Here is a 53,970-nt window from a genome sequence, read left to right on the forward strand (position 1 = left end):
GAAATGCCGATGCCTTCATCGCTTTTCTGGGGCTAGACCTGCGTATATCGGACTCAGGGAAAAAGAAGGGACGCCGCTGCCTGTCTAAGCGAGGTGACCCAGAGGCCCGTCGATTGATGCATAACGCCGCGATGTCGGCGAGGCGCACAGCGGCATGGAAGGGTTTTTATGAGGCACTAAGGGCCCGGGGACTCAGCACAACCGAAGCATTAGTAGCACTGGCCCGCAAGCTTGCCCGAGTGGTATTCGCCCTGCTGAAGAATCAGAGCGAATATTTACCGAAAGGCATTTAGGGGGTAGCCCTGCACCATAGAATCTCCCACAGGGGCTTGACTCTGGCATCAGCCTTTGTGTCGCCCATAAAAAAGCCCCCGCCGCCGCAAGGCAACGAGGGCTTTTGTTTTCCTGATGCTACATCTCGACCTGCGTCCCCAGTTCAATCACCCGGTTCAACGGCAGATTGAAGAAGCGAAGGTTGCCGTTGGCATTTTTCAGCATGAAGGCGAACAGTATCTCGCGCCAGCGGGCCATGCCCTCAAGCTTGGAGGCGATGACGGTCTCGCGACTGAGGAAGTAGGTGGTACGCATCGGGCTGAAGTCCAGGTCATCGAGATGACAGAGCTTGAGCGCCTGCGGAACGTCCGGCTCGTCGATGAAACCGAAGTGCAGGATCACCCGGAAGAACCCTTCGCCATAGGCGTCGACCTCGAAGCGCCGCTGCGGTGGCACCCGGGGAATGTCTTCGTAGACCACGGTCAGCAGCACCACCTGCTCATGCAGCACCTGGTTGTGCAATAGATTGTGCAATAGCGCGTGAGGCACAGCGTCCGAACGCGCGGTCAGGAACACGGCGGTGCCCTGGACCCGGTGCGGCGGCTGCACGCGGATGCTGCTGATGAAGATCGGCAGCGGCAATGCCCCTTCATCCAGGCGCTCCACCAGCAATTGCTTGCCGCGCTTCCAGGTGGTCATCAGCACGAACAAGGCAATACCGGCGATGACCGGGAACGCACCGCCCTGGATGATTTTCGGCACGTTGGCGGCGAAATACAAACCGTCCACCAAAAGGAAGCCGAGGAGCAACGGAACAGCCAACAGCGGCGGCCACTTCCACAACAGCAGTATCACGGCGGACACCAGAATCGTGGTCATCAGCATCGTACCGGTCACGGCCACGCCGTAGGCCGAAGCCAGCGCGCCGGAAGACTCGAAACCCAGCACCAGCAGCACCACGCCGACCATCAGCGACCAGTTCACCGCACCGATGTAGATCTGGCCCTGCTCGGCGCTGGAGGTGTGCTGGATGTACATGCGCGGGATGTAACCGAGCTGGATCGCCTGGCGCGTCAGGGAGAACGCGCCGGAAATCACCGCTTGCGAGGCAATCACCGTAGCCAGGGTCGACAGGCCCACCAACGGGAGCAACGCCCAGCTCGGCGCCAGCAGATAGAACGGGTTGCGCGCCGCTTCCGGGTCGCCCAGCAACAACGCGCCCTGGCCGAAGTAATTAAGCACCAGCGCCGGCAACACCAGAATGAACCAGGCACGGGCAATCGGTTTGCGGCCGAAGTGCCCCATGTCGGCGTACAGCGCTTCGGCGCCGGTCAGCGCCAACACCACGGCACCGAGGATCGCCACGCCCATGCCCGGGTGGACGATAAAAAAACGCACGGCCCAGGCCGGGTTCACCGCCTGCAACACTTCTGAATGTTGAGCGATGCCGTACACACCCAGGGCGCCAAGCACCAGGAACCAGGTCACCATGATCGGGCCAAACAAGGTGCCGATCCGTGCAGTGCCGTGGCGCTGGATCAGGAACAGCCCCACCAGCACCACCAGCGACAAGGGCACCACCCAGTGATCGATGCCTTCGAACGCCAGGCCAAGGCCTTCAATGGCCGAGAGCACGGAGATCGCTGGCGTGATCATGCTGTCGCCGTAGAACAGCGCCGCGCCGATCAAGCCGCAGATCACCAGGAATGTCCGCAGTCGCGCCCTTCCCGCCGCGGCTCGCCGCGCCAGAGCAGTGAGCGCCATGATCCCGCCCTCGCCCTGGTTGTCGGCGCGCAGCACGAACATCATGTACTTGATCGACACGACCCAGATCAGCGACCAGAAAATCAGCGACAGAATCCCCAGCACCCCATCGTGATTGACAGGCACGCCATAGGCACCGGAAAACACTTCCTTGAGGGTGTACAACGGGCTGGTACCAATGTCGCCATAAACCACCCCGACCGCCGCGACCAGCATGCTCAGCGGCTTCGCTGCCGAATGCTCGGCACCTGCCACCTGACTACTTGCATGACCCATCCAACACTCCCGTTTCCCAGACCTGTCTTCTTGAACGAAGCACTATGCTTTGTTGAGGCAGCATGCGCTGTTTTACGCATTGTTACAGACGTTTTGTTGACTGTAGCAATCGCCAGAACGCAAAGGCGCGAAGCATAGCGCAGCACTCGTCGCATTTCCCGGTATAAAGCTGGTCAAGTGCGTCGACCCTGGATAGAATTGCGCACTTTTTGATCAGAGGCGCGCCAGGCGCCCTGTCTCGGCAAGAGACGATCCCCCCTACACCGAGGTTAGACATGTCCACCACTACCGCGCCAGCCAATCCGAAGGTTGGCTTCGTATCCCTGGGTTGCCCGAAGGCTCTGGTCGACTCCGAGCGCATCCTGACCCAGCTGCGCATGGAAGGCTATGACGTCGTGTCCACGTATCAGGACGCCGACGTGGTCGTGGTCAACACCTGCGGCTTCATCGATTCGGCCAAGGCCGAGTCCCTGGAAGTGATCGGCGAAGCCATCAAGGAAAACGGCAAGGTCATCGTCACCGGCTGCATGGGTGTGGAAGAAGGCAACATCCGCAACGTGCACCCAAGCGTGCTGTCCGTGACCGGGCCGCAGCAGTACGAGCAGGTGGTCAACGCCGTGCATGACGTGGTGCCGCCACGCCAGGACCACAACCCGCTGATCGACCTGGTGCCGCCACAAGGCATCAAGCTGACTCCGCGCCACTACGCCTACCTGAAGATTTCCGAAGGCTGCAACCACAGCTGCAGTTTCTGCATCATCCCGTCGATGCGCGGCAAGCTGGTGAGCCGTCCGGTGGGCGATGTGCTCGACGAAGCCCAGCGCCTGGTCAAGGCCGGCGTCAAGGAGCTGCTGGTGATCTCCCAGGACACCAGCGCCTACGGCGTCGACGTGAAATACCGCACCGGCTTCTGGAACGGCGCGCCGGTGAAAACCCGCATGACCGAACTGTGCGAAGCCCTCAGCACCCTAGGCGTCTGGGTCCGCCTGCATTACGTTTACCCGTATCCGCATGTCGACGAACTGATCCCGCTGATGGCGGCCGGCAAGATCCTGCCGTACCTGGACATCCCGTTCCAGCACGCCAGCCCGAAAGTCCTCAAGGCCATGAAGCGCCCGGCTTTCGAAGACAAGACCCTGGCCCGCATCAAGAACTGGCGCGAAATCTGCCCGGACCTGATCATCCGCTCGACCTTCATCGTCGGCTTCCCCGGCGAAACCGAAGAAGACTTCCAGTACCTCTTGGACTGGCTGACCGAAGCCCAGCTCGACCGCGTTGGCTGCTTCCAGTATTCCCCTGTGGAAGGCGCACCGGCCAACGACCTGGACCTGGACGTGGTGCCGGACGACGTCAAGCAGGACCGTTGGGAACGCTTCATGGCGCACCAGCAGGCCATCAGCTCGGCGCGCCTGCAAATGCGCATCGGCCGTGAAATCGAAGTGCTGGTGGATGAAGTGGACGAGCAAGGCGCCGTGGGCCGCTGCTTCTTCGACGCGCCGGAAATCGACGGCAACGTCTTCATCGACAACGGCAGCAACCTCAAGCCAGGGGACAAGGTCTGGTGCAAGGTGACCGATGCCGACGAGTATGACTTGTGGGCTGAACAGATCGGTTGATCTGCCGCGCTCTACAGGTTGCTGCAATACCTGTGGGAGCCGAAAAACTGAAAAGCCTCGCCATCCTCACAGGATGCGGGGCTTTTTTACGGCTATCGTATGGAGAAACACCGGACTTGCAGCACAAGGAACAGGCGGACATGCGCCAGCATTCGGTCATCCATACACCGAAACCGAGCGATTACCAGGAACTGACCCAGGTTTGGGAGGCGTCGGTGCGGGCCACCCATGAGTTTCTGCCAGACAGCTACATCGAACTGCTGAAAAACCTGGTGCTCACCCGTTACCTGGATGCGGTGATGCTCATTTGCACCCGGGACGCGCGCCAGCGGATCACCGGCTTCGCCGGTGTCGCGGCTGGCAAGGTCGAGATGCTCTTCATCGCCCCGCAACACCGTGGCCAGGGCCTGGGCAAGCTGTTGCTGCGCTACGCCATGGAACACCTGAACGCCAACCAACTGGACGTCAACGAACAGAACCCGCAAGCCTTGGGCTTTTACCTCAAGCAAGGCTTCGAAGTGGTCGGGCGCTCGGCAAAAGATGGCATGAACCAGCCCTACCCACTGCTGCACATGCGCTACAAGCAGCCCGACCTGAAGGCCGGACGCGGCTAAAAGTTGCATGAGGCAAATGGACCCGCGATTAACCGGCCCCAGGCAGGTACAATGCCCACCCTCTTTTTGTTACGGCCCCCGTCATGACTGACCCGATTCGTCTCTCCAAACGCCTCATCGAACTCGTCGGCTGTTCCCGTCGCGAGGCTGAGCTGTTCATCGAGGGCGGCTGGGTCACCGTGGATGGCGAAGTGATCGACGAACCGCAGTTCAAGGTAACGACCCAGAAGGTCGAACTCGACCCCGAGGCCAAGGCCACCGCGCCGGAGCCGGTGACACTCCTGTTGAACGCCCCGGCGGGCATGGACGTAGACGCCGCGATGGCCTCTCTTGGACCGCAGACCCTGAGCGAAGAGCATCGCTTCGGTAAGCGACCGCTCAAGGGGCATTTCCTGCGCCTGACCGCCAGTGCCGACCTGCAGGCCAACGCCAGCGGGCTGCTGGTGTTCACCCAGGATTGGAAGATCTTGCGCAAGCTCACCGCCGACGCCGCCAAGATCGAGCAGGAATACGTGGTGGAAGTCGAAGGCGACATGGTCGCCCATGGCCTCAATCGCCTGAACCATGGCTTGACCTACAAGGGCAAGGAGCTGCCGGCGGTCAAGGCCAGCTGGCAGAACGAGAACCGCCTGCGCTTTGCCATGAAAAACCCACAGCCCGGCGTGATCGCTCTGTTTTGCCAGGCGGTCGGGCTCAAGGTCGTCGCCATTCGCCGTATCCGCATCGGCGGCGTGTCCATCGGCAAGGTGCCGCTGGGCCAGTGGCGCTACCTGTCCGCCAAAGAGAAATTCTAATTTTTTCCGGCGCCGCACCGAACGCAGGCGCCCACTGCCGATTGATCAGGACTGCACACATGATTCACAACGACGTACTGCGCAGCGTGCGCTACATGCTCGACATCAGCGACAAGAAAGTCATCGAGATCATCAAGCTGGGTGGCCTGGACGTCTCCCTGGCGGACCTGGCGGGCTACCTCAAGAAAGACGAGGAAGAAGGCTTCGTGTTCTGCCCTGACGAGGTCATGGCGCATTTTCTCGATGGGCTGGTGATCTTCAAGCGTGGCAAGGACGAAAGCCGTCCGCCGCAGCCGATCGAAGTGCCAGTGACCAACAACATCATCCTCAAGAAACTGCGGGTGGCCTTCGAGCTGAAGGAAGACGACATGCACGCCATCCTCAAGGCCGCCGAGTTCCCGGTGTCCAAGCCGGAGCTGAGCGCGCTGTTCCGCAAGTTCGGCCACACCAACTACCGCCCATGTGGCGACCAATTGCTGCGCAACTTCCTCAAGGGCCTGACGCTGCGCGTTCGCGGCTGACTTTGAAGGACAGCTGAATCCTGAGGGCTTTTGTGGCGAGGGAGCTTGCTCCCGCTGGACGCGCAGCGTCCCCTCGCGGTGTGTCAGATAACACCAGGGGGGCCGCTTCGCGGCCCAACGGGAGCAAGCTCCCTCGCCACAGAGGACCGTGTCGATTTCAGCTCTCGCGTTATCATGTCCTCTCCATCTCGCCTCGATTTCAACCCATGACCTACAGCGTCTCTCCCATCGGCTTCGTCCGCTCCTGCTTCAAGGAGAAGTTCGCCATCCCCCGCCAACCGCAACTGGCTCCGGCCGCACGCGGTGTGCTGGAGCTGGTGGCGCCGTTCGACCAGGGCGAGGCGGTGCAAGGCCTGGAGCAGGTCAGCCATGTCTGGCTGCTGTTCCTGTTCCACCAGGCCCTGGAGGACAAGCCACGCTTGAAAGTGCGCCCGCCACGCCTGGGCGGCAACAAGTCCATGGGTGTGTTCGCCACCCGCGCCACCCATCGCCCCAACGGCATTGGCCAGTCGGTCGTGAAGCTGGAACGGGTCGAAGCCGGGCGCCTGTGGCTCTCGGGTATCGATTTGCTGGACGGCACGCCGGTGCTCGACATCAAGCCCTACGTGCCCTACGCCGACATCATCGGCTCGGCCTCCAACAGCATCGCCAGCGCCGCGCCTGAGTTGATTGCGGTGCAATGGGCGGACACCGCTCTGGTTCAAGCACACGAGCATGCCACGCGCCTGGAAGAGCCGTTGGTGGCGTTGATTGAACAATGCCTGGCCCAAGACCCACGCCCGGCGTACCAGATTCCCACGGCCGAACGGGAATATGGCGCGCAGTTCTGGGATGTGGACGTTCGCTGGCATTACCCGCAACCGGGGGTGATCCGGGTATTGGAAGTCGTTCCTGCCGTTAAATAAAGCCCGGAAACGAAAAAGCCCGCGCGGCCTTTATCAGGCGGCGCGGGCTTTTTTTATGCTCAGTCAGTTGGACCGAGTCGCGGCCATCGCGAGCAAGCTCGCTCCCACACTGGGTCTGTTGTGAACAGAGAACCTGTGTTCAATGAACATCCCTTGTGGGAGCGAGCTTGCTCGCGATGGCGATCTATCAGTCACCCCAACAGCTTACTTCTCTACAAACGCCCGCTCGATCAGGTAGTCACCCGGCTCGCGCATACGCGGCGAAACGGTCAGGCCGAAGCTGTTGAGCACTTCACTGGTCTCGTCGAGCATGCTCGGGCTGCCGCACAGCATGGCGCGGTCGTCCTGCGGGTTGATCGGTGGCAGGCCGATGTCGCGGAACAGCTTGCCACTGCGCATCAGGTCGGTCAGGCGGCCTTCGTTCTCGAACGGCTCGCGCGTCACGGTCGGGTAGTAGATCAGCTTGTCACGCAGGGCTTCGCCGAAGAACTCGTTCTGCGGCAAGTGCTCGGTGATGAATTCGCGGTAAGCGACTTCATTGACGTAACGCACGCCGTGGCACAGGATCACTTTTTCGAAACGCTCATAAGTTTCCGGATCCTGGATGACGCTCATGAACGGCGCCAGGCCGGTGCCGGTGCTGAGCAGGTACAAATGCTTGCCCGGCTTGAGATCGTCCAGCACCAGGGTGCCGGTGGGTTTCTTGCTGATGATGATCTCGTCGCCTTCCTTCAGGTGCTGCAACTGGGAAGTCAACGGACCGTCGGGCACCTTGATGCTGAAGAATTCGAGATGCTCTTCCCAGTTCGGGCTGGCAATCGAGTAAGCGCGCATAAGCGGGCGGCCGTTGGGCTGTTGCAGGCCGATCATCACGAACTGACCGTTCTCGAAGCGCAGGCCCGGATCGCGGGTGCACTTGAAGCTGAACAGAGTGTCGTTCCAGTGATGAACACTGAGGACACGCTCGTGGTTCATGTTGCTCATGTACGGGGACTCCTGGGAATGATGCCTGCGCGGATAACCTGCGCAATATTGCATCGCATTCTAATGGCGGCGACAATATCTGTTAAATGGATTATTAAGATAAGGGTTATCGGTTATATCGATATGCGATTTACTCTACGTCAACTTCAAGTCTTCGTCGCCGTCGCCCAACAAGAAAGCGTGTCTCGCGCTGCAGGCCAGCTCAACTTGTCGCAGTCGGCGGCCAGCACCTCCATCACCGAACTGGAGCGGCAATCGAGCTGCCAGCTGTTCGACCGTGCCGGCAAACGCCTGAGCCTCAATGCCTTGGGCAAACAGCTGCTGCCCCAGGCAGTGGCGCTGCTGGACCAGGCCAAGGAGATCGAAGACCTGCTCAATGGCAAGTCCGGTTTCGGCTCACTGGCGGTCGGCGCGACGCTGACCATCGGCAATTACCTGGCGACCTTGTTGATCGGCGGGTTCATGCAGCGCCATCCGGAAAGCCAGGTGAAGCTGCACGTGCAGAACACTGCCAATATCGTGCACCAGGTTGCCCATTATGAAATTGATCTGGGTCTAATCGAAGGCGACTGCAGCCATCCGGATATCGAAGTGCAAAGCTGGGTCGAGGACGAACTGGTGGTGTTCTGCGCCCCTCAACACCCGTTGGCCAAGCGCGGCCAGGCGACCATGGAGGAATTGACCCATGAAGCCTGGATTCTGCGGGAACAGGGTTCGGGCACGCGACTGACTTTCGACCAGGCCATGCGCCACCACCGCAGCGCATTGAACATCCGCCTGGAGCTGGAACACACCGAAGCGATCAAGCGCGCCGTTGAATCCGGCCTGGGCATTGGCTGCATCTCACGCCTGGCCCTGCGCGACGCCTTCCGCCGCGGCAGCCTCGTCGCGGTGGAAACACCGGACATGGACCTGGCGCGGCAGTTCTATTTCATCTGGCACAAACAGAAGTACCAGACCTCCGCCATGCGCGAATTTCTCGAATTGTGCCGGGCGTTCACCGCCGGGGCCCAGCGCAGCGACGAAATCGTGCTGCCGGCCATTGCCTGAGCCGTTACAGCAGGATCAGGCCCCACACCAACGCGATCATCGTCAGGGCGACGAACTGGGCAGCGCTGCCCATGTCCTTGGCGTTTTTCGACAACGGGTGCAGCTCCAGGGAGATGCGGTCGATGGCCGCCTCCACCGCAGAGTTGAGCAATTCCACGATCAATGCCAGCAGGCACACGGCAATCAGCAGCGCCTGTTCGACACGGCTGACGTTCAGGAAGAAGGACAACGGAATCAGTACGACGTTGAGCAACACCAACTGACGAAAAGCCGCTTCGCCGACAAAAGCCGCGCGCAGCCCGTCCAAGGAATAGCCGGAGGCGTTGAGAATGCGTTTCAGGCCGGTCTGGCCTTTAAAAGGTGACATAGAGTGAGCAACTGATCGAAAAGGAGTGGAGAAACTAATTCAAACCCGGTCAAAAAAGCGTGAAGCAGCGCATCAAGCCTGCGGCGAAATTGACTCAAGTTGTTGCAACAGCAAGGCCGCCTGGGTCCGGGTGCGTACGTTCAGTTTACGGAATATCGCCGTGACGTGGGCCTTGATAGTGGCCTCCGACACGTTCAGCTCATAAGCAATCTGCTTGTTCAGCAGGCCTTCACAGACCATGGTCAACACTCGAAACTGCTGCGGCGTGAGGCTGGCCAGGCCCGCGCTGGCGGCCTTGGCCTCTTCGGACACGCTCACGGCTTCAAACGCCTGGGGCGGCCAGCAGGCATCGCCGTCCAGGACCGCCTTCACGGCCTTTTGAATCATTTCAAGGGAGCTGGACTTGGGGATGAAGCCACTGGCGCCGAACTCCCGGGCCTTGACCATCACTGACGCTTCTTCCTGGGCCGAGACCATGACCACGGGGATCTGCGGGTATTGGCCGCGCAACAGCACCAGCCCTGAAAAACCATAGGCACCGGGCATGTTCAGATCCAGCAGCACCAGGTCCCAATCGGACTTCGCCGTCAACTGGACCTCCAGTTCCGCGATACTGGCCACCTCCGTCAATCGGACATCCGGGCCAAGGCCCAGGGTCACTGCCTGATGCAACGCGCTGCGAAAGAGCGGGTGATCATCGGCAATCAGGATTTCGTATGTGGCCATTTTTCAAATGATCCTGTTTTTTAATGGCAGGCCCGAAGCATTCGCACCTCGCCAAGACAACTCAAGACACCGCCCTGCGGCGGCATCCACAGGGGCATGTGCAACGCCAGACATGACGTTTCAAACACGGGCGGCGCCCTGGTCGGCGCCAAGCATGCCCAGCGAAGCCGGGGTGGTCAAGCAGCACGGCCGCCCCTGTATCCAGTATGGGCCACTATTGAGCCAATACCGTGTGCGGCGTACGAATGAAGGGTTGCAACTCGGCATGGGCCGGGGTCGACACGTTGACCTGCTGCTGGCCCTTGGCGCCCAGGTAATGCTGGCTGAACACATCGAAATAGGCATCCAGGGCCGACGCGGCGTCGCTGTCCCCCGCCAACTCCAGACACAACGCCGCCACTTCCGCAGTGCACAGGTGCTCGCTGCGGGTCGAACGACGCAAACGGTAGCGCGACAGTTTGTCGGGCAGCAGGCTCAGGATCGGCAGCCGGTCGAAATACGGGCTCTTACGGAAAATCTTCCGCGCCTCCGTCCAGGTCGCGTCCAGCAGAATGAACAACGGGCGCCTGGACTGATCGAGGTCCACCGTGTGGGTGACCCGCGATGGCTCGACGTATTCACCCGGAAACACCAGGTACGGCTGCCATTGCGGATCGTTCAGCAACGCCAGCAGTTGCTCATCGATCTCCGTGCGCGACCAGATGAACGCATGGTTGTCGCGCACCACATCGGCGATCAGCCAACCGGTGTTGCTCGGCTTGAACACTTCCTTGTTGGTCATGATCAGGCAGACCCCGGAACGGGTTTCGACGCTCGGACGCCAGGCGCACAGGCAATGGCTCTCGATCACCCGGCAGGCACTGCAACGGGGGGCGCGCCAGCCTCGGGCCTGGATCGGCTTGATCCCTTCATCGATGCGCTGGTCGCGCAGGCGGGCTACGGCGTTAGGGGCGTGATTCATCGTGGGCGACGCCGGCAGACAGGAAAACTCGACACGAACAACACTCGGCAGGGCAATAAAGGCCGGCAGTCTACCAGAGCGCACGAGCCTGTACCGTCCACCCAGGCTCCCCTATAATCCCCGGCCACTGAACGCACAGTCATGTGATCGGTCGAACCACCAGTCACTGAACCAGGAGAGTTTCATGCTGCGCCTTATCGTCCCTACCGTTGCCGTCCTGCTGGCGACGTCCTTCAGCGCTCAGGCTGCGTCGCTGAAAGAACTCGAACTGAACAAGATGCTGCAGAACGTTGCCAAGGAAAGCAGCGTCGGTACGCCACGGGCGATCAACGAAGACATTCTCGACCAGGGGTATACCGTCGAAGGCACCGAGCTGATCAACCACCTCAGCGTGCAAAGCAGCCATGCCCAGAAAATGCGCGCAGACCCCAAGGCCGTGTATTTCCAGTTGGGCTCCACGGTGTGCACCAATCCGGGCTTCCGCAAGCTGATGGCCAAGGGCGCGACAATGCGCTACGAATTCACCGAGGTTAAGACCAACCGCCCGGTCGCGACCGAGCGCTTCCAGGAATCGGATTGCCCGAAACCCGCCAAGACGAAGAAGTAATCAACCCGAGCTTGCGCGCCGCTGCTCATCGTCGGCGCGCAGTTCCGCCACCAGCGCCTGCAGGTAGCGCGAGCGCCATGCCCGCCCTGCCAGTCGACGACAGCATTCCTCCTCAAGACTCACTCGATTGGCCTGCGCCGATTCCAACAGCATCAAGTACAACTGCCTGTCGAGCTCCAGAGTCACCCTGGTCATCTCTCCCGCCTCCATGCCCGATCCGCTTCAATCCATCACGTAGCACCAGCCCTGAGCGCCAAATTGCATTGCCACGCTTGTTATCAGTAAATCAGAGCGGCACGCACCCGGCCGGCAATCTGACGAGCGGCGCTATAGGGCGGTGCACTTATCCAGCGGTTGCCAACGGTCACTTTTGAGCGCCATGATCAGGACAGCAAAGATCAGCTAGATTCAGAAGTATTCAGAGTATTTGCATCGGGCAGAAAGAGGCTGCCCGGCCAACACCTTGGCGTGCTTGTTTTCATCAAAAGGGAAAAACAGAATCCGCTGGATGGCTTGGTCGCCCTGCTGCAGACCGCGTCAAGCCAGGTCAACCTCCAGGCCGCTGCCTGGGCTGACGACGACACACGAAGTGTCGTGGCCCTGATGAATCTCTCATCCGGGCCAGGGTCCTGTTAAGAAGGAGAAGTTGAATGCCTTATAAACCGAATGACCTGCTCAGTCGTCATTTTGAGAACCACGGCCACGACCTTACCCGCAAGGTCGAAGAACAACTCAACCTGGTGTCTCCCAACAGCCCCAACCTCCCCATTTACCGTGACATGATCCTGACTGTGCTGCGCATGGCCCAGGAAGATCACAACCGCTGGAATGCCAAGATCACGCTGCAGACCCTGAGGGAATTGGAACACGCCTTCCGTACGCTCGAACAATTCAAGGGCCGGCGCAAGGTCACGGTTTTCGGCTCGGCCCGAACGCCTATCGAACATCCGCTGTACAGCCTGGCCCGAGAATTGGGCGCTTCGCTGGCCCGCTCGGACATGATGGTCATCACCGGTGCCGGCGGAGGCATCATGGCCGCGGCCCATGAAGGCGCGGGGCTTGACCATAGCCTGGGCTTCAATATCACCCTGCCTTTCGAACAACACGCGAACCCGACCGTTGAAGGCACGTCGAACCTGCTGCCGTTCCACTTCTTCTTCACCCGCAAGCTGTTTTTCGTCAAGGAGGCCGATGCATTGGTGCTCTGCCCTGGCGGTTTCGGCACGCTTGACGAGGCGCTGGAAGTCCTGACGCTGGTCCAGACCGGCAAAAGCCCACTGGTACCGGTGGTCCTGCTGGATGTTCCCGGGGGCAGGTTCTGGCAAAGCGCCCTGGACTTTATTCACGAGCAGTTGGAAGAAAATCGCTACATCCTGCCCACCGACATGAAGCTCATGCGCCTGGTATACAACGCCGAAGAGGCCGTGGAAGAGATCAATCAGTTCTACCGCAACTTCCACTCCAGTCGCTGGCTCAAGCATCAGTTCGTGATTCGCATGAATCACAAGCTAAGCGAACAGGCACTGCAGCAGATGCAGGTAGATTTCGCCGACCTGTGCCTGAACGATTGTTTTCATCAACATGACTACAGCGGTGAAGAGCACGACGAGGCCCGGTTCAGTCACCTGACACGTCTGACGTTCACCTTCAACGCGCGTAATCATGGTCGTTTGAGGGAATTGGTGGACTACATCAACCTGCCGGAAAACTGGGCCCAACCCGCCCAAAAGCCCCATCCCCTTACCTGGGAGCCAATCAAGGTGACCTGAGCCCATAAAAAAACGGCCCGCTATCGAAATAGCGGGCCGTTTTTCAATTAATCATCCATGCCGCGACCGCTGAACAAGCGGTTGATCATTTCCATGGAGTAGCCTCGGTACGCCAGAAAACGCCCTTGCTTGGCTCGCTCTCGTGCATCGATAGGCAAATGCCCTGAGAACTTGCGACGCCAGGTGTCCGTCAGTTGCTCCTGCCAATCGATACCACTTTCGCGCAAGGCAAGTTCGATATCCGGGCGTTGCAAACCGCGCTGGCCAAGCTCCTCACGAATGCGCAAAGGACCGTAGCCGGAGCGGGCGCGATAAGCGACGAAGCTTTCCAGGTAACGGGACTCCGACAGCAAGCCCTCTTCAGTCAAACGGTCGAGGGCCGTGTCGATCAATTCATCGGGCGCGCCGCGCTGACGCAGTTTACGCGTCAACTCGACCCGACCGTGCTCGCGCCTGGCGAGCAGGTCCATCGCGGTTCGCCGCACCGCGACGAGGGTATCGAGTACGACGGTCATCGGATAGATCAGATGTCAGCGTCAGCCAGATCGTCAGCGGTCTCGCGATTAGCCACGGACTTGACGTCTGCAACCGGGCTCAACAGTTTGTCACGCAGTTGCTTCTCGAGGGCAGCGGCAACTTCCGGGTTATCTGCCAGGAACTTGGCCGAGTTGGCCTTGCCCTGACCGATCTTGGTGCCGTTGTAGGCATACCAGGCGCCCGACTTCTCGACGAAACCGTGCAACACACCCAGGTCGATCATCTCGCCATTGAGGTAGATGCCCTTGCCGTAAAGAATCTGGAACTCGGCCTGACGGAACGGCGAAGCCACCTTGTTCTTCACGACCTTGACGCGGGTTTCGCTACCGACAACCTCATCACCTTCTTTCACCGCGCCAGTACGGCGGATGTCGAGGCGAACCGAGGCGTAGAACTTCAGTGCGTTACCACCGGTGGTGGTTTCCGGGCTGCCGAACATCACGCCGATCTTCATACGGATCTGGTTGATGAAGATCACCAGGCAGTTGGCGTTCTTGATGTTACCGGTGATCTTGCGCAGGGCCTGGGACATCAGGCGAGCCTGGAGGCCCACGTGCATGTCGCCCATTTCACCTTCGATTTCAGCCTTTGGCACCAATGCCGCCACGGAGTCGACGATGATCACGTCGACCGCGTTGGAACGCACCAGCATGTCGGTGATTTCCAGGGCCTGCTCGCCGGTGTCCGGCTGGGAAACCAGCAGGTCGTCGACGTTGACGCCCAGTTTGCCGGCATATTCCGGGTCCAGGGCGTGTTCGGCGTCGACGAAGGCGCAGGTCGCGCCGGCTTTTTGAGCCTGGGCGATCACGGACAGGGTCAGCGTGGTCTTACCGGACGACTCAGGACCGTAGATTTCAACGATTCGGCCTTTTGGCAGACCGCCGATGCCAAGCGCAATGTCCAGGCCCAGGGAGCCGGTGGAGATGGAAGGAATAGCCTGACGGTCCTGATCGCCCATACGCATTACGGCACCCTTGCCGAATTGACGTTCGATCTGACCCAAGGCCGCAGCCAAGGCTTTCTTCTTGTTGTCGTCCATTAAAGTCCTCACGTAATCAATAAGGCCTGACGGCCAACACCTGTATAAGTAGCCAGTATTATTCCACAGCGATCGAGGATCGCCTACCCCTGATTTGAGATTTCTACAGCGGCATGTTGCAGCAGCCCCTCTAGCGCGGCCTTCACCGTTTGTCGGCGGACCTCGTCGCGGTTGCCTGAAAAGAAGCGCTGCTCGCTGATCAGCGTCTGGCCAACGGCCCAGGCGAGCCATACGGTGCCCACCGGTTTGCTCGGCGAGCCCCCGTCCGGCCCGGCGACCCCGCTGACCGCCACGGCAAAACGCGCCAGGCTTTTGCGCTGGGCGCCTTGTGCCATGGCCTCGACCACTTCGCGGCTGACCGCCCCGACCTTCTCGAACAACTGGGCCGGCACCTCCAATTGCTGACTCTTCTGGCGATTGGAATAGGTGACATAACCGGCCTCGAACCAGGCAGAACTCCCGGGAATCCGGGTAATCGCCTCGGCAATCCCCCCGCCCGTACAGGACTCGGCCGTGGTGACGTGGGCATTGAGCAACTGCAGGCGTCTGCCCAATTCAGCGGCCAGTTCGGTAATGTCGTCCATGGTGCTCTCCTGATTCCACGCGATTGAGGCCTACCGTACACGAGCAGTCGACGCTTGCAAGGCTCGCCGGATTACCGACCCAGCGCTCTGATATAGGCCTGACAGGCCTGCAAGGCAATCAGTCCGCGATCACCGGCGTCGGTGATGGCGATAATTCGTTGAGCATGCGCCGGGTCAAGTCGGGCGCGTGGGGCGCCATGATCCAGGCCGCCGGCACCGGTGGCGGCAGGCACTGCACAACCGGCGGCAACATCGTTGGCGTCGAGGAGGACTGACAGCCGGACATCGGCAGTAGCAAGGCGATCGCGCAGGCGATCCTGGTCACGTTGGGCATCGCTCAAGGCTCGGTAATGGGTTTGTTCACTGGCGGACAGCTGCCGCTCCAGGGCCAGGCGCCTGTCGGCTTCATGCTGTTGCGAAGCGGCCGCTGCGAGGGTCAATCGATTCAGGGTCTCGGCCTGTAGCCTGGCTTGCTCCGCCAAGATGTTGCCATAGCGCCAGTCCTGGACTTTCCACGTCACACCAGCGGCCGCCAGCGAAAGCGCCAGCCAGACCGCCGGAGCGAGCCGTAGCAGGAGCGGGCTCATTCGAGCACCTTCAGCGCTTGTGCATACAGGGCTCGACGATCCGCCGCGCCATTCTGGCCGCCATTGATCCGCTGGGTAATCTTGTCGAAGTGCCCTGCATCAGCCAGGGCATTGAGCCCATTGATCGACCAGAACCAGGCCGCCGAATGTGCAGCCCACTGCGGTTGCTCCAGCAACTCGGGGGCCTTGACCAGATCCAGGCCCAGCGCTTCACCACAGGCCTGGTAGTTGGCCCGGCCGGTAATCTGAATCAAACCCCGGCCGCGGTACTTCAGGCCATCGCCATCCGCCTCGGGCGTATTACCCAGGCGCAGGGCCAGCGGGCCGGTGTCATATTTCGACAGGTAGGCGGCGTTGCCCAACTCTCGTACATAACGCAACTGCCCAGACTCATGACCAACCTGGGCGAGGAACGCGGCGACACGCTTGGGGCCGACGATCTGGCGACAGCCCATGGCTGCATTGAGGGCAGGTGTAAAAATGCCGGCATTCGCGCCGGCATTGGGGAAGATACGCAGCAGTTGTGCTGACGTGATGGGCATGGCGTTCTCCTTAACGCGTTTGACGAACATCGTCGAAAAATTCAATCTTAGCGATGGCGATGTTGAGCCGGCATTGTATTCAGAGCGAAACCGCACGAAGCTGCGCTGAACAAAAAGCAACGATTTCAGTCGATTAGCAGATCGTAACCGCCTGAAACACCTTGAGATATCGAGGGAAACCTGGAAACTTCAGCATCCAACCCTCCTCTTCGACGGCAAGGCCACGTACTCGAATAGTCCCGGCACAAAGGATGATCTGAACAAGGAAAGACAGATGAGCAAGGAAACTTCAGGTAGATCGTGTAGCAAGGGTCCTCCCGCCTCCCGGCCAAGGCGAATCTCACCTGATGAACTGAGAAACACAAAAAGCGGCCCGGTCTTTATTATCGCCTCAGGCAATTCGGCGAAGCATTTCCCCATCCATGAGTTTGCCGACATCCCGATGATCACCATGAATGGCGCCATATCGATGTTCGCCGACACCGATATAAAACCGTTCTTCTATGTCTGCTCCGATAATGACTTTCCCCGTCAGCAACCCGAGCTGTTTGCCACGGCCATGGGGCTCAGCGAAAACGTTGCCTTATGGGAAGACCAATTCGAAGTCATTGAAACCCAGCCGAGCGGACACACCCTGAGCCTGAAGAAAGCCCCGAGGGCCTCCTTCCTGGCGACGTTATTTGACAGAGAGCAGTCGTTCGTCCGGAAAACATCTTTCCTGAGCAAACGCAGCAAAGACATCGGCTTCAGCAAAAACATCGCCGCCGGCTGCTTCGATGCGCGAACCGTCATGTACCTGGCCTTGCAGATCGCCTACCACCTGGGATTCAACAAGGTGTTCCTCGTAGGCTTCGACTTGAACCAGGCCGCAGGCCGATTCTATGAAACGGCCCAAGGCAAACGTTCCCCCTGCGGCCTGGACCAGCACTATCACACCCGAATCCTGCCGTCCTTGAAGCTGATGGCGGACTCCGTCATCGACGAACGTTTCCAGGTCTACAACTTATCCGCCACCTCCCGGGTTCCCACGCACATCATCCAGAAAGTCAGCGTCGATGATGCGAAGCGACTGCTTGCGTCCAGATAAATATCGGCCAAAACCGCCCTCTTGGATACGTCACGCCTTGGCATCCAGACAGGTTGCATGAATCAAGCAGCGATAGCTTTTTTCCCGGTTGCCACTGGCGGTGACCTTGTCGATCGACCAGCGACCGCGCATGAAATCCGGCCAGGTGGGATCCAGCAGCACGATGCCCTCGGCGGACAGCCCCGGGTTACCCGGGCACTCGATCGTCACCTTGAGCGCTTCGCGCAGCATCCGACGCACCTCTCCTTCAGCGGCGGCGCGGGCATCGTCGGCGCTCTGGAAGCGCTGACGCAGGGTCTTGAACGGCGCGATGCCGCTCTCCTCGACCTGCAGCTTGCCCGCCGCCGCATCCCACCAACGGGTCTTGCAGCCTTGGTACTTGGCCCGGGCGCCTTCATCCAGCTTGGCCGAAATGAAGGCGTGGTCGCCCGGGCGATTGTTGGTCGTCACCGACAGTTTCATCTCGGGCAGGACCTTGCCCGACAACGACTTCGCCTGGCCACGCCGGGCCAGCACATACAGCTCGTTGACCGGCTTGGCGACGGCGTCATAACGGTGGGCCAGGCGCGTGAGGAACCCCATGTCGGTTTCATTGGACTGATCGATGTGCTCGATCTTGATCAACGACAGGTCCGGCGCCACTCGGGGGGAGAACCCGTGCCTGGAGGTCAACTGACGAAACAGCGCCCCCAGGGTCGTCGGGCCATGGCTGACGGATCGGCGTTGCTTGAACCCGGTCTGGTCCACCGCGCTGAACGGCGCTGCCATGGCCACCAGCACGAGTTGCAGGGGAAACAGGAACGGCGTGCGCCGGGCGATGACGAACTCGCCTTTGTCCACCAGACCCGACTCCAGATAGCCGACCCGCAGGCCAATCTTGCCGCCCAGGCTGGGCAACCCTTCGAGCCCGTCCAGGCTGATGGTGAGCGTCAGTTGATCGGACTCGATACCCGCCGCGTCGACATGCTCCCACTTGAGCAGGCGTTCGTTGAGCAGCGCGGCGTTCGCGCCATAAATTTCCACCGCAGGCGTGAAACCCAATGACATGTCGCCTCCTTAATCCCAGGCCGAAACCGGTGGGGTTGCCACGGGCTTGAGGTCCACTTCCGGCAAGACAACCCATACGCCCGCCGGCAATACCGGGCTCCATTCAGCCAATCCCGGATTGAGCAGCCAGAGCGCCTCCTCGACGATATCGTCACAACGCTCCAGTTCTCGGTACAGCAACAGATTCACCGAATCACCGGCGATACTTCGAACCCTACGCATTGGCGAACTCCATCAATTCAACCACCCAGCCGACCACCATCGCCGTACCGTCATCAATGATTTCGGTCTGGGTTTCCGTGACCTTGTTGATCTGCCACAGGCCCCAGTTGCGGCCGATGCCATCGACCAACGGCAGCGGGATGCGCTGCGCCTGCAATGCGCGCAGCTCATCGAGACGATCCATGGCCGTCGCGTACATCGACTTGCCCGTGATCGTCAGCCCTTGCAGCCCCTGGCCGATCTGGCTGGACTTGGGTTTGCTGGTGAGAATGTCGATGCTTTTCCAGCCACCGTCCGATGTGTGTACCAACTGGTGGTACGCAAACTTTCTCGACAGCCCAAAGATGAAACTGCCGAGTGCCATTTGTTGACGCATCACGTACCTCCGTCGGTCAGGGCGGCGTCACTGCGCATGGCCAGTGAGCTGGGCATGGTCGTCAAGCCGAACTGGCCCGAGAGCTGCTGCACGACCAGGTTGGCCAACTGACTGGCACTGGCCTGGTCCTGGCCGTTGATGTAGATGTTCGCGGTCATGGTGTTCTGCTGTGTGGTTGTCTGGGTGCCGGCCAGGTCTTTGCTGATCTGGTCTGGAGCGGCGAGCCTGTCGGCGGGAGCGACGAGTTTTTCACCCAGGGATGCGCCGACATCGCTCCCCAGCCAGCCGCCCAGCAGCCCGCCAATCACCCCTCCGATGGCAGTGCCGATCACCGGAACGACACTGCCCAAAGCGGCACCGGCCGCAGACCCCGCGGCAGCGCCTGCCCAGCCGCCACCCGCGGCTCCCAGGCCTGCGCCCATCATCCGTTTGTCGCCGGTCAGCACACCCTCGGCCACATCAGCGACGGCGCCGACGGCTTTCAATGGGCCGGGTGCGTTGCGCGTCATCGAGCGTAATGAGGCCGTGGGCCCGAATGAAAAACGCCCTGTGCCTCCCCGCGAGCCCCGTGCACTGACGCGTACCTTCGGCCCTCTCGTGGATTCGGAACGCTGGCTGGCATTGCTTGTATCCAACTTGTCCCCAGGAGGATTTCTCCTGAAATCTTCGGATATCACCTCGCCCAATCGGCCGGGAAGGTGCGCAGCAGCCTTGCCCAACACCCGCTTGGCCACCTGATTGGACATCTCATCCGCTACGGCCTTGAGCAGCGCCCCAACCAGCGGTTTGATCGCCGCGCCCAGCAGCACAATGGCCGCGGTGGCTTTAGGGGAGGACTCAGCCAACTCACTCAGGCCACCGGTCAGCGAACCCAGCCACTGAAACGAGCTATCCGCCACAGGCATCAGGGCGTTTCCCGTGGCCATCGACAAACGCTCGTTGCGGGCGTTGAGAATGTTCAACTGGCCTTGCCGGGTGTTCGATAGCGCCAACGCGTCCTGCCGCACCGAGCCGTCGTTGCCCAATTGCGACGTGGCGTATTGGCTTGGGTCTTTCACCTGCAAGAAGGCGGCGTTCACATCGGGCAGTTTCTGCGCCATGCGCAGCACCGCCTCATCGCCATTGCCGAATAGCGTAGCGGCAAGGGTCGAGCGCTTTTCGGCCGGTTGCGCGTTCAACGCCGCCAGCACCGTCATCACCGTGCCAGGCGCGGTGTCCTTGTCACGCAAACCGCTCGCCACCGCCTTGGGCTCCAGGCCCAGCTGTTTCCAGGCCGTTTGCTCGGTGGCGGAGGTCTGGTCAGCCTTGCCCAGAGCCGTGGTGAAACTATCCAGCGCCACGCCAGCTTCAGCTTGTCGGGTACCGGTATTGAGCAACGCCGCCGTCAACGCTGCGGCTTGTGCAGGGGCCAGGCCTGCCGTCGTCGCCGCCGCACCGTCACGCTGCAAGACCGCGCCGATCTCAGCCGGTTTCGCACCATTGGGTAGCTTGCCCAACTGGTTGGCGGCATCCGCCAAATCAAAGGCTTCGCCGCCGTTGAGCTTCATGGAGATGCGCCAGTCGGCCAGCATTTCGGCGGCCTTCATGGCCGGCATATCGAACGCCGTCGCAGTGACGCCAGCATCCGAGGCAAAACGCGACAGCGCCAACTGTCGCTCCGAGGGATCGTGCACGTCACTACCGATGCCCTTCCCCGCCGCCAGGCTTTGCATCCTCACCACTTCAACCGCCGTGGTGCCCCTGGCCGCCACCAACGGTGCGGTGGCGATCTGTTGGGTGGACTCAGCCACCTGTTGAATCTGGCGCGGGCCGAATTGGGTGGCCTTTTTCAGATCGGCCATGGCCGAATCCATCGCTATCGCGGGTTTGAGCAGCGCCGGTGGTTCAATACCGCCACTCGGCTTGCCCTTTGGCTCACTGGCCGACTCGCCCTTGGCGTCGGCGCCCATCGTTTGGGAGAACAATCGTTGCGCCGACAGCTTCACAGTCAGCGACTCGATCGCGGTGGTCAGCAGACCGAGCTTGAGCCCGAGTGTTTCCAGCGCCAGATCGAGGCTCGCCAGTTGATCCCTGGCGAACGCGCCTTGCGCCGACACGCCACTGGTGAGGCTGGTATTACCGAACGCCAACCCATTCTCATTGAAGGCTGCGTATTTGAGCGAATATCTATCGTCCGCCATCCCGCTCTACTCCTGTTTCACGCCAAGGCGAGCGATCGCGATGTCGTAGCGGCGCAAGGCCTTGCCGGCGTCCCACTCCAGGATTTCCGCCTCACTTACCGAGTAAATGAGCGGCACCACATCGAGGATCACTTCGATGTCGCGCTCCGAAAGAAGTCCGCCGGTTTGTTTAAAAAATCGTCGATGCGCACCTGCAACTGGGTCCAGTCGGGCACGGTCAGCCGGTCGAGATCGGGAATCATCAGACCGGCGCAATGGGCGGTGATGAACTCGGCGCGTTCCTTGGCCGTTTTCAGTTTTTTCATCGCCTTGGTGGCACGCAGCACTGGCATTTCCAGGGTCAGCGAAGTCATGCTGCGCCCCGCGACGTCGAGCGGTTGCAGCAGCTGTACCTGGTCAGGGTCGGCGGGTGCGCCGGCCACCTGTTCCAGGAAGTGGGACGTCGGAAGGGTGGACATTTCATGCACGTATTGCGCAATGCTCACGTAGTCCGGGCGCTTGAGCTGGTCGAGTTCCTTGACCGACAGCCCCGTGGCCAGTTTGGCCAGTTCGAAGAACTGATCGTCTTCGTCATCGCCAGCGCGGGCCAGGGCATCTTTTTGCGCGGCGTAGTACAGCGGCTTGAGGGGAAGTTGCTCGATCTGTGTTTCGTCGTCACCGGTGATCGGCGACAGCAAGACATGAACGGGAGGCGTCCAGGACATGGAATCAGTTCCTTGATGAATACTGGGAAGGCGCAACACGGGGCAGTAATCGCAAATCTCTGGCTGGGCGGATTCCCCTGTGGGAGCGGGCTTGCTCGCGAAAGCGGTGGGTCAGGCAACATTAATGTTGGATGTGCTGGCGCATTCGCGAGCAAGCCCGCTCCCACAGGGACTGCGTTTAACTGACCGGCATTGCGAGTACTGCGGTGATTAAGGCAACAACACCGCACGGCGAGCATCGCCGAGGATGTCGACGCCGTTGAGCACGAACTTCTGGGTGCGTACGTCGATGTCGATCACCGGGACGCCGTTTTCCAGGCGGTTGTAGGTGCGGCAGGACAGATCGAGGATGGTCTTGGGCTTCTCGTTCATCTTCAGCGTGGTTTCCTCAAGGGACTTCAACTTGCCGCCCACCGTGTGGTAGGTGAACCAGGTGTTGCCGTCCTGATCCTGGCCGGCTTCACGCACGTTCAGCAGGATGTCGTCGCCCACGCTCACGCCCAGCGCCAGCATGACTTCCGGACCGAGGCCTTGCAGCGTCAGCTTGGCCGTCAGCGCTTTGCCGGCCTTGGCCATCTCCTCGCCAATGAAACGGCCGCCACGCATCTCTTCCATCTCGAATTCGATCTTCGGCGGGGTGAAATCTTCCACGGTCGCCGACAACGGCAGGCCCTGCAGGGTGGCCGCGATGGCCTGTCTTACGCGGTTGGTAAACATTAGAGAACATCCTCCAGGAACTGCTCGATGATTTCATCGCGGGCGTTGAGTTGATAAATCATGTGTTCGTTCGGCGCGTAGCGGCCGTAGTCGATGACCACGTACCAGGTGCCATTCTTGTACTTCTCGACGCTGTTCAATTCCGGGTGCAGGTACACGCTACCGCCGGGAATGGTTTCGTCGGCGACCAGGGTTTGCAGCCAGTCGTTGATGCGCTTGACTTCCTGGTCCATGAACGACTTGGTCAGGTTCTTGGCCATGGCCTTCTGGCCGGCCTTCACCAGCTTGCGGCTGATGGCATCTTCCAGGCCGACGTAGCTGATGAACTTGCCGGTGATGGAACGGTTGCCCAGCAGCGAGAAGCCGCCGAGGATGGTCCGGGCGTAGTAGCTGACGCCGTAGCGGTTGAGCAGATCGCCTTCGGTGGAGGTGTCGAGGATGTTGTATTCGACGGTGCGGGAAACGTCTTCGGCGTAGGTGACCTGGTTGCCCGGGCTCTCCCATTGCTTGACCTTGGCCAGGGCGGCGATGGCCAGGCTCGACGGCGCCAGGAAGACGTTTTTCTTCGCAGCCTTGGAGTACACCGCTGGCATGTTGTGCACCACCAGGCAACGGTCGAAACCGAGGTCCGCGCCGCCCAGTTCCTGGCTGTAGGTCACCTGGTCGGCGACCGCGACGTCCTTGCCATCGAGCACTACACGGGCCTTGATGCGCTTGCCGAACGAGGCGAACTCTCTGGCCACGGCCTTGGTGCCGGTGAAGCCTGGCGCACCGATGATGGTCAGGTCTTCAGCGACCCCACTCAACGCGGCCAAGCCCAGCTTGCGCCCGGTCTGCGCCTCGATACCGCCGATCACGTTGTTCTGCGTGTCGGCCAGCGTGGCGCCCTCTTCGACGATGACCACGTACACCGGCACCTTGACCACTTTGAGGATCTGGTAGACGGCGTGGAACAACGTCCCCGCTTCGGCACCGGTCGGGTCCAGCTGGGCCTGGGTGGTGAAGCTGTTGATACGGAACGGGGTGTTTTTCGGAATCAGCGGGTTGGCATTCGGCGCGGTGCCGACCAGCCCGATGACGTTGTCACCCAGGCCACCCATGGCCTCGGGAGATTCAGTGGCATTGACGGTAATGCCGTTGTGCTCGAAGTTCAAAACCTCAGCCATGGTTATTCAGCCTTCTTGGTGGTGGCCTTTTTGGCCGGTTTGGTGGGGATGGCTTGCGTGTCGACAGCCGGTTCGTGCGCCGCCAGGGCGCTGCTCAGTTCAAGACGACCGGCACTGCGCAAGGCATTGGCCTCGACATCCAGCAGATCGAGTTCCTGGCCGACGCTCGACCAATGGCCACCACCGATGGGGAATGGCAGCAACACGGTGTATTGCTTACGAATGGGCATCTACGGGTTCTCCAGACGCGAAAAACACAAAGCCCCAATCACGGGGCTTACTGCAGGCGAAAAAAAACCGCTGTCGCGGTTAGGGTTTACTTGATGAAAGCTGGCATCACAGGCCAGACAAACTTGGACGGGTCCTCGATCGCCTCGGGAATATCACGCAAGGTCTGACGGTAAGCCTTGACCTCAGCCCGCTGCGCTTCTGTCACGGGATAATCCGGCAGTTGGGTAAAGTCCGTATCTCGCAAAAGCTGATTGCGGCGGGTGCGAATGGCTGCCCACTCGATTTCATGCGACGGTATAGCGAGCGGAATATCAAGATGATCCGCGTTGGATGTATCAGACATGTTCGTTCCTTAACTGAAGACAACGGTTTCGGCCAAGGACAATTTGGTGCTCAAGTCGCCCAGATTGAACAATCGGCCATTGCCCACTCGCATCGTGTCGATACGCACAGTGGTGTAGTAAATATTGGGAATCAGAATTCGCATGACAATATTGCCGTTGGTATCGACATACACAGCTGGCGTCATGTTCCCGAAAGTCGAAACACTTTGCAGGACCCGCGTGGGCTGATAGCAATACCCCACCAAGGTTTCGTCGATTATTTTTGCTGTGCCGTAGCTGTAACCCTTGATGTTGAACCAGAACATTTCCGAGTGGACATTGATGTTCAGCGGCACTCTGAAATGCATGTACACGTTCGCGCTGGCACCCAAGTTAGTCGATACAAAATCACCTTGTGCCGTGGCGCCATAGACGCCGCCAGTCCCGTAGACATGCCCTTGCAACACGTTGCGACGAATCGTGCCAAGCGCAGTTGGATCTCCTTCAACATCCTTCAGGCTTCGCCACTCATTGAACTGGGCCAAAGCCGTGGCCATGGTCGTGTTGATACTGCCGATCTTCCCATTGACCACTGTGGTCAAATTGTTGGCCGCTGTCACCAGCGACGCGATAGTGGTTTCCAGGCTCACGTTGTCAAACTCCTTGTGCTATTGATTTATTTGGCGACTTCAAGCGTCATTACCCGAAACAGCAAGCCGACATGCCGTGCCATGTTGTCGATATTGGCAGTCGCTACGGTGGCAATTTCCTCGCTCAACAGGATGTTCAGATTGTCAGACCCGACGACCACCGTGACGCTTTGCGCCGGTAATGGCGAAATATCAAGCGTGAACTTTTGCAGTACACGGGCCGCGGCCGCCTTGTAGGTCAGCAACTTTCCAGCCACCGAATAGACCGCCAGCAACGTCCCAGTTGACAGATAAAATCCGAACTCACCGATCTCGTATTCATCTGCTCCGTCGAACAGCGCGGCCATTCTCAGTTGCCCGGGATCAAGGTCTTCGTAATCCACAATCGCCACGCGCTGCCGTTCATTGCGAAGCGCTGTTTCCGATCCATTTGGATCGTAGCGGGCGGTGCCGGCACCGATGTGAGTGATTTCACCTTTCAAACCTTGGTTCTTTGCCTGCAACACCTCCGCCAAGCCGGCGGAAGTGAAGCGAACCAAGCGCGTTATATCTTCTGTCATGGCTGCGCCCTGAGGTCGTAATCGTTAATGATGTAGGGTTGGAAAACCCCGATATTGGCAAGCCGCGCGTCGAGTTCGAGCATGGGCAGCGTCCCGCACAGAAACAGCTCTCCCTCGCTCAACGGGCTGTGCATGACTGCGGTTGCTGCGAGTCCTCCGCTCGTTTGATGCACGAGAGTGATGGTGGCCTGGTCGCGCTCGCTCTTGGCTGCATTGATTCGCTGTATCAGCCGATTGTGATCACCACTGGCCCAGCTTTGGCCGATGATGGCTTGCACATCAAAGGTGTAGGGGTGAGCGCGAGGGTGCTGTTCGTACCAAGCAGTAACCTGAGGTGTGAACCCCAGAGATTCGACGGCGTGGTTCAAAGCCTGGCGAGTACCGGCCTGGCGCTGGATCTGCCAGGACAATGAAACCGTTAAACGTTTTTCCTGGTCGCTGGCTTGCGCATCCCATTCGCTGACACCCCGATCCGCGGCCAAGTAAGGCAAGAAGATGGGCGGGGTTTCATCTGCATTCATCAGCTCGGGAAACGGCGGATCGATGCGTTCGAGCAGCCGGGCGAAACCGAGATCCAGCGCCCGTTCCAATGGCGAACTGTTGATCGGCAGCAGGCTCAGGCGGGGTGTGTCGTCAGTCATAACGTCTCCACCTCGACCTCAACGCCTGTGCAATACGGGGCTTGAAAAGCCGTCGTCACGATCGGCTGGAGCGGTTCGAGAATCTCCAGCTGAACCGCGCCGGCACTGTGCAGCGTATAGTCGATCCAGCTCGGGTCCACCCGACCTTCCAGTCGATGACACGCCTCGGCGTATTCCCGCAATTGCTGTTCGGCGGCAACCTGGGTCAAGCCTGAATCCGGGCCGGCGTTGATCTTCGCCACGACGCGGATTTTGTAGGGTTTGATTTGCGCGGCCTGCACGATGACCAGATCGGTTTCCGGCCGTACATCAGGCCGGGCGAAGTGCTGGCGAACACCGTTCAGCAGCGCTTCGGATGGTGTGCCGTCGCCCTCGCGGGAAAGCACCGTGACCGTGACTTCGCCCGGTGCCGTCCGGCGTCCGTTGCCGTCCTTGACTTGCGCGGCGAGACCATCCGGATCGAACGTGTAGGTCACGTTCACGACACCGCCAGCGGCACTGTCTACCTTCACCACTGGCCGTTCGCCGAGGGTGAAGATCTCCCGCCGATACTGCATGCGCGAGCCCGCCGCCGGAGCATGGGGCGCCAGGTAGTAACGCAAGCGAGCGTCATCGTCGCTCTCGTAGACCGGGGCGATGGGCGGGAAAGCCGCCGGATCGCCCGCATCGAGCAACTGACGTTCGAGCCCCATGTCCGCCAGGCGAGCATCGAGGTTGGTCCCGGTGGCCCACCACGCCAGCATCTGCTTGATGCGGGCGTTGTATTTGCGTTCGTGGGTTTGCAGCCGGACGCAGAACGCCTCAAGGGCCAGGGTCAGCAGTTCGCTTTCGTTTTCGAGGCTGTCCACCAGCTTCGCCGCGCTGGCGGGAGAGCGTGCCGCGACGTACTCGACCACAAAGGTCTTGAACTCCGCGAGAAGGTCCTCGAATGCTTCGACGGTGACGATGGCCGGTTCGGCCAGTTGGTTCTGGCCGGGTATCAACATGCTCATGTCACCACCTCGAAAGTCTGTTTGCGGTTTTTCCAGGTGCCGGCGAAACGCAGCAGCAATCCGGCACCGTGCCGGCTGGCGACAATGACCTGCGGCTCGAAATCATCGATGCCGTTGTCCGGGTTGTAGAACGCTTGGGCCGCGTGGCTCTGGGCGAGGATCAGCAGGTCGTCGCCGAGGTTCTGCCCCAGCAACTGCGTGAGTGCGCAGCCATACAACGGGCGCTTCTGGCGAGTGCCCAACGGCGTGGTCAATGCACGGGTGGCGCGCTGCACGAACTGCAGCCAGTCGTCGACCGTGGCGCCGGTATTTCGATCGATTCCAATCATGAGGAAATCTCTTATGCGGTACTGATGACGCGTCCCTGGTGATCCACCACCGGGCCGCTCAGGTGCACACCGGAAGCGTCGAGCCGGATACCGACGGCGCCGACTTGCAATTCGATGGCCTCGGCTGTCATCGCCAATCGCGACGGGCCGATGTTCAGTTGGAGGGCTTCACGGGAACCGCTGAACGCCGCCGGGCCGTTTTGCCAGTGCAGGACATGGCTGGCATGGTCGTAGCCGTTTTCCGTACCGTCCTGATAGAGGCGCCGCGTCAGCGAGGCCTGGGTCGAGACGGGCGGGAACTGACCGCCGTTGAGGCCGAACAACGCCACCGCCTGCCCGCCGCTCTCGCCGCCGCCATGGTTCAGCAGCAGACACTGCTCGCCCACGGACGGAATCCGCGACTCGCTCTGGGCGCCGGCGCTCGGATTGAAAAAGCGGATCGCCGGTGTCAGCAACCCGCCATGGCTGACTTTGCAGGTATTGCTGGCCGCATCGACTTCCTGGCAAACGCCGATGCGGCAGAAACTCTCCGCACGCCGATGCAGGTCTTCCAGCTCGGTTTCCATCTGTGCCAGACGCTCGATGATCGGCCCCAGATGCATCCGTAACAGCCCATCGAACATGGCTCAGCCCTCGAGTGCGGTGTATTGATCCGGGTCGTCGATGTTCGACACTTCCCAGGTACGGGCAAATTTCGGGATGCCCAACGGGTCCTCCAGCAGCGTCGGGCCGAGGTACAGGGTTTGGTTGAAGGAAAGGGTCCAGGCGGTGTACGCCCGTGCTTCGTGGATGAATGTGGAGGCGAGGCCATCGATCTCCGTGGGCAGATCGCATTGATCGCCCGACAGGCCCCAGCGGTTATCCACGACCAGGTGCTTCAATTCACCGGCCAGATCGCAGGCCTCCCAGCCTGGAACGGCCATGACCACTTGCAGGGAAACCGTCAGGACATGGGCGATACGCCCATCATTGGCGCGGTTGCCTGACGCATCGCGCTCAATGGCAATCAGCACCCAGGGTTGGTCGTCGGTGCCATCGAACGCCTGAGGGCTACCGACTTTCAAGGTGGGATAAATGGCGCGCAGCGTCTGGGCAATGGCCGAGAACAACTGCGACGGTTTTTCGATAAGGGCAGGCATTGATCGCCTCCTTTTGTATGGATCAGCGCTGTCGATTCACTGCTGGTCGGGCGGAAGGTCCCGCGGTGGCACTTCGCAAACGCCGATCCGCTTGGCGACCCAGCGCTCGTAAAGACCGATCGCCACATCGGCACCGGCCATGGCGGTCAGGCAACCCAGGGCGCAAGCGCTCCAGATCGACATGCCGAGGGCATACAACAGCATGGTTGCCGAAACCCCGCAGACCACGCAGGCACCGGAGCGCAGGACCACGCGGCGCAGCAACGGCCAGCCACGGGCCCCCTCCTTGTCGGCGCGCCACATCTCGCCGGACACCCCGCCCACCAGGGCGAGCACGATGACCAGCCAGATCGGCATGTCCAGCAACGCTTGTTGCTCGTTTGTCATGTCTCGTTTCCTGGGGAGTGAGGGATTGAAGTTGAGGGGACCCATCGCGCTTATCGAGTGATGAGCATGTCGATGCTGGTCGAGTCGCAGGAGTTGTCGGACTTCCTGTCGATGACCAGATAAAGCGAAGACGTCGGCGTAACCGCTACGCTATTCAACATAAACGTAGTGCTGCCGCCGTTTGCCAGGCTTCCGGACTGGAGCACGGTGTCACCCAGGTTCAGCGACCAGCCAATCCCATCCCCGCAGGCGTTATGCAGGTCGTTGACCCGACCCAGCACGTTGATGTTGCCGGTGACAGGACTGGCCCAGCGGAAGATGCTCTGGCTGTTGGTGCCGGGATGTGTGGCTACGTCGCCCTGCTTGAATACAAAACTGGTGCCTGAACCCGTGAAGGTGACGTTTGCGTGGGGAATTAAAATCCAGGCTCCCGTAGCACTGTCCTGCCAGCAGGTGGTTGGCTGGCCATTGCATGTCCCCGCCTGGAACGTAGGCATGAGCGTGTAGTTGGCCGAGGCATTCACCCCCGATTTGTTTTGCATGAACGACCATGGCGAACCGGCCGGTGCGGCTTCGGTCATCAGGTACATGTCCCGGGCCAGGTTCCACGACATGGCCGTATCAGCCCAAGTGTTCAGGGTTACGAAGGACGACAGAAACGCAGTCGCCAGTAGGATTTTTTTGAGCAATTTCATTTTTCTTACCTCGATGGATGTCATTGAGCACGGAGTGCAGGGTCTCCTCCGCACGCTGTTCGCTCGCCGGCGCTCACTCGAGGCTCAACGGCCTTCACATGATTCAACGTCCCACATCGGGAGCATTTGATCTGGAGTTCGGTGTTCTCGCCCACGCGGGCCAGAAGTCGTTTGCAGTGACCGCATCTGAAATCCTTCAACATTGAAAGCCCTCCATTGGCGGCGGTGATGTGGTTGAACGCACCTCACGGTGCAGGCATTCCAAAAAGCCCGGTTGCCCAGGCTTTTCAGTAATGCGCTTGATCTTTCGGCGCGGCTGGCGCGGTACGGATCCATTCAAATTGTTCCTCCGACCGCGGTCCCTGCCCGCCGGATAACTGCTTCTGGTGCTTTACGCTGCACACCCGGGTCAGTTGCCAACCCTCTGAACCGTTAAGGCCGATTCATCGCTGCCTGTTGGTGGAACTAAAGAGCTTTGTTGCCAGCCGCTTTGTCGAGCGGCTTGGACACAGAATATGCATGGATGCATATACAGTCAATGCGTAAATGCATTTATTTATGCACTTGGAATGCGCAAATGCATGGAGCCCTTATAAATACGGGGCTGCGAGTTTTCGGGAGGCGAAAAAAAACCCGCACGGCGGCGGGTTTTTATCTGACAGCGGAGGGGTTAACGGGCGTACATGCCCCACCAGAAGACGTGACCGAGGATGACGATTTGCTCGTCCTGCATTTCCTGGAACGTGTAGTCCTCATCCGGATGCTCGTCGCGGTTGAAGCTGCGCAGGCGGATACCGGTGGGCAGGCGATAAAGCTGCTTCACCCGCAGTTGGCCGTTGTGATTGATGGCGTAGAGGTCACCGTCGACGATGTCGCCGATCCCGCATTTGCCGGCGTTCACCCCGACCGTGGCACCGTCGCGCAGCACCGGCAACATGCTGTTGCCGCGCACCGTCACGCACTTGGCCTGGTCGAACTGCACGCCGTTATGCCGCAGGCTACGCTTGCCGAAGCGCAGGCTTGAGCGCTCGCTTTCCTCGATGACGAATCTTCCTGATCCAGCAGCCAATTCAACCTCGCGCAGAAAAGGGACCGACACTTCGTCTTCTTCGACGGGTGTTTCATCGTCCCACAGGCTTATGTCCTTGAGTTCGGAATGCGGCTCATCGCGGCGAACATTGACAGCGGGCGCAACGTCCGCGCGCCCGCGCAACTGATCGGTACTCACGGCAAAATATTCGGCGATCTTCGAGATGTGTTTATCCGAAGGGTCGACGATCTTGCCGCTGAGAATCCGCGAGAGGGTGGACTGAGGCACGCCGGTACGCCGGTGAAGCTCCGTGGGGGAGATCCCGTGCTGATCGAGCAATGCTCTTAATACGGTAGAAACGTTGCGTTTTTGCATAACGCGCATAGTGCTTGTTCTTTTCGCAGAAGACAAATGCTGTTTTGCATAAATATGCAATTTCAAGCCTTTTGCATTCATTGTGGCGAGGGAGCTTGCTCCCGCTTGGGTGCGAAGCGCCCACAAAAAGGGTCTGCTGCGCAGCCCAGCGGGAGCAAGCTCCCTCGCCACGGAATCGCCCTACACTCCCATAGGAAAAGGCTCCGCCCCCGTCCTTCAAATCTGCGACACCAGGCTACATCGCCTTGCGCCTCTGCCTACAACTGCGCCAGAATCCGCCGGCTTGTCCACCTTGGATCCCATCGGTACTTTGATTCTCGTCACTGCCCATCAGTGATCGGGTTTAGTCGCTCGGTATTCCAAGGTGCTCATTGCTCCATTCAGTCAGGTACTCCTATTCCTGCACTTGATGGTAGCTGTGCGCAGGGCGCCCTCGGGCGCGCCGGTTTCTTGGATCCCCGGTCGACTAACCTGCGTACAGCTGCCGCCCCTCGTTTAGTCGCGAGTGAGTGGAGGCTCAACTTCAAGGATCCATACAATGCCGAAGAACACTCCAAATCCCCCAGACGATCACATCTCCCGCAGCCAGTCGGTCAACACCAAGAAACTCGATGACGCGGCCACCCGCGCCCTGGACTATTACCTCAAGCCGAAAGCCGACAAAGAAACCTGCGACACCCCCGTCACCCTTTTCATCATCGCCCCCGACATCGACGCCGAATGCCTGCTCGCCAACCTCAGCGAAACCCTGGCCTCGGCCAATGCCATGGTCAGTGACCTGGCATTCGACCTGGAGGGCTCGCGACGGCATATCGCGTTGGGGGTCCAGCAGATGATTGAGTTGGGCCAGTTGCTGGCGAATCGGGCGTTGGATGTGGTTGAAGTGAGGTAGGCCTTCTAAGAGAAGCCCGAGTAATCATTGTGGGAGCGAGCTTGCTCGCGATAGCGGTAGTCCAATTACAACTAAGTAGTATTGGCAGCCGTCATCGCGAGCAAGCTCGCTCCCACAGTTGGATCGGGGTACAACCGGAGAAACAGGTCGGCTATCAGGCCGCCTCGCGGTGGACGTTGATCTCGGCGCCCCATTAACCACGCTGGCTGAACGAAGGTATTGCGCAGTGGGCAACCCGGCATGGATGCCGGGTTAGCCGCGCTGGGCCATGAATGGCCCTTCGCGGCGGCCCACGGAGCAATGCCTTCGTTCAGGCATGCCGAGCCTAGGCGAGGCACCGAGTGGTGGGGCATGAGCGTTTTGCTTACTTTTCGCCGGGCCGCGCAGGCTTCTCAAAGTGAGCCGCTGTAAGAGCGGAACCGTCAGCAGCCATTACCGCAACAACGGATATTCACCCAATCCTAAAAACCACTCGCGCCTGGGTCCCCCCCGACCACCCATGTTAACCTTGCGCCCATCGCGGAAAAGCCGGGCCAATGCCCCTCCTTTTGCCCCACACCTTTCAACGAGCTTGCCTGACACCCATGAATACAGCCGTGAACGACCTGTCCTCCCACACGCCCATGATGCAACAATACTGGCGCCTGAAGAACCAGCACCCCGACCAGCTGATGTTCTACCGCATGGGCGACTTCTACGAGATCTTCTACGAGGATGCGAAGAAGGCCGCCAAGCTGTTGGACATTACCCTGACGGCGCGTGGGCAATCGGCGGGCATGGCGATTCCGATGTGTGGGATTCCTTACCACGCGGCGGAAGGTTACCTGGCGAAGCTGGTCAAGCTCGGCGAATCCGTGGTGATCTGCGAGCAAGTCGGCGACCCGGCCACCAGCAAGGGCCCCGTGGAACGCCAAGTCGTGCGGATCATCACCCCGGGTACGGTCAGTGACGAGGCCTTGCTGGATGAACGCCGGGACAACCTGATCGCCGCGGTGCTGGGCGATGAACGCCTGTTCGGCCTGGCGGTGCTGGACATCACCAGCGGCAATTTCTCGGTGCTGGAAATCAAGGGCTGGGAAAACCTGCTGGCGGAGCTGGAGCGGGTCAACCCGGTGGAACTGCTGATCCCCGATGACTGGCCCAAAGACCTGCCGGCAGAAAAACGCCGTGGCGTGCGACGTCGGGCGCCGTGGGATTTCGAGCGGGATTCGGCGCTGAAAAGTCTCTGCCAGCAGTTCTCCACCCAGGACCTCAAGGGCTTCGGCTGCGAGAACCTGACCTTGGCCATTGGCGCGGCCGGTTGCCTGCTGGCCTACGCCAAGGAAACCCAGCGCACCGCCCTGCCCCACTTGCGCAGCCTGCGTCACGAACGCCTGGATGACACCGTGGTACTGGACGGCGCGAGCCGCCGCAACCTGGAACTGGACACCAACCTGGCCGGCGGGCGCGACAACACGTTGCAATCGGTGGTCGATCGCTGCCAGACCGCCATGGGTAGCCGCCTGCTGACCCGCTGGTTGAATCGGCCGCTGCGGGACCTGACCGTGCTGCTGGCGCGTCAATCCTCCATTACCTGCCTGCTGGATCGTTATCGCTTCGAGCAGTTGCAACCGCAGCTCAAGGAAATCGGTGACATCGAGCGAATCCTCGCCCGTATCGGCCTGCGCAACGCCCGTCCCCGTGACTTGGCGCGCCTGCGCGATGCCCTCGGTGCCTTGCCCGAACTGCAAGTGGCGATGACCGACCTCGAAGCGCCGCACCTGCAACAACTGGCGCGCACCACCAGCACTTATCCAGAGCTGGCCGCGCTGCTGGAAAAGGCCATTATCGACAACCCGCCGGCGGTGATCCGCGACGGTGGCGTGCTGAAAACCGGCTACGACGCCGAACTCGACGAGTTGCAAGCGCTGAGCGAAAACGCCGGACAGTTCCTGATCGACCTCGAAGCCCGGGAAAAAGCCCGCACCGGCCTGGCCAACCTCAAGGTCGGCTACAACCGCATCCACGGTTACTTCATCGAGCTGCCGAGCAAGCAGGCCGAGCAAGCCCCGGCCGATTATGTTCGCCGCCAGACCCTCAAGGGCGCCGAGCGTTTCATCACCCCGGAACTCAAGGCGTTCGAAGACAAGGCGCTGTCAGCCAAGAGCCGCGCCCTGGCCCGGGAAAAGATGCTCTACGAAGCATTGCTCGAAGACCTGATCAGCCAATTGCCACCGTTGCAGGACACCGCCGGTGCCCTGGCGGAACTGGACGTGCTGAGCAACCTGGCCGAACGTGCCTTGAACCTGGACCTGAACTGCCCGCGCTTCGTCAGCGAGCCGTGCATGCGCATCAGCCAGGGGCGTCACCCGGTGGTCGAGCAGGTCCTGACCACGCCGTTCGTGGCCAACGACCTGAGCCTGGACGACAACACCCGCATGCTGGTGATCACCGGTCCGAACATGGGCGGTAAATCCACCTACATGCGCCAGACCGCGTTGATCGTGCTGCTGGCCCACATCGGCAGTTTCGTCCCGGCGGCCAGTTGCGAGTTGTCCCTGGTGGACCGGATTTTCACCCGGATCGGCTCCAGCGACGACCTGGCCGGCGGGCGCTCGACCTTCATGGTGGAAATGAGCGAAACCGCGAACATCCTGCACAACGCCACCGAACGCAGCCTGGTGCTGATGGACGAAGTCGGACGTGGCACCAGCACCTTCGACGGCTTGTCCCTGGCCTGGGCGGCGGCCGAACGGTTGGCGCACCTGCGGGCCTACACGCTGTTCGCCACCCACTACTTCGAGCTGACGGTGTTGCCGGAAAGCCAGCCGCTGGTGGCCAACGTGCACCTCAACGCCACCGAGCACAACGAGCGTATCGTGTTCCTGCACCATGTGCTGCCCGGCCCGGCCAGCCAGAGCTACGGCCTGGCGGTGGCGCAACTGGCCGGCGTACCGAGCGAAGTGATCAGCCGTGCCCGTGAGCACCTGAGCCGCCTGGAAACCACCAGCCTGCCCCACGAAGCGCCACGCCCGACCAAGGGCAAACCGGCCGCACCGCAGCAAAGCGACCTGTTCGCCAGCCTGCCACATCCGGTGCTCGACGAGTTGGCCAAACTCGATCTGGACGACCTGACCCCACGCCGGGCGCTGGATTTACTCTATACATTGAAGACACGGATCTAACGCACAGGCTTTCAAGCTGTTAGAATCTCGCGCGGTTTGGGATGCTGCAGGCAATTAGCCTGGTCTGCAGACTATCGCTCCCGAACCTGGCGAGCCCACCGTGAACGGGTTCCGCTGCCGCCGCCTGAGGAGAGAATTAGAAATGACCTTCGTCGTCACCGACAACTGCATCAAGTGCAAGTACACCGATTGTGTAGAAGTCTGTCCGGTGGACTGCTTCTACGAAGGCCCGAACTTCCTGGTCATTCACCCGGATGAGTGCATCGACTGCGCCCTGTGTGAACCAGAATGCCCGGCGCAAGCCATTTTCTCGGAAGACGAAGTGCCGGCCGGCATGGAGAATTTCATCGAGCTGAACGCTGAACTGGCGGATATCTGGCCGAACATCACCGAGAGAAAAGACCCGCTGCCAGACGCCGCAGACTGGGATGGCAAGGCTGGCAAGATCGCAGACCTGGAACGCTGATTACCCATCGTTCGCTGAAAAGGCCCCTTGCGGGCCTTTTTGCTTTTCCGGATTCAAGAAATCGCAGGCAAAAAAAGGGGCGGTTTGACCCGCCCACATTTTTTCCCTAATCCCTTTAATCCTATTCATCGTCCTGATGAATCGCGTCCTGCGATGTCCTTCCTTCCCCATCGTCCTTGACGGGTGTGTCTGTCCGTCGACACAGGACTGATATTAGTATTTTCCCAGGCGAGTGCAACGCGGCTGATACAGGTGGCTTGCTCTGTCACACCACATTCACAAAATAAAAGACTTTATAAATCAGATAATTACAAAAAAATCACGAGACTTATAGCTGTCTGTCCCGCCAATGAGGAACCGATCACTTACGTAACACTAGGCAAAGGCTTACAAGTCGAACCTACAAATAGAGCGACCCTGGAAAAAACACCCCTTCGGAAACGGAAAAGCCCCGAACCAGTCGGGGCTTTTCTTGCTGCGCTGCACTCAGGTCATTGAAACAACGACTCGCTCGACAAGCCGTTCTTCTCCAGGATCTCTCGCAGACGCTTGAGGCCTTCCACCTGGATCTGCCTGACCCGTTCACGGGTCAAACCAATTTCCAGGCCTACATCTTCAAGGGTGCTGCTTTCATGCCCCCGCAAGCCGAAGCGGCGGATCACCACTTCCCGTTGCTTGTCGGTCAGCTCCGAGAGCCACTGGTCGATGCTCTGGGACAGGTCATCGTCCTGCAACAGCTCGCATGGATCGGTAGGTCGATCATCGGTGAGGGTGTCCAGCAAGGTTTTATCCGAGTCCGGCCCCAGGGAAACGTCCACCGAGGAGACTCGCTCGTTGAGCCCAAGCATGCGCTTGACCTCACCCACCGGTTTTTCCAGCAGGTTGGCGATTTCTTCGGGTGAAGGCTCATGGTCGAGTTTCTGGGTCAACTCGCGGGCGGCCCGCAGGTAGACGTTCAGTTCCTTGACCACATGAATCGGCAACCGGATCGTCCGGGTCTGGTTCATGATCGCCCGTTCGATGGTCTGGCGGATCCACCAGGTGGCGTAGGTCGAGAAGCGGAAGCCGCGCTCGGGGTCGAATTTCTCGACGGCGCGAATCAGGCCCAGGTTGCCTTCTTCGATCAGGTCCAGCAGCGAAAGCCCACGATTGACGTAGCGTCGGGCGATTTTCACCACCAGGCGCAAGTTGCTTTCAATCATGCGTTTTCGACCGGCCGGGTCGCCACTTTGCGACAGCCGCGCAAAATGAACTTCTTCCTCGGGGGAGAGCAGTGGCGAGAAACCGATTTCATTGAGGTACAACTGGGTGGCGTCGAGCGCCCGGGTGTAATCGATGTACTTATGTTGTTTAAGTGAAGCGGAGTGTCTGGATTTGGCACGAACGGAAGGTGGAGTCGCCCCTTCATCATTCGACATCGAATCCATAGCGATGCCGGTCTCCATAAGGAGAACCTCATCGTCGATGTCAAACTCCGGCACTTCTTTACTGAGAGCCATTGTTATAGTCCTTTGGTGAGTTCGACCTCAAGCTCAAGCGACGCCTTTATCCTTGGCAACGCTGGAGCCTGTTCCCTCTACGTGACGGAACAGGCTGACAATCAAATCAACGACGTGGCAGGAATTGCAGCGGATCGACTGGTTTACCTTGTCGGCGAATCTCAAAGTGCAGTTTCACCCGGTCCGTTCCCGTTGATCCCATTTCGGCAATTGTCTGTCCGACCTTGACCTGCTGCCCCTCCCGAACCAACAGCCTGCGGTTGTGACCGTAGGCACTGACGTAGGTATCGCTGTGTTTGATGATCACGAGTTCGCCGTAGCCCCTCAAACCACTCCCGGCGTACACAACCGTGCCATCAGACGCGGCTAAAACAGGCTGTCCCAAATCCCCGGCGATATCAATTCCTTTATTCAAACTACCGTTTGAAGAGAATTTTCCAATGAGAACGCCATTAGAAGGCCATCCCCAGCCAGTCGGGGCGGGACCCGCAGGAGGCATCGGAGCAGGGGCCGGTTTGCTCGCGACGGACGGTATTACTGCTGTGCCAGACCCCGCCGGCCGGCGAATGACAGTGGTTTTGCTCGACGACGAAGCCGTCGAACCCGACTGCGTCACCACCGCGGTAGGCGTTGAACCGCTACGGCCATCGAAGCGAATCGTCTGACCGGGGTGAATCGTATAAGGCGCAGGAATGTTGTTGCGCGCCGCGAGGGCCTTGTAGTCCCAGCCGTAGCGAAAAGCGATGGAAAACAGCGTATCGCCGCGACGGACTACATATTGGCCGGTCGTTACCGTAGGACGTTGAGGTGTTGCGCTGTTGCGATCGACAACCCGGACATTGCTCGACGGCGTACTGGAACAACCGACCAGCAAAGTGCTCAAGACAAGGCCAGTCACCAGGCGCCGAAAGCTCGTGATACCCATACGCTGCGCAATGACTGTGAGACTCACCCGCCGCTCCCTTTGTGGTGGCTGAAAAATTGGAGGCTGCCTGTCCAGGCAGCGTTCATACAAATATAGCTGGCAACGACTGCGCCTCTATTAATGAAGCGCAACGCGCCGCCGCACACGTTTGCTCGACGCCATTGGGCTCTGTTCAGCGAATCGGTGCCGCTGTAAGACACAGGCGTGGCCACGGAATTCAGCGCCTGTTTATAAATGCTCAGGCCAACGGTCCATTGAGCAACGGCACGAACCGAACCGCTCCCAGGACGTGTCGCGAAAAACCGTGTTCTTCGCGCACGATCAGCATCAGTTGCTGGACTTCACCGGCGCCCACGGGAATGACCAGCCGTCCACCAGGGGCGAGCTGGTCCAGCAGGGCCTGGGGCACGTCGGTGGCCACGGCGGTCACGATGATGCCGTTGTAGGGTGCCAAGGCCGGCCACCCTTCCCAGCCATCGCCCCAACGAAACACCACGTTGCGCAGGTTCAGCTCCACCAGGCGTTCCTTGGCGCGATCCTGCAGCACCTTGATCCGCTCGACGGAAAACACCCGCTCGACCAGTTGCGACAACACCGCTGTCTGGTAACCCGAGCCGGTGCCGATCTCCAACACCTTGTCCAGCGGCCCGGCCTCGAGCAGCAACTCGCTCATGCGGGCCACCATGTACGGCTGGGAAATGGTCTGGTTGTGGCCGATGGGCAACGCCGTGTCTTCATAGGCGCGATGGGCCAGGGCTTCATCGACGAACAGGTGCCGCGGCGTGCGGCGAATCACCTCCAACACCTGGGCGTTGGACAGCCCCTCTTCGTAAAGACGCTGGATCAGTCGTTCACGGGTCCGCTGGGAGGTCATGCCAATCCCGCGGCGCATCATATCGTCTTGCTCACGAGCCATCAGCTCAGCCCCTCCAGCCAGCCATCGAGACTTCGAAAGGCGTCATTGAAGGTACGGTCCAACTGCAACGGCGTGATCGAGACATAACCCTGCATCACCGCATGGAAGTCGGTGCCCGGCCCGCCGTCCTCGGCATCCCCGGCGGCGGCGATCCAGTAGCCGGCCTTGCCGCGTGGGTCGACCACGTGCATGGGCCTGGCAGCGCGGGCGCGGTGGCCCAGGCGCGTGAGCTGGATGCCACGGATATGATCGAGTGGCAGATTCGGGATATTCACGTTCAACACCGTACGTGGCGGCAGGTCCAGCGCACCATGGGCTTCGACCAATTTACGGGCGAAGTAGGCGGCGGTCGGCAAGTTGTCGACCTGGCGTGAGACAAAGGAAAAGGCAAACGATGTTTTCCCCAGGAAGCGACCTTCCAGGGCCGCGGCGACTGTCCCGGAATAAAGCACGTCATCCCCCAGGTTAGCGCCCAGGTTGATGCCCGACACCACCATGTCCGGTGCTCGTTCCAGCAACCCGTTGATCCCCAGGTGCACGCAATCGGTCGGGGTCCCGTTGAGGCTGATGAAACCGTTATCCAGATAGCAGGGGTGCAACGGACGGTCGAGCGTCAGCGAGCTGCTGGCGCCGCTTTTGTCCTGGTCCGGAGCGATGACCACGCACTCGGCAAAATCCGCCAGCGCAGCATAAAGCGCGGCAAGACCGGGTGCTGTCACCCCGTCGTCGTTAGAAATCAGAATACGCATGGGCTGTCCGTCTGCCCCACCGGCACCAGATCGACGAGTTCGCGCACCAAGACAGTGGCGAAACATCCGGCCGGCAGGACGAATTCCAATTGCAGAATGTCAGGCTGGGGATAATGCCACGACAGCCCGCCAATGGGCAGTCGCAGGATGCGACGTTCGTGACTCATTCCCGCGTTTATCAACCAGTCCCGCAGATCGGCCTCGCCCTCGGCGATGGCCTGTTCCAACGCAAAGGTCGCGCCGGCGGCAGGCGATGGCCCCTCGCCCCACTGCGGCCCGGTCGGGTGCAGATCGAGGATCGCCAGGCGTGGATCGCTGCATTCAGCCTCACCGGCCGGGAAAAAACTGCGGCTGTCGGTGAAGGCCAGCAAGTCGCCGACCTGCGCCTGCTGCCAGGTGCCATCGGCGACCCGCGCCGCCAGCACCCGGTTGAACAGGAAACTGCGGGCGGTGGACAACAGTCGCGAGCGCACGTTGCGCTGTTCCGGCAAGGCCTTGCGCGCGGCCCAGGCACGGGCATCGGCGACATTGCCGCCGTCATGGCCGAACCGCTGGGCGCCGAAATAATTGGGGATGCCCTGGCGCATGATCTGTTGCAGCCGCGCCTCGATGGCGGCCACGTCCCCCTTGAACTGGGTCAGGCGCAGGGTGAAGCCATTGGCCGAGTGCGCGCCGCGTTGCAGCTTGCGTCGATGCCGGCCGGTCTTGAGGATCTTCAGCGTGTCGTTTTCTGCCGCTGACAAGTCCGGATCGGCCTTGCCTGGCAATTGGACACTGAACCATTGGCGGGTCAGGGCCTGGCGGTCCTTGAGCCCGGCGTAACTGACGGTGCGCAACGGCACGCCGGCGGCCTTGGCGATGCGCCGGGCGGCCTCTTCAGTGTTCAGGCCACGCTTTTCCACCCAGATCCACAAATGCTCGCCATCGCCGGTCAACGGGATATCGAGCACTTCGTCGACCTGGAAATCTTCAGCAGTGGCCTTGAGGACCGCGCTGCCCAGCGATGGGCCGTAGGCACGCGGCCCCAACAGTTCCAGTTCGGTCATGGGCGCAGCAACAAGGCAACGGAATGGACGGCGATGCCTTCTTCACGGCCGACGAAGCCAAGCTTTTCGGTGGTGGTGGCCTTGACGTTCACTTGGTCCAGCTCAACTTGAAGATCCTCGGCGATCAGGCGACGCATCGACTCGATGTGCGGCGCCATCTTGGGCGCCTGGGCGACAATGGTGTTGTCGACGTTGCCGACTTTCCAGCCCTTGGCATGGATCAGCGCGACCACATGGCGCAGCAGCACGCGGCTGTCGGCGCCCTTGAATTGCGGGTCGGTGTCGGGGAAGTGCTTGCCGATGTCACCCAGCGCCGCGGCGCCGAGCAAGGCATCGCTCAAGGCATGCAGCAGGACATCACCGTCAGAATGCGCGAGCAGCCCGAAGCCGTGTGCGATCCGCACGCCGCCCAGAGTAATGAAGTCGCCTTCAGCGAAACGGTGAACATCGTAGCCGTGGCCAATACGCATAAAAAAACGCCCCGATTTTTGTCAGGGCGTGATTCTACCTGCATTAGGCGTTTAGAGCGCGCGCATGATGCTGCAAGTGGTCGTCAATGAAGCTGGCGATGAAGAAGTAACTGTGGTCGTAGCCCGGTTGCAGGCGCAGCTCCAACGGATGGCCGGCGGACTTGGCCGCCTGTTGCAAGGCTTCGGGCTTGAGCTGGTTGGCCAGGAAATCATCGCGATCGCCCTGATCCACCAGCAATGGCAACTTCTCCTGCGCCTCGGCAATCAATGCACAGGCATCCCATTCCCGCCATTTCGAGCGGTCTTCCCCCAAGTAACGGGAGAACGCCTTCTGGCCCCATGGGCAATCCATTGGATTGTTGATCGGCGAAAAGGCCGACACCGAACGGTAACGCCCCGGGTTGCGAAGGGCGCAGACCAGCGCACCGTGGCCGCCCATGGAGTGGCCACTGATGCCGCGTTTGTCCGAAGCCGGGAAATGCGCTTCGACCAGCGCCGGCAATTCCTGCACCACGTAGTCATGCATCCGATAGTGCCGCGCCCACGGATCCTGCGTGGCGTTCAGATAAAAGCCCGCCCCCAGGCCGAAGTCCCAGGCATTGTCCGGATCGCCCGGCACGTCGGCACCACGAGGGCTGGTGTCCGGCGCGACGATGATCAGGCCCAGCTCGGCGGCCATGCGCTGGGCGCCGGCCTTTTGCATGAAGTTCTCGTCGGTGCAGGTCAGCCCGGACAGCCAATACAGCACCGGCAACTTGCCGCCCTGCTCGGCTTGCGGTGGCAGGTACACGGCAAACACCATGTCACAACCGAGCACCTCGGAACGGTGCCGGTAGCGTTTGTGCCAGCCGCCGAAGCTTTTCTGGCAAGAAATGTTTTCCAGACTCATGACCGACCTCAGAAATGGATAACGGTGCGGATGCTCTTGCCTTCATGCATCAGGTCGAACGCCTTGTTGATATCTTCCAGGCCCATGGTGTGGGTAATGAAGGTATCCAGCGGGATCTCGCCCTTCTCGGCCATTTCCACGTAGCTTGGCAATTCGCTGCGCCCGCGCACGCCGCCAAAGGCCGAACCGCGCCAGACGCGCCCGGTCACCAACTGGAATGGACGGGTAGCGATTTCCTGCCCGGCCCCGGCCACGCCGATGATCACCGACTCGCCCCAGCCCTTGTGGCAGCATTCCAGCGCGGCGCGCATCAACTGCACATTGCCGATGCATTCGAAGGAGAAGTCCACGCCGCCATCGGTCATGTCGACGATGACTTCCTGGATCGGACGGTCGAAATCTTTCGGGTTGACGCAATCGGTGGCGCCCAGTTGCTTGGCGATTTCGAACTTGGCCGGGTTGATGTCGATGGCGATGATCCGCGCGGCCTTGGCCTTCACGGCGCCGATCACGGCCGACAGGCCGATGCCGCCCAGGCCGAAGATCGCCACGGTGTCACCCGGCTTGACCTTGGCGGTGTTGAGTACCGCGCCGATGCCCGTGGTGACACCACAACCCAGCAGGCAGACTTTTTCCAGCGGCGCTTCTTTTGGAATCTTCGCGATGGAGATTTCCGGCAGCACGGTGTACTCGGAGAACGTCGACGTGCCCATGTAGTGGAAAATCGTCTCGCCCTTGTAGGAAAAACGCGAAGTGCCATCCGGCATCAGGCCTTTGCCCTGGGTGGCGCGAATCGCCTGGCAGAGGTTGGTCTTGCCCGACTTACAGAATTTGCACTGGCCGCACTCCGGCGTGTACAGCGGGATCACATGGTCACCCACCGCCACCGAGGTCACGCCCTCGCCGATGGCTTCGACAATGGCACCGCCTTCATGACCCAGGATCGACGGGAAGATCCCTTCCGGGTCGGCGCCCGACAGGGTGTAGGCGTCGGTGTGGCAGACACCGGAAGCCACCACGCGCAACAGCACCTCGCCCGCCTTGGGCATGGCGACGTCGACTTCAACGATTTCCAGGGGTTTCTTGGCCTCGAAGGCAACGGCAGCGCGCGACTTGATCATTCGGGTACTCCAGCAAATAAAGACAAGACCGGGAGTGTAATCCTCCGCCGGACAATGAATAATCCAGCCAAAAGCAAAACATTATTGCTGCACAGGGATAATCCTTCATGTCCGATAACCGCTGGGAAGGCATCGACGAATTTGTGGCCGTGGCCGAATGCAGCCAATTCACCGCCGCCGCCGAGCGTCTCGGGGTTTCGTCCTCCCATATCAGTCGACAAATCGTACGGCTCGAAGAGCGTCTACAGACACGCTTGCTGTACCGCAGCACCCGCCGGGTGACCCTGACCGAAGCCGGACAAACTTTTTTGCAACATTGCCAGCGTCTGCAGGATGGACGCGAAGAAGCACTGCGAGCCGTCGGCGACCTGACCAGCGAACCCAAGGGCATGCTCCGCATGACCTGTGCCGTGGCCTATGGCGAACGGTTTATCGTGCCACTGGTGACGCGGTTCATGGGGCTCTACCCGCAGTTGCGGGTCGACATCGAGCTGAGCAATCGCCCGCTGGATCTGGTGCATGAGAGCCTGGACCTGGCGATTCGCCTGGGTCGCTTGCAGGACTCCCGCCTCGTCGCCACGCGCCTGGCCCCCCGGCGCATGTACTTGTGCGCCTCCCCTTCTTACCTGGAACGCTACGGCCGGCCCCACAGCGTGTCGGAACTGAGCCGCCACAATTGCCTGATCGGCAGCTCCGACATCTGGCAACTGGAACAGAACGGTCGGGAATTTTCCCAACGGGTGCAGGGAAACTGGCGCTGCAACAGTGGGCAAGCGGTGCTCGATGCGGCGCTGCAAGGCGTGGGGCTGTGTCAGTTGCCGGATTATTACGTGCTGGAGCATTTGCACAGCGGTGCGTTGATCTCGCTGTTGGAAGCCCATCAGCCGCCGAATACGGCGGTGTGGGCGTTGTATCCACAGCAGCGGCATCTGTCGCCGAAGGTGCGCAAGTTGGTGGATTACTTGAAGGAAGGGTTGGCTGAGCGGCCGGAATATCGGGGTTAGGCTCGACCGGTTTCTGTCCGTGGTTTATCCGGCGCCTGGGCTATCGCCTTCGCGGGCAAGCCCGCTCCCACACTTGGCCTCAGTGGATACCTGTTTTTTGAACAACCGAGATCGAGTGTGGGAGCGGGCTTGCTCGCGAAGGGCGCGGCACGGTATTGGAATTGATCAGAAGTTGATCAGCGACGGCCAGCCCAGTGACGCCGCAACCACTCCAAATCTTCCGGCCGAGTGACCTTGATGTTATCCGCCCGCCCTTCAATCAACCGAGGCGCCTGCCCCGCCCATTCCAGGGCGGACGCTTCGTCGGTGATTACCGCATCCGCCACCAGGCTGTCAGCCAACGCCCGATGCAAGGCGCCGAGGCGGAACATCTGCGGCGTATAGGCTTGCCAGATCACGCTGCGATCAACGGTTTCCAGCACGCGGCCATGCTTGTCGACGCGCTTGAGGGTGTCGCGCGCCGGAACGGCCAGCAGGCCGCCGACCGGGTCGTTCGCCAACTCGCTGAGCAGTGTGTCCAGGTCGTCCCGGCTCAGGTTGGGCCGTGCGGCATCGTGGACCAACACCCAATCGTGATCGTCAGCGCCCTGCCCGTGCAGATGCAGCAAGGCATTGAGCACTGAATCGGAACGTTGCTCGCCACCGTCGACACGCTGGATGCGTGTGTCGCTGGCGCAGGCCAGGGTCGGCCAGTAAGGATCATCGTGTGCAAGACTGACCACCACACCCTTGACGGTGGGATGGTCGAGGAAACAGCCGAGGCTGTGTTCGAGAATGGTGCGTCCGCCCAGTTGCAGGTATTGCTTGGGACGGTCGGCGGCCATCCGGGCGCCAACGCCCGCGGCAGGAATCACGGCCCAGAAGGCCGGCAAACGCATGCTCATTGGGCCAACTGGTAGAGGGTTTCGCCCTCCTTGACCATGCCCAGCTCATGTCGAGCCCGCTCTTCAACGGTCTCCATGCCTTTTTTCAACTCTGTGACTTCGGCGTCCATCACCCGATTACGCTCCAGCAGCGCCTCGTTTTCGGCGTGTTGGTCGGCAATTTGCTGAGTCAGGTCGGCCACTTGCGCCAAGCTGCCATTGCCCACCCACAGGCGGTACTGCAGGCCGGCCAGCAACAGGAGCAAGACAAGAAACAACCAATTGGGACTGCGCATCGAATATCAGGTATCCAGTGAAAAAAGACCGCCATGCCAAACTTTGAAGCGTCTGATAGCACGAAGCCTGGAAGAACCAGGCTTGTGCTTGATAAGGCATCAGATTAGAGGGAAAAGCACCGCCATGGCGACTTTTCCGACCTAAGCCGCTGTCTTTTTACCATTTACCGCTTAACCGCGAAACTCGGCGCGACCGTTGTACTTGGCCTTGCCATTCAATTGCTCTTCGATACGCAGCAATTGGTTGTACTTGGAAACACGGTCGGAACGGCACAGCGAACCGGTCTTGATCTGGCCCGCCGCAGTGCCCACGGCCAGGTCGGCAATGGTCGAGTCTTCGGTTTCACCGGAGCGGTGGGAGATCACGGCGGTATAGCCGGCGGCCTTGGCCATCTGGATGGCTTCCAGGGTTTCGGTCAGGGTGCCGATCTGGTTGAACTTGATCAGGATCGAGTTGGCGATCTTCTTGTCGATGCCTTCTTTCAGGATCTTGGTGTTGGTCACGAACAGGTCGTCACCCACCAGCTGGGTCTTCTCGCCGATCTTGTCGGTGAGAATTTTCCAGCCAGCCCAGTCGGACTCGTCCAGACCGTCTTCGATGGAGATGATCGGATAACGTTCGGTCAGGCCCTTGAGGTAGTCGGCGAAACCTTCGGCGGTGAACACCTGGCCTTCGCCGGACAGGTTGTACTTGCCGTCTTCGAAGAACTCACTGGCGGCGCAGTCCAGGGCCAGGGTCACGTCGGTACCCAGCTTGTAGCCAGCGTTGGCCACGGCTTCGGAGATCACTTTCAGCGCGTCTTCGTTGGAGGCCAGGTTCGGTGCGAAACCGCCTTCGTCGCCAACGGCAGTGCTCAGGCCACGGGCCTTCAGCACGGCCTTGAGGTGATGGAAAATCTCGGTGCCCATGCGCAGGCCTTCGGAGAAGGTCTTGGCGCCAACTGGCTGCACCATGAACTCCTGGATGTCGACGTTGTTATCGGCATGCTCGCCGCCGTTGATGATGTTCATCATCGGCACCGGCATCGAGTAGACACCCGGGGTACCGTTGAGGTTGGCGATGTGCGCGTACAGTGGCAGGTCCTGGTCCTGGGCAGCGGCCTTGGCAGCGGCCAGGGACACAGCGAGAATCGCGTTGGCGCCCAGGGAGGCTTTGTTCTCGGTACCGTCGAGCTTGATCATCGCGTGATCGAGGGCTTTCTGGTCGGCAGGGTCCTTGCCCAGCAACAGTTCACGGATCGGCCCGTTGATGTTGGCGACGGCTTTGAGCACGCCCTTGCCCAGGTAACGGCTCTTGTCGCCATCACGCAGCTCCAGCGCTTCGCGCGAGCCAGTGGAAGCACCGGACGGCGCGCAGGCGCTGCCGATGATACCGTTGTCGAGAAGCACGTCCGCTTCAACAGTGGGGTTGCCACGGGAGTCGAGAACTTCACGACCTTTGATGTCGACGATTTTTGCCATTGTTGTAAACACTCCAAAGTTGACTAGAACGTTGCAGAAAACTTGCTCACGCTCAGCTGCGATGCAGCCTAGAGCCTGGATGGGGAGCGCTTCGCGCTCCAGCGGGAGCAAGCTCCCTCGCCACAAGGAGCAAGGCTTGCCGACGATGAGCCCTGAAGGACACCGTCGCAAGCCATGCTCCCACAAGAGCAGTGCGGCCAGCGGGCCAGAGCGATAATCGAGCGGTACTTTACCGGAGAAAACCGCGTTACGCGGTTTCTATCGTCGGAAAACCCTTGACCAGCTCGTCCAATGCCTTGAGCTGAGACAGGAAAGGTTCCAGCTTGTTCAAGCGCAAGGCACAAGGGCCGTCGCACTTGGCGTTGTCCGGATCGGGGTGGGCCTCGAGGAACAGGCCGGCCAGGGACTGGCTCATGCCCGCCTTGGCCAGGTCGGTGACCTGGGCGCGACGACCGCCAGCGGAATCGGAGCGACCACCGGGCATCTGCAAGGCGTGGGTCACGTCGAAGAACACCGGGTACTCGAACTGCTTCATGATGCCGAAGCCGAGCATGTCCACCACCAGGTTGTTATAGCCAAAGCTCGAGCCACGCTCGCAGAGGATCAACTGGTCATTGCCGGCCTCTTCGCACTTGCTCAGGATGTGTTTCATTTCCTGGGGCGCGAGGAACTGGGCTTTCTTGATGTTGATCACCGCACCGGTCTTGGCCATCGCCACCACCAGGTCGGTCTGGCGCGACAGGAAAGCCGGCAACTGGATGATGTCGCAGACCTCGGCGACGACCGCGGCCTGGGCAGGCTCGTGGACGTCGGTGATGATCGGCACGCCAAAGGCTTGCTTGATGTCCTGGAAGATCCGCATGCCTTCTTCCAGGCCCGGGCCACGGTAGGACGTCACGGACGAACGGTTGGCCTTGTCGAAACTGGCCTTGAATACGTAAGGGATACCCAGTTTCTGGGTCACCTTCACGTACTCCTCGCAGACCTGCATCGCCATGTCGCGGCTTTCCAGCACGTTCATGCCGCCGAACAGCACCATGGGCTTGTCGTTGGCAATCTCGATGTCGCCGACGCGGATGATCTTCTGGGCCATCGTCTTATGCCTTTTTCTGGTGTTGAGCCAATGCGGCCTTCACGAAACCGCTGAACAGCGGATGACCGTCCCGAGGCGTGGAGGTGAACTCGGGGTGGAACTGACAGGCGACGAACCATGGATGGTCCGGGGACTCGACCACTTCCACCAGCGCGCCGTCACCGGAACGACCGGAGATTTTCAGGCCGGCCTCAATCAGTTGCGGCAGCAGGTTGTTGTTCACTTCGTAGCGATGACGGTGACGCTCGACGATCACATCCTTGGCATAGCAATCGTGCACCTTGGAGCCGGCTTCGAGCAGGCATTCCTGGGCGCCCAGACGCATGGTGCCGCCCAGGTCCGAGCTTTCGGTGCGCACTTCCACGGCGCCGGTGGCATCTTCCCACTCGGTGATCAGGCCCACGACCGGATGGCCGCTGGCGCGATCGAACTCGGTGGAGTTGGCGTCTTTCCAGCCCAGCACGTTACGGGCGAACTCGATGACCGCCACTTGCATGCCCAGGCAGATCCCCAGGTAAGGCACCTTGTTTTCGCGAGCGTATTGCACGGCGGTGATCTTGCCTTCCACGCCCCGCAGGCCGAAGCCGCCCGGCACGAGGATCGCATCGGCGCCTTCGAGCAGGCCAGTGCCCTGGTTCTCGATGTCTTCGGAATCGATGTAGCGCAGGTTGACCTTGGTGCGGTTGCTGATACCGGCGTGACTCATCGCCTCGATCAGCGACTTGTAGGCGTCCAGCAGTTCCATGTACTTGCCGACCATCGCGATGGTGACTTCGTGTTCCGGATTGAGCTTGGCATCGACCACGGCGTCCCATTCGGACAGGTCGGCGCTGGCGCATTGCAGGCCGAAGCGCTCGACGACGAAATCGTCCAGGCCCTGGGAGTGCAGGATGCCCGGGATCTTGTAGATGGTGTCGGCGTCTTCCAGGCCGATGACCGCGCGCTCTTCAACGTTGGTGAACTGGGCGATCTTGCGACGCGACGAGATGTCGATCGGGTGGTCGGAGCGGCAGATCAGCACGTCCGGCTGCAGGCCGATGGAGCGCAGTTCCTTGACCGAGTGCTGGGTCGGCTTGGTCTTGGTTTCGCCGGCGGTGGCGATGTACGGAACCAGGGTCAGGTGCATCAGCATCGCGCGCTTGGCGCCGATTTCGAAACGCAACTGGCGGATGGCTTCGAGGAACGGCTGGGACTCGATATCGCCCACGGTCCCGCCGATTTCGACCATCGCCACGTCGGCGTCGCCGGCACCCTTGATGATGCGGCGCTTGATTTCGTCGGTGATGTGCGGGATGACCTGGATGGTCGCGCCCAGGTAGTCACCACGACGCTCCTTGCGCAGCACGTGTTCGTAGACACGGCCGGTGGTGAAGTTGTTGTTCTGGGTCATGGTCGTGCGGATGAACCGCTCGTAGTGGCCCAGGTCCAGGTCGGTCTCGGCGCCGTCGTGGGTGACGAACACTTCACCGTGCTGGAACGGGCTCATGGTGCCCGGGTCGACGTTGATGTACGGGTCCAGCTTGAGCATGGTGACCTTAAGTCCCCGCGCCTCCAGGATGGCCGCCAATGAAGCCGAGGCAATGCCTTTCCCCAATGAAGAAACAACACCGCCCGTGACGAATATGTAGCGCGTCATGAAAAACCCTAGAAGTCTGCGTTAAAGCGGTCCGAGCCGCCGGGGAAAGCGAAGGAAGGCCGAAGCCCCCGATCACCTGCATTAATCACAGTGCACCTTTCAAAAAAACCGCCGCGTTGGGACAGACCGGAAGTGAAATCACCGGTACGTTGCTCGCTACACATTTTTTGGAATCGCCCAGCAAAGACTGCTTGGTAATCGGCAACTCCTGCAATTCAGGCGAATCCACAGAAGTTGTATCAAGAAGGGAGCGTAGTCTACCGGAAAGCCCCTTTCAGCTCAAACCCAGATCTTGGTTTCCTGGCGTCCAGATCAATCGCCAGCTGCCACCCGCTTGCGCATCGAGCCCGGCCAGGTTGGCCACCGCCAGCAATTGCTCGCCTTGATAAAGCAGCGGCAATCGACCGCGAACGAACGCCGGCACGCCCTTTTCATTGAGCAAACGCTTGAGATCACGATGACCACGACCCGCTAACGCCAGCACCTCGCCGCCTTGACGATAGCGCACGCTAAGCGGCCCCGCAGGCGGCTGGCCGATAAGCGCCACCCGACCGTTGCCCGGCAAGGGCAGCGGCAGCGCCGGATCCGCCCAGTCGACGGGGCCTGGCAGCGAACATAGCCAGTGGTCGGATAACCACCAGACCCGCCCGGCGGCCCGGTGCAGCTCGCCGCCGGCCAGGCGCCAGATAGGCCGGGCATCGTCCGCGGCATCGCGCAACGAGTCCCAGCCGGCCCAGTGATCACTGTCGGGCAGCAGGGTCAGTGGCGCCAGCCAGTGGCTCAATGCGTTGCGCTGACGGGCCGGCGACAACGCCCGCAACGGCGCCAGCACCAGCGATTGCAGCCCAAGCCAGTCGAACGCAGCTGGCGTCGCGGCCTGGGCCAAGTCGATCCGCGCCAAGTCGTCCAGCAAGCCTTGGGCTTCGCCCATGTGCGCAGCACTTCGGGCCAGGGTCGCCGAGGCTTGCGGCCAGTGCTCGGCCAGCATTGGAAAAACCCGCTGGCGCAGGTAGTTGCGCGCGTACCGGTGATCATCGTTGGACGGGTCGTCGATCCAGCTCAAGCCCTGTTGCGTCGCATAGGCTTGCAGCTCGGCACGGGGCACCTCGAGCAAGGGCCGCAGCAGATGCCCCAGGCCCAAAGGCCGCTGCCGTGGCATCGCCGCCAGGCCCCTCACCCCTGCCCCCCGCAACAGGCGAAACAACAAGGTTTCGGCCTGGTCATCCCGATGCTGGGCGGTGAGCAGCACTTCATTGCCCTGGAGGGCCGCCACGAACGCGCCATAACGCGCCTCCCGGGCGGCACGCTCGATACTGGCGCCAGGGCGCACGTGCACATTCACCACGTCCAGCGGCACACCAAGGGCCGCACAGACCGAACGGCAATGATCCGGCCACGCCTCGGCCACTGCCTGAAGGCCGTGATGCACATGGATAGCACTCAGCGCGGGCAGGGCGTGGTGTCGTGAAAGGGTCGCGAGCAGGTGCAGCAGGACGGTGGAGTCGAGGCCGCCGGAGAAGGCGATGCGCCAGGTGGCGGCGTTGCGCCAGGGGGATAGCTGTGTGAGGAGCCAGGTTGGCAGGTCGATGCTTGTGTTCATGGGTATCAGCCTTGGCACAAATCAAATGTGGGAGCGGGCTTGCTCGCGAAGGCGGTGAATCAGTCAACACATGGGTTGAATGTTAAACCGCTTTCGCGAGCAAGCCCGCTCCCACACTGGCTCCCCACACAACTGCTGGAAGCTTGGTCAGATCAGAGACCGTAGCTCATCAACCGCTCGTAGCGACGGGCCAGCAGCGCGTCGTTGTCGAACTTCTTGAGCATCGACAGCTGGGAACTCAGCTCGGCGCGGATCAGTGCCGCCGCCGCAGCCGGGTCGCGGTGGGCGCCGCCCACGGGCTCGTTGATCACTTTGTCGACGATGCCCAGGCCCTTGAGACGCTCAGCGGTAATACCCATGGCCTCGGCGGCATCCGGCGCCTTCTCGGCCGTTTTCCACAGGATCGAGGCGCAGCCTTCCGGCGAGATCACCGCATAAGTGGAATACTGCAGCATGTTCAACTGGTCGCAGACACCGATGGCCAACGCACCGCCGGAACCGCCTTCGCCAATCACGGTGGCGATGATCGGGGTTTTCAGGCGTGCCATGACGCGCAGGTTCCAGGCAATCGCTTCGCTCTGGTTGCGCTCTTCGGCGTCGATGCCCGGGTAGGCGCCCGGGGTGTCGATGAAGGTCAGGATCGGCATCTTGAAGCGCTCGGCCATCTCCATCAGGCGGCACGCCTTGCGGTAGCCTTCCGGACGCGGCATGCCGAAGTTGCGGCGCACCTTCTCGCGGACTTCGCGGCCTTTCTGATGGCCGATAACCATCACCGGCTGCTCGTCCAGGCGGGCAACGCCGCCGACGATCGCGGCGTCGTCGGAGAAGTGACGGTCGCCATGCAGCTCATCGAACTCGGTAAAGATGTGCTCGATGTAGTCCAGAGTGTAGGGACGACGCGGGTGACGTGCCAGGCGAGCGATCTGCCAGCTGGTCAGCTTGCCGAAGATGTCCTCGGTCAGCGTGCGGCTTTTGTCCTGCAGACGAGAGATTTCATCGCCGATATTCAGCGAATTGTCATTACCGACCAAGCGCAACTCTTCGATCTTGGCTTGCAGGTCGGCGATCGGCTGTTCGAAATCAAGAAAATTCGGGTTCATAGGCGTCCGTCTTGGGTCGACGTCCAAGAGAGCTTGGGCCGGCCGGTTGTCTATTCGCGCCTACCTTAAGGGAGAGGCGCGTTCAGGTCGAGATTAAAAATTCGGGTCGAGATCAGGAGCTTTCCGGTTTCAACAGTGGCCCCTGGCCGTCAACGGTATTGGAGGAAGACGTTGTCTTTGCCGAACTGGTCACGCAAGGCTTGAATCAACGCATCCGCCGGATCGATCCGCCAGCCTTCGCCGAACTGCAACACGGCCTTGGCATCGGGGCGTACGTACTCCATGGTGATCGGACAGGCACCGCGATGGCGCTTGAACAATTCGCCCAACCAGCGTAGCTGATCGCCCTTGAGGTCCTGGGTCTGCAACTTCAGGCGTAGGCTCTCTGCCAGGTTGGTACGGGCATCTTCCATGCTCATCACCCGCTTGACCCGCAACCGCAGGCCACCGGAGAAGTCATCGTTGCTGACTTCGCCTTCCACCACCACCATCGCATCGGTCTGCAACAGCGACTGCGCAGAATGGAACGCATCGGCGAAGAGTGACGCCTCGATGCGCCCGGAGCGGTCGTCGAGGGTGATGAAACCCATCTTGTCGCCCTTTTTGTTCTTCATCACCCGCAAAGCGATGATCATGCCGGCGACCGTCTGAGTGTCGCGCGCCGGCTTGAGGTCAATGATGCGCTGGCGGGCGAAGCGGCGGATCTCGCCTTCGTATTCGTCGATCGGGTGACCGGTGAGGTACAGGCCCAGGGTGTCTTTTTCACCCTTGAGGCGTTCCTTGAGGGTCAGTTCCTTGGCCTTGCGATGGTTGCCGTAGACATCGGCGTCCTCCTCGACGAACAGCCCGCCAAACAGGTCGGCGTGGCCGCTGTCGTGGGTACGGGCGGTCTGTTCGGCGGCCTTGATCGCCTCCTCCATCGCCGCCAGCAACACCGCGCGGTTGCGATCGATGTTGGCCTGGTAGGCCTTGGGCTCATCCTGGAAGTAAGGCCCGAGCCGGTCCAGGGCGCCACTGCGGATCAAGCCGTCGAGGGTGCGCTTGTTGATGCGCTTGAGATCGACCCGCGCGCAGAAATCGAACAGGTCCTTGAACGGCCCGTCCTGGCGCGCTTCGGTGATGGCTTCCACCGGCCCCTCGCCCACGCCCTTGATCGCACCGAGGCCATAGATGATGCGGCCTTCGTCATTCACCGTGAACTTGAACTCCGAAGCGTTCACGTCCGGTGCGTCGAGGCGCAGCTTCATGGTCCGCACTTCTTCGATCAAGGTCACGACCTTGTCGGTGTTGTGCATATCCGCCGACAGTACCGCGGCCATGAATGGCGCCGGGTAATGGGCTTTCAACCATGCGGTCTGGTACGACACCAGGCCATAGGCGGCGGAGTGGGATTTGTTGAAGCCGTAGCCGGCG

General features: G+C 60.7%; 62 protein-coding genes (1 of these 62 only partly in view). 14 read left to right on the plus strand and 48 right to left on the minus strand.

All coding sequences use genetic code 11. From position 1 onward, the window contains the following. Positions 1-293, plus strand: a 293-nt coding sequence (locus BLO80_RS22285; RefSeq protein WP_139196897.1) for a transposase, incomplete at its 5' end; no start/stop codon positions are given. 118 nt (positions 294-411) lie between these two features. On the opposite strand, the gene BLO80_RS22290 is transcribed toward BLO80_RS22285, so the two are convergent. Beyond that, positions 412-2,253 (minus strand): potassium transporter Kup, encoded by a 1,842-nt coding sequence (locus BLO80_RS22290; protein ID WP_371914587.1) that lies wholly within the window; start codon positions 2,251-2,253, stop codon positions 412-414. 335 nt (positions 2,254-2,588) lie between these two features. On the opposite strand from BLO80_RS22290, the gene rimO reads away from it, so the two are divergent. From rimO to tsaA, 5 genes are all read left to right on the plus strand, one after another. Then, positions 2,589-3,929 carry a 30S ribosomal protein S12 methylthiotransferase RimO gene (gene rimO / locus BLO80_RS22300; RefSeq protein ID WP_003198379.1) on the plus strand — a complete coding sequence of 447 codons (1,341 nt, stop codon included), beginning with the start codon at positions 2,589-2,591 and terminating at the stop codon, positions 3,927-3,929. 140 nt (positions 3,930-4,069) lie between these two features. Then, positions 4,070-4,543, plus strand: a complete 474-nt coding sequence (locus BLO80_RS22305; RefSeq protein ID WP_072410535.1) for a GNAT family N-acetyltransferase — start codon at positions 4,070-4,072, stop codon at positions 4,541-4,543. An 83-nt stretch (positions 4,544-4,626) separates the two neighbouring features. Beyond that, on the plus strand, positions 4,627-5,337 hold the full coding sequence (locus BLO80_RS22310) for an rRNA pseudouridine synthase (RefSeq protein ID WP_092330558.1): 711 nt from the start codon (positions 4,627-4,629) through the stop codon (positions 5,335-5,337). A 59-nt stretch (positions 5,338-5,396) separates the two neighbouring features. Then, positions 5,397-5,858: a YehS family protein gene (locus tag BLO80_RS22315; protein ID WP_053182473.1), complete on the plus strand. Its 462-nt coding sequence runs from the start codon at positions 5,397-5,399 to the stop codon at positions 5,856-5,858. A gap of 206 nt (positions 5,859-6,064) precedes the next feature. Beyond that, positions 6,065-6,763: a tRNA (N6-threonylcarbamoyladenosine(37)-N6)-methyltransferase TrmO gene (tsaA, locus tag BLO80_RS22320; RefSeq protein ID WP_092330561.1), complete on the plus strand. Its 699-nt coding sequence runs from the start codon at positions 6,065-6,067 to the stop codon at positions 6,761-6,763. Between the two features lie 204 nt (positions 6,764-6,967). Here the strand turns inward: tsaA and fpr are convergent, their stop codons facing one another. After that, positions 6,968-7,747, minus strand: a complete 780-nt coding sequence (fpr, locus tag BLO80_RS22325) for a ferredoxin-NADP reductase (RefSeq protein WP_003184787.1) — start codon at positions 7,745-7,747, stop codon at positions 6,968-6,970. Between the two features lie 123 nt (positions 7,748-7,870). Between fpr and BLO80_RS22330 the strand changes: the two genes are divergently transcribed. Then, the gene (locus BLO80_RS22330; protein WP_024617637.1) at positions 7,871-8,797 is read left to right on the plus strand and encodes a LysR family transcriptional regulator; all 927 of its coding nucleotides are present in this window, start codon (positions 7,871-7,873) and stop codon (positions 8,795-8,797) included. 4 nt (positions 8,798-8,801) lie between these two features. On the opposite strand, the gene BLO80_RS22335 is transcribed toward BLO80_RS22330, so the two are convergent. From BLO80_RS22335 to BLO80_RS22345, 3 genes are all read right to left on the minus strand, one after another. Beyond that, positions 8,802-9,164 carry a diacylglycerol kinase gene (locus BLO80_RS22335; RefSeq protein ID WP_053118952.1) on the minus strand — a complete coding sequence of 121 codons (363 nt, stop codon included), beginning with the start codon at positions 9,162-9,164 and terminating at the stop codon, positions 8,802-8,804. Positions 9,165-9,236: 72 nt separating this feature from the next. Continuing rightward, positions 9,237-9,890, minus strand: a complete 654-nt coding sequence (erdR, locus tag BLO80_RS22340; RefSeq protein WP_092330564.1) for a response regulator transcription factor ErdR — start codon at positions 9,888-9,890, stop codon at positions 9,237-9,239. A 214-nt stretch (positions 9,891-10,104) separates the two neighbouring features. After that, on the minus strand, positions 10,105-10,851 hold the full coding sequence (locus tag BLO80_RS22345) for a tRNA-uridine aminocarboxypropyltransferase (RefSeq protein WP_092205022.1): 747 nt from the start codon (positions 10,849-10,851) through the stop codon (positions 10,105-10,107). Between the two features lie 184 nt (positions 10,852-11,035). On the opposite strand from BLO80_RS22345, the gene BLO80_RS22350 reads away from it, so the two are divergent. After that, positions 11,036-11,458, plus strand: coding sequence for a quorum-sensing-regulated virulence factor family protein (locus BLO80_RS22350; RefSeq protein ID WP_003198359.1), 423 nt, complete (start codon positions 11,036-11,038; stop codon positions 11,456-11,458). Here the strand turns inward: BLO80_RS22350 and BLO80_RS22355 are convergent, their stop codons facing one another. After that, complete coding sequence (locus BLO80_RS22355) at positions 11,459-11,653, minus strand: hypothetical protein (RefSeq protein ID WP_092330769.1); 195 nt, start codon at positions 11,651-11,653, stop codon at positions 11,459-11,461. 455 nt (positions 11,654-12,108) lie between these two features. On the opposite strand from BLO80_RS22355, the gene BLO80_RS22365 reads away from it, so the two are divergent. Then, positions 12,109-13,227 (plus strand): LOG family protein, encoded by a 1,119-nt coding sequence (locus tag BLO80_RS22365; RefSeq protein ID WP_092330570.1) that lies wholly within the window; start codon positions 12,109-12,111, stop codon positions 13,225-13,227. A 47-nt stretch (positions 13,228-13,274) separates the two neighbouring features. Here the strand turns inward: BLO80_RS22365 and recX are convergent, their stop codons facing one another. From recX to BLO80_RS22390, 5 genes are all read right to left on the minus strand, one after another. Then, positions 13,275-13,742 carry a recombination regulator RecX gene (recX, locus tag BLO80_RS22370; RefSeq protein ID WP_072410553.1) on the minus strand — a complete coding sequence of 156 codons (468 nt, stop codon included), beginning with the start codon at positions 13,740-13,742 and terminating at the stop codon, positions 13,275-13,277. A gap of 8 nt (positions 13,743-13,750) precedes the next feature. Continuing rightward, positions 13,751-14,803 (minus strand): recombinase RecA, encoded by a 1,053-nt coding sequence (gene recA, locus BLO80_RS22375; RefSeq protein WP_003198351.1) that lies wholly within the window; start codon positions 14,801-14,803, stop codon positions 13,751-13,753. A gap of 83 nt (positions 14,804-14,886) precedes the next feature. Next, on the minus strand, positions 14,887-15,387 hold the full coding sequence (locus tag BLO80_RS22380; RefSeq protein WP_092205025.1) for a CinA family protein: 501 nt from the start codon (positions 15,385-15,387) through the stop codon (positions 14,887-14,889). Positions 15,388-15,458: 71 nt separating this feature from the next. Continuing rightward, positions 15,459-15,974, minus strand: coding sequence for a lysis system i-spanin subunit Rz (locus tag BLO80_RS22385; RefSeq protein WP_092330573.1), 516 nt, complete (start codon positions 15,972-15,974; stop codon positions 15,459-15,461). Further along, entirely contained in the window at positions 15,971-16,516 is a 546-nt protein-coding gene (locus BLO80_RS22390; protein WP_092330575.1) for a glycoside hydrolase family 19 protein, read from the minus strand. Before BLO80_RS22390 ends, BLO80_RS22385 begins: the two co-directional genes overlap by 4 nt. A gap of 274 nt (positions 16,517-16,790) precedes the next feature. Between BLO80_RS22390 and BLO80_RS22395 the strand changes: the two genes are divergently transcribed. Next, positions 16,791-17,603 carry a lipopolysaccharide biosynthesis protein gene (locus BLO80_RS22395; RefSeq protein ID WP_256574231.1) on the plus strand — a complete coding sequence of 271 codons (813 nt, stop codon included), beginning with the start codon at positions 16,791-16,793 and terminating at the stop codon, positions 17,601-17,603. A 30-nt stretch (positions 17,604-17,633) separates the two neighbouring features. Here BLO80_RS22395 and BLO80_RS22400 read toward each other — a convergent pair whose 3' ends face one another. From BLO80_RS22400 to BLO80_RS22495, 21 genes are all read right to left on the minus strand, one after another. Then, complete coding sequence (locus tag BLO80_RS22400) at positions 17,634-18,650, minus strand: contractile injection system protein, VgrG/Pvc8 family (RefSeq protein WP_092330578.1); 1,017 nt, start codon at positions 18,648-18,650, stop codon at positions 17,634-17,636. A 9-nt stretch (positions 18,651-18,659) separates the two neighbouring features. Then, positions 18,660-18,872, minus strand: coding sequence for a tail protein X (locus tag BLO80_RS22405; protein WP_092330580.1), 213 nt, complete (start codon positions 18,870-18,872; stop codon positions 18,660-18,662). Next, entirely contained in the window at positions 18,865-19,248 is a 384-nt protein-coding gene (locus tag BLO80_RS22410; RefSeq protein ID WP_072410629.1) for a phage tail protein, read from the minus strand. Before BLO80_RS22410 ends, BLO80_RS22405 begins: the two co-directional genes overlap by 8 nt. Next, the gene (locus tag BLO80_RS22415) at positions 19,248-21,428 is read right to left on the minus strand and encodes a phage tail tape measure protein (RefSeq protein WP_092330583.1); all 2,181 of its coding nucleotides are present in this window, start codon (positions 21,426-21,428) and stop codon (positions 19,248-19,250) included. Before BLO80_RS22415 ends, BLO80_RS22410 begins: the two co-directional genes overlap by 1 nt. Before the next feature lie 6 nt (positions 21,429-21,434). Then, a complete protein-coding gene (locus BLO80_RS30370; RefSeq protein ID WP_256573040.1) occupies positions 21,435-21,560 on the minus strand; it encodes a hypothetical protein in 126 nt (41 codons plus the stop codon). Beyond that, entirely contained in the window at positions 21,557-22,132 is a 576-nt protein-coding gene (locus BLO80_RS22420) for a phage tail assembly protein (RefSeq protein ID WP_092330585.1), read from the minus strand. The genes BLO80_RS30370 and BLO80_RS22420 overlap by 4 nt, the downstream gene beginning before the upstream one ends. Positions 22,133-22,342: 210 nt before the next feature. After that, on the minus strand, positions 22,343-22,849 hold the full coding sequence (locus BLO80_RS22425; protein ID WP_072410645.1) for a phage major tail tube protein: 507 nt from the start codon (positions 22,847-22,849) through the stop codon (positions 22,343-22,345). Continuing rightward, the gene (locus BLO80_RS22430; protein ID WP_092330588.1) at positions 22,849-24,015 is read right to left on the minus strand and encodes a phage tail sheath protein; all 1,167 of its coding nucleotides are present in this window, start codon (positions 24,013-24,015) and stop codon (positions 22,849-22,851) included. The genes BLO80_RS22425 and BLO80_RS22430 overlap by 1 nt, the downstream gene beginning before the upstream one ends. A 2-nt stretch (positions 24,016-24,017) precedes the next feature. Beyond that, positions 24,018-24,245: a hypothetical protein gene (locus BLO80_RS22435; protein ID WP_092330590.1), complete on the minus strand. Its 228-nt coding sequence runs from the start codon at positions 24,243-24,245 to the stop codon at positions 24,018-24,020. Between the two features lie 86 nt (positions 24,246-24,331). Continuing rightward, positions 24,332-24,589, minus strand: coding sequence for a tail fiber assembly protein (locus tag BLO80_RS22440; RefSeq protein WP_092330593.1), 258 nt, complete (start codon positions 24,587-24,589; stop codon positions 24,332-24,334). Positions 24,590-24,598: 9 nt separating this feature from the next. Further along, on the minus strand, positions 24,599-25,219 hold the full coding sequence (locus BLO80_RS22445) for a hypothetical protein (protein WP_092330595.1): 621 nt from the start codon (positions 25,217-25,219) through the stop codon (positions 24,599-24,601). Positions 25,220-25,245: 26 nt separating this feature from the next. Beyond that, positions 25,246-25,779, minus strand: a complete 534-nt coding sequence (locus BLO80_RS22450) for a hypothetical protein (protein WP_092330598.1) — start codon at positions 25,777-25,779, stop codon at positions 25,246-25,248. Next, positions 25,776-26,420, minus strand: coding sequence for a phage tail protein I (locus tag BLO80_RS22455; protein WP_092330600.1), 645 nt, complete (start codon positions 26,418-26,420; stop codon positions 25,776-25,778). The genes BLO80_RS22450 and BLO80_RS22455 overlap by 4 nt, the downstream gene beginning before the upstream one ends. Beyond that, the gene (locus BLO80_RS22460) at positions 26,417-27,412 is read right to left on the minus strand and encodes a baseplate J/gp47 family protein (RefSeq protein ID WP_092330603.1); all 996 of its coding nucleotides are present in this window, start codon (positions 27,410-27,412) and stop codon (positions 26,417-26,419) included. The genes BLO80_RS22455 and BLO80_RS22460 overlap by 4 nt, the downstream gene beginning before the upstream one ends. Beyond that, positions 27,409-27,741, minus strand: coding sequence for a phage baseplate protein (locus tag BLO80_RS22465; protein ID WP_014336817.1), 333 nt, complete (start codon positions 27,739-27,741; stop codon positions 27,409-27,411). Before BLO80_RS22465 ends, BLO80_RS22460 begins: the two co-directional genes overlap by 4 nt. Positions 27,742-27,752: 11 nt before the next feature. After that, complete coding sequence (locus BLO80_RS22470; RefSeq protein ID WP_092253768.1) at positions 27,753-28,364, minus strand: phage baseplate assembly protein V; 612 nt, start codon at positions 28,362-28,364, stop codon at positions 27,753-27,755. A gap of 3 nt (positions 28,365-28,367) precedes the next feature. Then, positions 28,368-28,880 (minus strand): hypothetical protein, encoded by a 513-nt coding sequence (locus BLO80_RS22475; protein WP_092330606.1) that lies wholly within the window; start codon positions 28,878-28,880, stop codon positions 28,368-28,370. 36 nt (positions 28,881-28,916) lie between these two features. Further along, entirely contained in the window at positions 28,917-29,267 is a 351-nt protein-coding gene (locus tag BLO80_RS22480; RefSeq protein ID WP_060738977.1) for a phage holin family protein, read from the minus strand. 50 nt (positions 29,268-29,317) lie between these two features. Continuing rightward, on the minus strand, positions 29,318-29,962 hold the full coding sequence (locus BLO80_RS22485; protein WP_092330774.1) for a hypothetical protein: 645 nt from the start codon (positions 29,960-29,962) through the stop codon (positions 29,318-29,320). A 20-nt stretch (positions 29,963-29,982) separates the two neighbouring features. Next, positions 29,983-30,165: a Com family DNA-binding transcriptional regulator gene (locus tag BLO80_RS22490; RefSeq protein ID WP_139197094.1), complete on the minus strand. Its 183-nt coding sequence runs from the start codon at positions 30,163-30,165 to the stop codon at positions 29,983-29,985. Positions 30,166-30,632: 467 nt separating this feature from the next. After that, on the minus strand, positions 30,633-31,367 hold the full coding sequence (locus BLO80_RS22495) for a LexA family transcriptional regulator (protein WP_092330776.1): 735 nt from the start codon (positions 31,365-31,367) through the stop codon (positions 30,633-30,635). 538 nt (positions 31,368-31,905) lie between these two features. On the opposite strand from BLO80_RS22495, the gene BLO80_RS22500 reads away from it, so the two are divergent. The 3 genes from BLO80_RS22500 to fdxA all read left to right on the plus strand — a co-directional run bounded on the left by BLO80_RS22500 (position 31,906) and on the right by fdxA (position 35,889). After that, positions 31,906-32,259, plus strand: coding sequence for a DUF6124 family protein (locus BLO80_RS22500; RefSeq protein WP_092330608.1), 354 nt, complete (start codon positions 31,906-31,908; stop codon positions 32,257-32,259). Positions 32,260-32,855: 596 nt separating this feature from the next. Beyond that, on the plus strand, positions 32,856-35,423 hold the full coding sequence (mutS, locus tag BLO80_RS22505) for a DNA mismatch repair protein MutS (RefSeq protein WP_175459538.1): 2,568 nt from the start codon (positions 32,856-32,858) through the stop codon (positions 35,421-35,423). Positions 35,424-35,565: 142 nt separating this feature from the next. Beyond that, on the plus strand, positions 35,566-35,889 hold the full coding sequence (fdxA, locus tag BLO80_RS22510; protein ID WP_092330614.1) for a ferredoxin FdxA: 324 nt from the start codon (positions 35,566-35,568) through the stop codon (positions 35,887-35,889). Between the two features lie 491 nt (positions 35,890-36,380). Here fdxA and rpoS read toward each other — a convergent pair whose 3' ends face one another. The 8 genes from rpoS to BLO80_RS22550 form a co-directional block, all read right to left on the minus strand. Then, a complete protein-coding gene (gene rpoS, locus BLO80_RS22515; protein WP_047227588.1) occupies positions 36,381-37,388 on the minus strand; it encodes an RNA polymerase sigma factor RpoS in 1,008 nt (335 codons plus the stop codon). A gap of 106 nt (positions 37,389-37,494) precedes the next feature. Next, entirely contained in the window at positions 37,495-38,340 is an 846-nt protein-coding gene (locus BLO80_RS22520) for a peptidoglycan DD-metalloendopeptidase family protein (protein WP_092330616.1), read from the minus strand. Between the two features lie 211 nt (positions 38,341-38,551). After that, positions 38,552-39,187, minus strand: a complete 636-nt coding sequence (locus BLO80_RS22525) for a protein-L-isoaspartate(D-aspartate) O-methyltransferase (protein WP_161796107.1) — start codon at positions 39,185-39,187, stop codon at positions 38,552-38,554. A gap of 41 nt (positions 39,188-39,228) precedes the next feature. Further along, positions 39,229-39,978, minus strand: a complete 750-nt coding sequence (gene surE / locus BLO80_RS22530) for a 5'/3'-nucleotidase SurE (protein ID WP_092330619.1) — start codon at positions 39,976-39,978, stop codon at positions 39,229-39,231. After that, positions 39,966-41,024: a tRNA pseudouridine(13) synthase TruD gene (gene truD, locus BLO80_RS22535; protein WP_092330621.1), complete on the minus strand. Its 1,059-nt coding sequence runs from the start codon at positions 41,022-41,024 to the stop codon at positions 39,966-39,968. Before truD ends, surE begins: the two co-directional genes overlap by 13 nt. Next, complete coding sequence (ispF, locus tag BLO80_RS22540) at positions 41,021-41,494, minus strand: 2-C-methyl-D-erythritol 2,4-cyclodiphosphate synthase (protein WP_072408310.1); 474 nt, start codon at positions 41,492-41,494, stop codon at positions 41,021-41,023. The genes truD and ispF overlap by 4 nt, the downstream gene beginning before the upstream one ends. Positions 41,495-41,537: 43 nt before the next feature. Next, positions 41,538-42,383 (minus strand): S-formylglutathione hydrolase, encoded by an 846-nt coding sequence (gene fghA, locus BLO80_RS22545; RefSeq protein WP_092202179.1) that lies wholly within the window; start codon positions 42,381-42,383, stop codon positions 41,538-41,540. A gap of 8 nt (positions 42,384-42,391) precedes the next feature. Beyond that, positions 42,392-43,504 (minus strand): S-(hydroxymethyl)glutathione dehydrogenase/class III alcohol dehydrogenase, encoded by a 1,113-nt coding sequence (locus tag BLO80_RS22550; protein WP_092330624.1) that lies wholly within the window; start codon positions 43,502-43,504, stop codon positions 42,392-42,394. Positions 43,505-43,611: 107 nt separating this feature from the next. Here BLO80_RS22550 and BLO80_RS22555 point away from each other — a divergent pair, with 107 nt between their 5' ends. Next, a complete protein-coding gene (locus BLO80_RS22555) occupies positions 43,612-44,508 on the plus strand; it encodes a LysR substrate-binding domain-containing protein (RefSeq protein WP_092330626.1) in 897 nt (298 codons plus the stop codon). A gap of 176 nt (positions 44,509-44,684) precedes the next feature. On the opposite strand, the gene ispD is transcribed toward BLO80_RS22555, so the two are convergent. The 8 genes from ispD to dnaE form a co-directional block, all read right to left on the minus strand. Then, the gene (gene ispD / locus BLO80_RS22560; RefSeq protein ID WP_092330629.1) at positions 44,685-45,392 is read right to left on the minus strand and encodes a 2-C-methyl-D-erythritol 4-phosphate cytidylyltransferase; all 708 of its coding nucleotides are present in this window, start codon (positions 45,390-45,392) and stop codon (positions 44,685-44,687) included. Next, positions 45,389-45,667, minus strand: a complete 279-nt coding sequence (gene ftsB, locus BLO80_RS22565; protein WP_003184873.1) for a cell division protein FtsB — start codon at positions 45,665-45,667, stop codon at positions 45,389-45,391. The genes ispD and ftsB overlap by 4 nt, the downstream gene beginning before the upstream one ends. 171 nt (positions 45,668-45,838) lie before the next feature. Continuing rightward, positions 45,839-47,128, minus strand: a complete 1,290-nt coding sequence (gene eno / locus BLO80_RS22570) for a phosphopyruvate hydratase (RefSeq protein ID WP_092330631.1) — start codon at positions 47,126-47,128, stop codon at positions 45,839-45,841. Between the two features lie 247 nt (positions 47,129-47,375). Continuing rightward, entirely contained in the window at positions 47,376-48,221 is an 846-nt protein-coding gene (kdsA, locus tag BLO80_RS22575) for a 3-deoxy-8-phosphooctulonate synthase (protein WP_053152762.1), read from the minus strand. A 4-nt stretch (positions 48,222-48,225) separates the two neighbouring features. After that, complete coding sequence (locus BLO80_RS22580) at positions 48,226-49,857, minus strand: CTP synthase (protein WP_058542194.1); 1,632 nt, start codon at positions 49,855-49,857, stop codon at positions 48,226-48,228. Between the two features lie 274 nt (positions 49,858-50,131). Beyond that, entirely contained in the window at positions 50,132-51,457 is a 1,326-nt protein-coding gene (tilS, locus tag BLO80_RS22585; protein ID WP_092330634.1) for a tRNA lysidine(34) synthetase TilS, read from the minus strand. A 152-nt stretch (positions 51,458-51,609) separates the two neighbouring features. Further along, positions 51,610-52,557 (minus strand): acetyl-CoA carboxylase carboxyltransferase subunit alpha, encoded by a 948-nt coding sequence (locus BLO80_RS22590; RefSeq protein WP_092330636.1) that lies wholly within the window; start codon positions 52,555-52,557, stop codon positions 51,610-51,612. Between the two features lie 149 nt (positions 52,558-52,706). Further along, positions 52,707-53,970 carry the end of a DNA polymerase III subunit alpha gene (dnaE, locus tag BLO80_RS22595; protein WP_092330638.1) on the minus strand. 2,258 nt of this gene lie beyond the right edge of the window, so only the last 1,264 of its 3,522 coding nucleotides appear in the window; its start codon lies off the right edge, out of view — the gene reads right to left on this strand; its stop codon occupies positions 52,707-52,709.

The sequence above is a fragment of the Pseudomonas sp. NFACC56-3 genome (assembly GCF_900100025.1).
GTDB classification, from domain to species: domain Bacteria; phylum Pseudomonadota; class Gammaproteobacteria; order Pseudomonadales; family Pseudomonadaceae; genus Aquipseudomonas; species Aquipseudomonas fluorescens_AA.

What these genes read in the sequence shown, in the direction of transcription:
- BLO80_RS22290 (WP_371914587.1), bottom strand. Translation starts at nt 2,253, where the DNA reads ATGCTGGTCGCGGCGGTCGGGGTGGTTTATGGCGACATTGGTACCAGC.
- rimO (WP_003198379.1), top strand. Translation starts at nt 2,589, where the DNA reads ATGTCCACCACTACCGCGCCAGCCAATCCGAAGGTTGGCTTCGTATCC.
- BLO80_RS22305 (WP_072410535.1), top strand. Translation starts at nt 4,070, where the DNA reads ATGCGCCAGCATTCGGTCATCCATACACCGAAACCGAGCGATTACCAG.
- BLO80_RS22310 (WP_092330558.1), top strand. Translation starts at nt 4,627, where the DNA reads ATGACTGACCCGATTCGTCTCTCCAAACGCCTCATCGAACTCGTCGGC.
- BLO80_RS22315 (WP_053182473.1), top strand. Translation starts at nt 5,397, where the DNA reads ATGATTCACAACGACGTACTGCGCAGCGTGCGCTACATGCTCGACATC.
- tsaA (WP_092330561.1), top strand. Translation starts at nt 6,065, where the DNA reads ATGACCTACAGCGTCTCTCCCATCGGCTTCGTCCGCTCCTGCTTCAAG.
- fpr (WP_003184787.1), bottom strand. Translation starts at nt 7,747, where the DNA reads ATGAGCAACATGAACCACGAGCGTGTCCTCAGTGTTCATCACTGGAAC.
- BLO80_RS22330 (WP_024617637.1), top strand. Translation starts at nt 7,871, where the DNA reads ATGCGATTTACTCTACGTCAACTTCAAGTCTTCGTCGCCGTCGCCCAA.
- BLO80_RS22335 (WP_053118952.1), bottom strand. Translation starts at nt 9,164, where the DNA reads ATGTCACCTTTTAAAGGCCAGACCGGCCTGAAACGCATTCTCAACGCC.
- erdR (WP_092330564.1), bottom strand. Translation starts at nt 9,890, where the DNA reads ATGGCCACATACGAAATCCTGATTGCCGATGATCACCCGCTCTTTCGC.
- BLO80_RS22345 (WP_092205022.1), bottom strand. Translation starts at nt 10,851, where the DNA reads ATGAATCACGCCCCTAACGCCGTAGCCCGCCTGCGCGACCAGCGCATC.
- BLO80_RS22350 (WP_003198359.1), top strand. Translation starts at nt 11,036, where the DNA reads ATGCTGCGCCTTATCGTCCCTACCGTTGCCGTCCTGCTGGCGACGTCC.
- BLO80_RS22355 (WP_092330769.1), bottom strand. Translation starts at nt 11,653, where the DNA reads ATGACCAGGGTGACTCTGGAGCTCGACAGGCAGTTGTACTTGATGCTG.
- BLO80_RS22365 (WP_092330570.1), top strand. Translation starts at nt 12,109, where the DNA reads ATGCCTTATAAACCGAATGACCTGCTCAGTCGTCATTTTGAGAACCAC.
- recX (WP_072410553.1), bottom strand. Translation starts at nt 13,742, where the DNA reads ATGACCGTCGTACTCGATACCCTCGTCGCGGTGCGGCGAACCGCGATG.
- recA (WP_003198351.1), bottom strand. Translation starts at nt 14,803, where the DNA reads ATGGACGACAACAAGAAGAAAGCCTTGGCTGCGGCCTTGGGTCAGATC.
- BLO80_RS22380 (WP_092205025.1), bottom strand. Translation starts at nt 15,387, where the DNA reads ATGGACGACATTACCGAACTGGCCGCTGAATTGGGCAGACGCCTGCAG.
- BLO80_RS22385 (WP_092330573.1), bottom strand. Translation starts at nt 15,974, where the DNA reads ATGAGCCCGCTCCTGCTACGGCTCGCTCCGGCGGTCTGGCTGGCGCTT.
- BLO80_RS22390 (WP_092330575.1), bottom strand. Translation starts at nt 16,516, where the DNA reads ATGCCCATCACGTCAGCACAACTGCTGCGTATCTTCCCCAATGCCGGC.
- BLO80_RS22395 (WP_256574231.1), top strand. Translation starts at nt 16,791, where the DNA reads ATGAGCAAGGAAACTTCAGGTAGATCGTGTAGCAAGGGTCCTCCCGCC.
- BLO80_RS22400 (WP_092330578.1), bottom strand. Translation starts at nt 18,650, where the DNA reads ATGTCATTGGGTTTCACGCCTGCGGTGGAAATTTATGGCGCGAACGCC.
- BLO80_RS22405 (WP_092330580.1), bottom strand. Translation starts at nt 18,872, where the DNA reads ATGCGTAGGGTTCGAAGTATCGCCGGTGATTCGGTGAATCTGTTGCTG.
- BLO80_RS22410 (WP_072410629.1), bottom strand. Translation starts at nt 19,248, where the DNA reads ATGCGTCAACAAATGGCACTCGGCAGTTTCATCTTTGGGCTGTCGAGA.
- BLO80_RS22415 (WP_092330583.1), bottom strand. Translation starts at nt 21,428, where the DNA reads ATGGCGGACGATAGATATTCGCTCAAATACGCAGCCTTCAATGAGAAT.
- BLO80_RS22420 (WP_092330585.1), bottom strand. Translation starts at nt 22,132, where the DNA reads ATGTCCTGGACGCCTCCCGTTCATGTCTTGCTGTCGCCGATCACCGGT.
- BLO80_RS22425 (WP_072410645.1), bottom strand. Translation starts at nt 22,849, where the DNA reads ATGTTTACCAACCGCGTAAGACAGGCCATCGCGGCCACCCTGCAGGGC.
- BLO80_RS22430 (WP_092330588.1), bottom strand. Translation starts at nt 24,015, where the DNA reads ATGGCTGAGGTTTTGAACTTCGAGCACAACGGCATTACCGTCAATGCC.
- BLO80_RS22435 (WP_092330590.1), bottom strand. Translation starts at nt 24,245, where the DNA reads ATGCCCATTCGTAAGCAATACACCGTGTTGCTGCCATTCCCCATCGGT.
- BLO80_RS22440 (WP_092330593.1), bottom strand. Translation starts at nt 24,589, where the DNA reads ATGTCTGATACATCCAACGCGGATCATCTTGATATTCCGCTCGCTATA.
- BLO80_RS22450 (WP_092330598.1), bottom strand. Translation starts at nt 25,779, where the DNA reads ATGACAGAAGATATAACGCGCTTGGTTCGCTTCACTTCCGCCGGCTTG.
- BLO80_RS22455 (WP_092330600.1), bottom strand. Translation starts at nt 26,420, where the DNA reads ATGACTGACGACACACCCCGCCTGAGCCTGCTGCCGATCAACAGTTCG.
- BLO80_RS22460 (WP_092330603.1), bottom strand. Translation starts at nt 27,412, where the DNA reads ATGAGCATGTTGATACCCGGCCAGAACCAACTGGCCGAACCGGCCATC.
- BLO80_RS22465 (WP_014336817.1), bottom strand. Translation starts at nt 27,741, where the DNA reads ATGATTGGAATCGATCGAAATACCGGCGCCACGGTCGACGACTGGCTG.
- BLO80_RS22470 (WP_092253768.1), bottom strand. Translation starts at nt 28,364, where the DNA reads ATGTTCGATGGGCTGTTACGGATGCATCTGGGGCCGATCATCGAGCGT.
- BLO80_RS22475 (WP_092330606.1), bottom strand. Translation starts at nt 28,880, where the DNA reads ATGCCTGCCCTTATCGAAAAACCGTCGCAGTTGTTCTCGGCCATTGCC.
- BLO80_RS22480 (WP_060738977.1), bottom strand. Translation starts at nt 29,267, where the DNA reads ATGACAAACGAGCAACAAGCGTTGCTGGACATGCCGATCTGGCTGGTC.
- BLO80_RS22485 (WP_092330774.1), bottom strand. Translation starts at nt 29,962, where the DNA reads ATGAAATTGCTCAAAAAAATCCTACTGGCGACTGCGTTTCTGTCGTCC.
- BLO80_RS22490 (WP_139197094.1), bottom strand. Translation starts at nt 30,165, where the DNA reads ATGTTGAAGGATTTCAGATGCGGTCACTGCAAACGACTTCTGGCCCGC.
- BLO80_RS22495 (WP_092330776.1), bottom strand. Translation starts at nt 31,367, where the DNA reads ATGCAAAAACGCAACGTTTCTACCGTATTAAGAGCATTGCTCGATCAG.
- BLO80_RS22500 (WP_092330608.1), top strand. Translation starts at nt 31,906, where the DNA reads ATGCCGAAGAACACTCCAAATCCCCCAGACGATCACATCTCCCGCAGC.
- fdxA (WP_092330614.1), top strand. Translation starts at nt 35,566, where the DNA reads ATGACCTTCGTCGTCACCGACAACTGCATCAAGTGCAAGTACACCGAT.
- rpoS (WP_047227588.1), bottom strand. Translation starts at nt 37,388, where the DNA reads ATGGCTCTCAGTAAAGAAGTGCCGGAGTTTGACATCGACGATGAGGTT.
- BLO80_RS22525 (WP_161796107.1), bottom strand. Translation starts at nt 39,187, where the DNA reads ATGACCTCCCAGCGGACCCGTGAACGACTGATCCAGCGTCTTTACGAA.
- surE (WP_092330619.1), bottom strand. Translation starts at nt 39,978, where the DNA reads ATGCGTATTCTGATTTCTAACGACGACGGGGTGACAGCACCCGGTCTT.
- truD (WP_092330621.1), bottom strand. Translation starts at nt 41,024, where the DNA reads ATGACCGAACTGGAACTGTTGGGGCCGCGTGCCTACGGCCCATCGCTG.
- ispF (WP_072408310.1), bottom strand. Translation starts at nt 41,494, where the DNA reads ATGCGTATTGGCCACGGCTACGATGTTCACCGTTTCGCTGAAGGCGAC.
- fghA (WP_092202179.1), bottom strand. Translation starts at nt 42,383, where the DNA reads ATGAGTCTGGAAAACATTTCTTGCCAGAAAAGCTTCGGCGGCTGGCAC.
- BLO80_RS22550 (WP_092330624.1), bottom strand. Translation starts at nt 43,504, where the DNA reads ATGATCAAGTCGCGCGCTGCCGTTGCCTTCGAGGCCAAGAAACCCCTG.
- BLO80_RS22555 (WP_092330626.1), top strand. Translation starts at nt 43,612, where the DNA reads ATGTCCGATAACCGCTGGGAAGGCATCGACGAATTTGTGGCCGTGGCC.
- ispD (WP_092330629.1), bottom strand. Translation starts at nt 45,392, where the DNA reads ATGAGCATGCGTTTGCCGGCCTTCTGGGCCGTGATTCCTGCCGCGGGC.
- ftsB (WP_003184873.1), bottom strand. Translation starts at nt 45,667, where the DNA reads ATGCGCAGTCCCAATTGGTTGTTTCTTGTCTTGCTCCTGTTGCTGGCC.
- eno (WP_092330631.1), bottom strand. Translation starts at nt 47,128, where the DNA reads ATGGCAAAAATCGTCGACATCAAAGGTCGTGAAGTTCTCGACTCCCGT.
- kdsA (WP_053152762.1), bottom strand. Translation starts at nt 48,221, where the DNA reads ATGGCCCAGAAGATCATCCGCGTCGGCGACATCGAGATTGCCAACGAC.
- BLO80_RS22580 (WP_058542194.1), bottom strand. Translation starts at nt 49,857, where the DNA reads ATGACGCGCTACATATTCGTCACGGGCGGTGTTGTTTCTTCATTGGGG.
- tilS (WP_092330634.1), bottom strand. Translation starts at nt 51,457, where the DNA reads ATGAACACAAGCATCGACCTGCCAACCTGGCTCCTCACACAGCTATCC.
- BLO80_RS22590 (WP_092330636.1), bottom strand. Translation starts at nt 52,557, where the DNA reads ATGAACCCGAATTTTCTTGATTTCGAACAGCCGATCGCCGACCTGCAA.